The organism is Sneathiella sp., from assembly GCF_002694385.1.
In the GTDB taxonomy this organism is placed as follows: domain Bacteria; phylum Pseudomonadota; class Alphaproteobacteria; order Sneathiellales; family Sneathiellaceae; genus Sneathiella.
This window is the reverse complement of sequence record NZ_NZMB01000012.1, coordinates 631,505-684,534: the sequence shown is the minus strand read 5'-3', so window position 1 is coordinate 684,534 and position 53,030 is coordinate 631,505. Positions and strand designations below refer to the sequence as shown.

The window sequence follows — 53,030 nt, the reverse complement described above, 5'->3', positions numbered from 1 at the left end:
TTCGCGTGAAACTCACCCTACCATCAGACGGCCGGAGACGGGATGGCTATTGGCCGCCGAATGACCGACATCTAACTGCCCGGAGACTCGAGCGAGAGAGGGAATGGTCGCAAATAAGCGCCCTGTTACGGGCCCTTGCGTCGCCAGACAAGATTAGAGACAAATTGCCGGGGGTGGATGGCGGAGGGAGGGGGATTCGAACCCCCGATACGGTTTCGCCGTATACACACTTTCCAGGCGTGCGCCTTCAGCCACTCGGCCACCCCTCCGCAAAGCGCCCGTTTTTTGCAGGGCGCGCGGGGAATATACTTGAGAGCGGCGAGAATGCAAGGCTTCAAACCCCACTTCATGAAATAAAATAGCCGCCATGACAATCCGGTGACGCCTTACCGTAAACTTTGAATTCCGGCGTATTTCCGCGTAGGATGCAGCTCTTGATCAATCAGGAGCGAAGATATGATTATCGGCCGGATCCTGGGCTGGCTGTTCGTCGGCGGCGCGTTCGTCATTCTCGGCTATGACCTGCTCCAGTTTCTGGGCAGCCAGAGCTGGAATGTCCTTCTGCTGGGCGAGCTGTGGTTCAAGCTNGATGCNGGCAGCCTCAANCTCGTGCANGCCNTCATCCAGCGCTATATCTTNCCTGNCCTNTGGGACCCCGTCATCGTCACCGTNCTNCTNTGGCCGGCNTCGCTGNTTTTTNTGCTGATCGGNCTGTTNCTGCTGTTNTTCTNCCGCAAGAGAAAGCGCGCCGAAGGACNCGGNTTCATCAGATAACAGCCTTCNCCCTCAGTCATCCCCCATCTTGAGGGCCGCAAGGAAGGCTTCCTGCGGNATTTCCACATTNCCGACGGANCGCATGCGCTTNTTNCCCTTNTTCTGCTTTTCCAGCAGCTTCTTNTTGCGGGTGATNTCGCCGCCATAACATTTCGCCGTCACATCCTTGCGCANCGCCGAAATNGTCTCNCGCGCAANNACCTTGCCGCCGATGGCCGCCTGCAGGGCAATCTTGAAAAGCTGGCGCGGGATCAGGTCCTTGAGCCGCTCGCAAAGCTGNCGGCCGCGTGATTCCGCCTGGGCGCGATGCACGATCATGGCNAGCGCATCGACNGGATCGCTGTTGACCAGGATCGTCATCTTGACGAGATCGCTTTCCNGATANCTGTCGATTTCATAATCAAAACTNGCNTAACCNCGCGTCACNGATTTCAGGCGATCATAAAAATCNAACACCACCTCGTTNAGCGGNAGCNNNTAAACNACCATNGCNCGGTTGCCCGTGTAGGTCAGATCCGCCTGCACGCCGCGCTTNTCCTCNCANAGNTTCAGCACCTGCCCGAGATATTCGTCCGGCACCANGATGGTNGCCTTGATCCACGGCTCCTCGATATGATCAATCAGCGTCACATCGGGCATNTCCGCCGGGTTGTGCAGNTCCATCATNTCGCCATTGCGCATATAAAGGCGGTAGACGACCGAAGGCGCGGTGGTAATCAGATCGAGGTCAAACTCCCGCTCCAGCCGCTCCTGAATGATTTCAAGNTGCAGAAGGCCGAGGAACCCGCATCTGAAGCCAAAACCGAGCGCGGCGGAGGTTTCCGCTTCGAACGAGAAGCTCGCGTCATTAAGGCGCAGCTTGCCAAGGCTCGACTTCAGTTCCGTAAAATCGGCGGCATCCACTGGAAACAGGCCGCAGAAAACAACCGGCTGGTTCGGCTTGAAGCCAGGAAGCGGAGTGGCCGCGGGTTTGCGATCATCCGTGATGGTGTCACCCACCTTGGTATCGGCCACCTGCTTGATGGCCGCGGTCATAAAGCCGATCTCGCCCGGTCCCAGCTCATCGACGACAAGCCCCTTCGGCGTGAAAACGCCAACGCGATCGACAAGGTAACTGGCCCCGGTTTCCATCATGCGGATTTTCTGGCCCTTTTTGATCACTCCCGCACGTACACGGAACAGCACGACGACGCCAAGATAGGCATCGTACCAGCTGTCAATCAACAGCGCCTGCAAGGGGGCATTTCGGTCTCCGGTCGGCGCGGGAATATGGGCGACAATCGCCTCCAGCACCTCATCCACGCCCTTGCCGGTCTTGGCCGAAATCGGTATAGCGCCGCTCGCATCAATGCCGATCACATCTTCAATCTGCTCCACTACCCGGTCGATATCGGCAGCGGGCAGATCCACCTTGTTCAGCACCGGCAGGATTTCATGGTTGACCTCAATCGCCTGATAGACATTGGCGAGTGTCTGCGCCTCCACCCCCTGGCTGGCATCGACAACCAGAACCGACCCTTCACAGGCGGAAAGCGACCGGTTCACCTCATAGGCGAAATCCACATGGCCGGGCGTATCAATGAGATTGAGAGTATATGTCTCTCCGTCCTTCGCCGTATAAAGAAGCCGCACCGTCTGCGCCTTGATGGTAATACCGCGCTCGCGCTCGATATCCATGCTGTCGAGCACCTGCTGCTGCATCTCGCGATCATCAAGGCCGCCGCACATCTGGATCAGGCGATCGGCCAGTGTCGATTTCCCATGGTCGATATGGGCAATGATCGAGAAGTTCCGGATTTTACTGAGATCTGTCATCTGGGCGCTTTTAAACTCATTTTCTGCTCATCCAAGTAACAGCTTTATGGACAAATTCAATTGCTATTTTAGTGACGGCAAGGCGACCTTGGAAAAGGTGCCATTGCCGGACGGGATTTTCATGATCCCTGATGCGCTAAAAACGGTCTCGCCATCCGCCGTCAGGGTACAGGTTGCAAAGATCATTGATCTGGTTCGCCGCGTCACCTGCGTCCGCCCTTCCAGCCACGCGCCATTCGGCGTCGGGGCAACAAAATCGCAGGACATATGAACCGTCGGCAGGAAAACGCGCATGCCCGAGGCGGCCTGCGCCCCGACGCCGAGTTGCATGTCGGCAAAGGTCATCAGCAGTCCGCCATGGCAGATATTGGCCGGATTGCAGTGCTGGTCGCCGACCCGGAGTCCGAGATGGGCAGCCCCCTCTTCATACTTCACCAGCAAGGGGCCGCAAAGTTCGATAAAGCCCATGGCGCCCGGAAATTCCGTAAAGCCTTCCGGTATGGTTTTTGTCATTTTCATTCTCTCCAGAAAGGAACAAGGGGAGCCGAGACCGGCCCCCCTTCCCTTCACAAGGGCATTTCTTAATGACGCAGACTGCCGCCTGTCGTCTTTTGAACATTGCTGATTATTTTTGCCGCAACCGCCTCGATTTCCTCTTCGGTCAAGGTTCGGTCTGAGGGTTGCAAGCGCACTGAAAGTGCCACCGACTTGCGGCCTTCCGCCATCTTTTCCCCCTGATAGATATCGAAGATGGATACATCCGTGATCAGCTTCTTGTCGCTGCTGCGGATCGCCCGGATGAGGCTTTCGGCGGATGTTTCCACATCCACTTCAAAGGCGAAGTCCCGCTCCACCGACTGATAATCGGAAACCACGAGCGGCGGACGCGCCGTTTCTCGCGATTTCGGTAATGGAATATTATCCAGATACACCTCAAACCCGACGATTGGGCCCTTCACCTTCATGACATCGAGGATACGCGGATGAATCTCGCCAAAAGCGGCGAGGCGATTCTTCGGGCCCAGCTGCATGACACCGGAGCGACCGGGGTGATACCATTCCGGTGCGCCTTCAACGATCTGCACCGACCCCGCCGGGCCGCCCATCGCGTCCAGCAGGGCGAGCACATCGGCCTTGGCGTCATAGGCATCAACCTTCCGCCCGGCCCCGCTCCAATGGCGCGGGGCCGTGACACCGACGCGAAGACCGCCTGCCGCCGTAATCTGTCCATCCGGTTGGTCGGAGTGATATTCCGAACCAACTTCAAACAGAGAGATATCGGAAAACCCGCGCGCCTGGTTACGCCCGACCGCCGAAATCAGATTAGGCAGAAGTGACGGGCGCATTGCGTTAAGATCCGCACTGATCGGATTGACGAGAACAATATCATCTGCCACGCCGCCAAACAGATCCCCATGCGCACGCGACAGGAAGGAGAATGTCACCGCCTCCATCATTCCGCGCGCCGCAAGGGCACGTTTTGCGATCCGAACGCGACGTTGTTTTGCGTTCACCGCCGGTTTCGCCACCACATTTTCAAGCGGCAGGGGAACCGCGGGTATATTGTCATAGCCGAACATACGGAGGACTTCTTCCACCAGGTCGGCCTCCCCATCCACATCCATACGCCAGGACGGCACCGAGGTTTCGATAACCTCCCCCGCCTCCTTGGGCGCAAAGCCCAGACGGTCCAATATGGCGATCATGTCGCTTTCCGGCACCGTGACGCCCCCAAGTTCCTTAACCCGGCTTTTGCGCAGCGTGACAGATTTCTGCCAGTTAGGCCCTTCTCCTGCCACAACGACATGGCTCGGCTCTCCGCCGCAAAGGCCCAGCACAAGGCGGGTGGCAATCTCCATCGCGTTATCGACGAAGGCCGGATCGACGCCACGTTCAAACCGGTAGCGCGCATCGGAAAGGATTCCGAGCTTGCGCCCCGCCATTGCAATGCGGATCGGATCGAACAGGGCGGCCTCGATAAACACATTCGTCGTGACATCGGTACAGCCCGACTCCTCGCCCCCCATGACACCGCCAATGCCAAGCGCACGCGCATCATCGGCAATAACGCAGATGTCATCGGAAAGCTCATATTCCTCCCCGTCGAGGGCGAGCAGCGTTTCACCTTCCGTTGCCAGCCGCGCCTGAATACCGCCTGTCACCTTGTCGGCATCGAACACATGCAGCGGCCGCGCCAGGTCATAGGATATATAGTTGGTGATATCGACCAGCGCCGAGATCGGCCGCAAACCGATAGCCCGGAGTTTATCCTGGAGCCATTTCGGACTCGGGCCGTTTTTCACCCCGCGTACATATCTACCCACAAATTTGGAACAGGGCAGCGGATCAACATTTCCGAAGTTGAGGCGGACCCCGATGGGGCTTTCAAATTTGCCTGCCACCGCCGTTGTATCAAGCGGCTTCAGGGTGCCAAAGCCGCTTGCCGCAAGATCGCGGGCAATCCCGTAAACGCCGAGGGCATCCTGATGATTGGGCGTGATGGCAATTTCCACCACCGGATCATCCAGCCCGGCGATTGTCGCAAAAGACGCGCCGATCGGTGTTTCCTCCGGCAGGTCAATAATCCCGTCATGCTCATCGGAGAGGCCCATTTCCCGCTCCGATACCAGCATGCCGTTGCTTTCCACACCGCGGATTTTGCTCGGCTTCAGCCACAGGTCCGTTCCCGGAACATAGGAGCCGGAGGGGGCGAAGACGCCTTTCATGCCGGTGCGGGCATTGGGGGCGCCGCAGACGACCTGCACGACACCCTCCCCTGTATCAACCTTGCACACCCGCAGGCGATCCGCATCCGGATGCTGAACCGCCTCAACAACATGGGCAACCCTGAAGGCGGCCAGTTCCCGCGCCCGGTCGGTAATTTCTTCCACCTCAAGACCGATGGCGGTCAGCCGCTCCGACAGCTCGTCAAGCGTCGCGTCATACTCAAGATGTTCTTTCAGCCAGGAAACCGTGAATTTCATCGGGACAACCCTCCCCCCAGCGTCGGAATATCAAGGGGCACAAAACCGTAATGTTTAAGCCAGCGCAGGTCCGAATCGAAAAAGGCGCGCAAATCCGGAATGCCGTATTTCAGCATGGCGATGCGATCGATCCCCATGCCCCAGGCAAAGCCCTGATATTCCGCCGGGTCGAGGCCGCAATGCTCCAGCACCCGCGGATTGACCATGCCGCAGCCGAGAATTTCCAGCCAGTCCTCACCTTCCCCCACCTTGATGTGATCGCCCGCGAAGGTGCAGCGGATATCCATTTCCGCCGACGGCTCGGTGAACGGGAAGTAGGACGGGCGAAACCGCATCGTCACTTCCTCCAGCTCGAAAAACGCCTTGCAGAATTCCGCGAGCACGCCCTTCAGATGCCCCATATGGCTGGTCTTGTCGATGACCAGCCCTTCGATCTGATGGAACATCGGGGTATGGGTCTGATCGGAATCGCTGCGGAAGGTCCGACCCGGCACAATGATCCGGTGCGGCGGGGCCTTTGATTGCATGGTGCGGATCTGCACCGTTGAGGTATGCGTCCGCAGCAACAGACGAGAGCCATCCTCCTTCTCGGGCAGATAGAAGGTATCATGCATCTGTCGGGCGGGATGTTCCGGGGGAATATTGAGCGCCGTGAAATTGTGAAAATCATCGTCAATATCCGGGCCTTCGGCAATATCGAAGCCCATACCGGCGAAAATTTCCGTAATCTCGTCAATCACCTGGCTGATCGGATGTATCCGTCCCGCAGCTTCCGGCCGGACCGGAAGAGTGATGTCGATCCGTTCCTTGGCGAGTTTTGCATCCAGCGCCGCATTCTGCAGGGCGGCTTTCGCCTCCTCAATCGCCTCGGTCACCGTGTTCTTCAACCGATTGAGCTGCGGGGCCACCTGCTGACGCTCGGCCGGGTCCATCTGGCCGAGACCGCGCATCATCAGGCTGACGCTGCCCTTCTTGCCAAGCGCGGAAATCCTGAGCGATTCCAGCGCCTCAAGATCCGTTATCGCGCCAATCTGGCCGAGCAATTCCTGTTCAAGCTTTTCAATATCCTGCATCACGTCTCGCAAATAAAAAAGGGGCCGCAAACTGGGCCCCCTTTTAATAAAGTGGTCTACGAAAATGTCTAGGTTTTCGAGGGCCCGGAGTATCAGGCGTTGGCGGCAGCTTTCTGGGCTGCTTCGACCAATGCCTTGAAGGCCTCAGGCTCGCGTACGGCAATATCGGCCAGAACCTTCCGGTCCAGATCGATGCCGGCCAGCTTGAGGCCGTGCATAAAGTTGCCGTAGGTCATGCCCTGCTCGCGCGAGGCGGCATTGATGCGCTGGATCCACAGGGCGCGGAAATTGCGCTTCTTGGTCCGGCGGTCGCGATAGGCGTACTGACCGGCCTTTTCAACCGCCTGTACTGCCGTGCGGAAGGTGTTCTTGCGGCGGCCGTAGTAACCTTTGGCAGCCTTGATAACTTTTCTGTGGCGGGCGTGCGTGGTGACGCCGCGTTTGACACGTGCCATGGATCTCTCTCCTTAGCCGTAAGGCATAAATTTTTTGACGATACGCGCATCCTGATCGGCAAGGATCGTGGTGCCGCGCTGATTGCGGATCTGCTTGTTAGTCCGCTTGATCATACCATGCTGCTTGCCAGCCTGGTTCGCCCGGACTTTCCCGGAGGCGGTGAGAGAGAAACGTTTTTTCACGCTGCTCTTGGTTTTCAACTTGGGCATTTCTGGCTTCCTTTAATTCTCAGCATTGAAGCGAATGAGCAGACTCGGCAGCCCCAATTGGCCGGAATGCTCAGCGAAGCGAGGGTTATACAATCGCCTCGCGTTAAATTCAAGCCCCATCGACGGCTTTTTTACCGAGATGTCACAAACGCTTCTACCGGTCGTCCACAAGGCATCCCGGCGCGTCCCAATACGCCCGACGCACCCAGAACGAGGCAAAATGATGAGCATGCACACAGGCCGAAACTCAAGACATATTATTGTCGCCATAACACTTCTGAGCCTGCTTAGCCTGATAATCCCGACCGCGCCTGCCCGATCGTCGGAGCGCTTTTCCTTTCTCGCCATTTCGGATGTGCCCTATTCGGCCGAGGAAAGCCGCACCCTCACCCAGCGCGCCTATCCGGCCATCCGGGCGAGCCCCCTGCCTTTTGTCCTCTTCCTTGGGGATTTCAAGGATGCAAAAAGCACCTGCACGGATGACCTGCTGACGGAACGCCGTGATCAGATCATGGGGCTGCATCCGGGACGGGTCTTCTATACGCCCGGCGACAACGACTGGACGGATTGCGACCGGCGCGCCATTCCTGAACCGATGTCGGAGCTTGACCGTCTTGATGTCCTGCGACGGCTGTTCTACGCCGCCCCAATGCCGCTGCCGCCGGAATGGCGCTTCTCACAGCAACCGCTTTTCCCAGAAAATATGCGCTGGCTTTACAATAATGTCCTCTTTGCGACGCTGCACCTGGTTTCAACCAACAATGGGCGGGAAGAGATTCTTCTCGATAATGTGGCGTTTGCCCTCACCCTCACGGAGGCGAGGGACGAAGCCAATCTGCTCTGGCTCGACGCGGCGTTCACGGAAGCCGGGAGAATCGACGCTGCCGCAGTTGTCATTGCGACACAGGCCGACATAACCCAGCGCAAGTATCAGACGCCCTGCACCAGCAAAGAACGTCAGAAATGCGACGCCTTTGCCTCCATCAATCTGCGCTTGCGCTATCTCGCGGCGAGATATGCGAAGCCCGTTCTGCTGATCCATGGTGATACCAACCCCTATTGCCTCGATAAAGGGTTCGGCGATGCGGCGGCGCCGAGGCTCTGGCGTCTCAATTCCACCGGTGACTATTCCTTCGTCGATGCGGCAAAAATCACGGTCGACATCCCAGACAGCACCGCCCCCTTTACCGTCACGTCCCTGACTGAGAAAGTGGTGCCGCAATCCGAATGTAAATCTGGGGGTAAATAAAACCGGCCTGCAATCCCGTCTGGAGATTGCAGGCCCTGTGATTCTTTCAGGGAAATCGCCTGGCCGGTTATTTGACCGGCGCAATGACCATGGTCATCTGGCGGCCTTCCATTTTCGGATGCTGCTCGACCTTTGCCAGCTCTTCCGTTTCTTCACGAACCCTGTTCAGGAGCTTCATACCAAGCTCCTGATGGGCCATCTCACGCCCACGGAACCGCATGGTCAGCTTCACCTTGTCGCCAGAGTCCAGAAATTTATGCACCGCCCGCATCTTGACCTCATAATCATGCTGGTCGATGTTGGGACGCATCTTGATTTCCTTGATTTCGATGGTCTTTTGCTTTTTGCGGGCCACCGCCGCTTTTTTCTGGGCCTCGAACCGGGCGCGTCCGAAATCCATCAGCTTGCAAACCGGCGTGTCCCCGGGGGAGACTTCCACCAGATCGAGGCCAGCTTCATCGGCCAGCCCCATGGCGGCCTGTATGGAAACCAGTCCAATATTATCGCCGTCCTCATTGATCAGACGAACGCTGGCGACATTGATATCCTCATTTGTGCGCGGCCCCTCCTTAGTGGGAACCGTATTTCTCTGTGGGCGAGCTATGTACTTTCTCCTTCAACAATTGATCCGTATCCCCTCCCGCCGGGAGAGTTTAACCATCTTATTCTATATTTTTTAATGTTTTGTTGCCACAGCTTCTTTGCATTGCCAGACAATTCATTGTCCAGGCACCTGCGCCTCAAGGGCGAGCGCGGCAATTGCCTCGTCAAGCGGCAGCACTTTCTGGTGCTTATCACCAAGACGGCGGATCGAGATGGTTTTCTCCTCCGCCTCGCGTCTTCCGGCAACCAGCAAAACCGGCACCTTGGCCAGAGAATGCTCCCGAACCTTGTAGTTAATCTTCTCGTTGCGAAGATCAAGGCTCGCCCGGAGGCCGCGCTTCTTCAGGGCCGCCAGCACTTCACGCGCATAATCGTCCGCATCATCGGTAATGGTGGCGACAACCACCTGCTCCGGCGCCAGCCACAGCGGAAAGCGTCCGGCAAACTCCTCGATCAGGATACCGATAAACCGCTCCATCGACCCAAAGATCGCACGATGCAGCATGACGGGACGATGCTTCGCGCCATCTTCGCCGATATAGTTGGCACCAAGCCGTTCGGGCAGCACAAAGTCCACCTGCAACGTGCCGCACTGCCAGTCGCGGCCGATGGCATCAGTCAGCACGAATTCCAGCTTCGGCCCGTAAAAAGCGCCTTCGCCGGGGTTCATGGTATAGGAAATGCCGGTCGCTTCAATCGCCTCGCGAAGGGCGCCTTCCGCCTTGTCCCAAATGCTGTCATCCCCGGCCCGCACTTCAGGACGGTCGGAGAATTTTACCTTCACCTTTTCAAAACCGAAATCCTTGTAAACCGCCAGCAGCAGTTCGCAGAAGGTTTCGGTTTCCGACATGATCTGCTCTTCGGTGCAGAAGATATGCGCATCATCCTGCGTAAAGCCGCGCACCCGCATGATGCCATGCAGCGCGCCTGACGGCTCATAGCGATGGCAGGAGCCGAACTCCGCCATGCGCAGCGGCAGATCGCGATAGCTGGTGATGCCCTGATTGAAAATCTGCACATGGCAGGGGCAGTTCATCGGCTTGAGAGCGAGGGTGCGTTCCTCGGATTCGGCGGTATACATATGCTCGCCGAATTTTTCCCAGTGACCAGACGCCTCCCATAGCTTGCGATCGACAAGCTGTGGCGTTTTCACTTCCTTGTAGCCTGCCTCTTCCAGCTTGTGCCGGAGATAACGTTCCAGCGTGCGATACAGCGTCCAGCCCTTTTCATGCCAGAACACCATGCCGACGGCTTCTTCCTGCATATGGAACAGGTCCATCTCCCGGCCAAGCTTGCGATGATCCCGCCGCTCCGCCTCTTCCAGCCGGTGAAGATAGGCTTTCAGCTCCTTCTCGCTGCGCCAGGCGGTGCCATAGATTCGCTGCAACATTTCATTGCGGGAATCACCGCGCCAGTAGGCACCCGCCAGCTTCATCAGCTTGAAAGCATGGCCCAGCTTTTTGGTGGACGGCAGATGCGGCCCCCGGCAGAGATCCTGAAACGCGCCCTGACGGTAGATGCCAATGGGCTGGCCTTCCGGAATGGCGTGAATGATTTCCGCCTTGTAATGCTCCCCGGCATTTTTGAAAAACTCGACCGCCTCGCTGCGCGTCCATTCCTCACGAACGATATCTTCATCGCGATCAACGATTTCATGCATCCGCTTCTCGATCTTTTCCAGATCATCCGGGGTAAACGGATCCTTGCGGGAGAAATCGTAATAAAAGCCGTCTTCAATGGCCGGGCCAATGGTCACCTGCGTATCGGGGTAAAGCTCCTTCACCGCCTCCGCCATCACATGGGCTGCGTCATGACGCAGCAGTTCCAGCACCGCGTCATCCTCTTCACGGGCGGTGACAATCTCGACATTTGTGTCCTGATCCAGGATCGTTTTCAGATCCTTCATTTCACCATCAATACGAAGGGCGAGCGCTGCCTTGGCGAGCCCCGGTCCGATATCCTGCGCCAACTCTGCGCCTGAAACCGGACGGTCAAAAGCCCGTTTGCTTCCATCAGGAAGCGTAATTTCCACTTGTCCGTTTACCATTGGTTTTCCATCCATTCTCTGACCGGCCCCGAACAACACCCTGCCCTGGATCGACGATCATGCCGGGACTTTAGAAAACTGGCGGATCATGTCAAGCAATAGACGGCACCGCTCCCTATTTAGTGCCGTATTTCTAGCCAGAGACCTACTGCCGGAGGACATCCTGATACAACGCGAGAGTAGCGTTGCACATGCGGTCAACGGAATAGCGGGTCATGACATGTTCCCGCGCCCGGAGAGCAACGGCTTCCCGCGTCTCGGTTGGCAGCGCAATCGCTTCACCAAGGGCCGCCGCCATGGCCTCCACATCGCCGACGGGCACCAGCCAGCCGGTTTCCCCATCGATAACCGTTTCCATGGACCCGCCATGAGCCGTCGCAATCACCGGCCGCCCCATGGCCTGCGCCTCGACCGCCACCCGGCCAAACCCTTCCGGCACGGTCGTTGCGGATACCACGACATCGGACAGCATCAGGGCAACCGCCATATCCTCGCAATGTCCCTTGATCTGCACGCGCCCCTCCAGCCCTTCCGCCTTGACGAGGGTGTTCAGCTCCTCGCAATAGGCTTCGCGGCCTTCGGTGCTGCCGACAAGAAGAGCGACAAAATCCCGATCCCTGATCCGCCCCAGCGCCTTGATAAAGGTGGTATGCCCTTTCAGCCGCGTGAGACGGCCCGGCAACATGATTACCGGCACCCCGTCCGGAAGGTCCCAGGCGCGCGCCATGTCGATGATCCGTTCGGCATGAACGGCGGCGGGGTTGAATTTCCGGCAATCCACGCCACGCGGTATGGTGACAATTTTCTCGGGCGTCACCTCGTAATTTTGACGGATATGTGCGGCGATGAAGTCGGAGATAGCGATAACCCGTTCCCCCTTCACCATGATGGCGTTATAGGCATTCTTGAGACGGCCGCCGCGGGTGTAGGCCGCATGAAAGGTGGTGACGAAATGAGTTTTTGTCCGCCGTGCCGCGAAATAGGCGCTCCAGGCCGGGGCGCGGCTGCGCGCATGAACGATATCCACATTATGCTCGCGTATGATGGCGGCAATACGCCTGACGTTGCGCCACATCTCCNGCGGATTCTTGCTATCGACAGGCAGCAGGATGTGCCGAACCCCCATGCGTTTCAGCTCATGCGTCATGACGCCACCGGAGGAGACAACGATGGGCAGCCACCCATTTTCCTTCAGCGCCGACGCCATTTCAATGGTGCCGCGCTCCACTCCACCGCCATGCAAACTTGGCAGGATTTGCAAAACTGTCGGAAGACGCCTTTCGTCAATGGCCGAAGGAGTGCTATGTTCAGGATCAAATTCGCTCATCAACGATATCTTTAACAGTCACTGTTACAAAAATGGCAGCACCAGACACACCTAGTATGCTTCCCCGGCCTGACGGTCAATCCCTTGCCTACCATCACACGGCCGGTTTCTCTCCCGGTGTGCTTTTCTGCCCCGGATTCATGTCCGATATGGAAGGCACCAAGGCGCTCGCTCTCGAAAAAGCGATGACCGCCCTGCATAGAGGCTACACGCGATTTGACTATATGGGGCACGGGCTGTCGACCGGCAACTTTATAGACGGGACCATCAGCCGCTGGACCGATGATGCGCTCGCCATACTCGATGAGTGCACAGCAGGGCCGCAGATCATTGTCGGCTCGTCCATGGGGGGATGGATCGGCCTGCGCATGGCGCTGTTGCGCCCGGAAAGGATCGCCGGTTTTATCGGCATTGCCGCCGCGCCGGATTTCACCACCCGCATGTGGGAAGATATGCCGCCGGAAGGGAAAGCGGACATTCAGAACAAGGGATACTGGGAACAACCGTCGGAATATTCGGAAGAACCTTATATCATTACCCGCAAGCTGCTTGATGACGGCCCGCGTAATTTCATGCTGAATGGTCCGATAGATGTGAACTGCCCCGTCCATCTGATACAGGGGATGCAGGATGACAGCGTGCCATGGAAAACCGCGCTGGACATACAAGAGGCGCTCACCAGCGAGGACGTGACCGTCTCCTTGATCAAAAACGGGGATCACCGGCTGTCCACCTCTGATAATATCACCAGCCTGATTCTGGCAACGGAGCGCCTTTGCAGCCTCGCGCAGTAAAAAACACGTCCCTTGCCGTAAAAGAGTCATAATTATCACTCAACATAATAAGCAAAGGGTCGCGCAATTCTTGCGAAGACCGCCTGAAACAATCGGTTTTCAGGCCATCAAATGATTCCTGTGAACGGGGATTTGATGAGCTCAAGAAAGAGTGATCAAGATCACTGGAAATGAGCAAAAAAAACACCAGATAGAGGGTGTAGTTTGATACAGACGCTATCATTTCTTTTGCTGATCCGTGGGAAAGTCCCCCTCTCCCATTGAAAGGCAATACGAAGCCGGATCGATCCCCCCTCTCGATCCGGCTTTTTTTGTCTATGTACCGTCGGGCGGGGCCTGCATCCAGCGGACGATCCGGATGGCAGGGAAAACCCAGACAATTCCGGCAAGCGGATAGAAGATCAGCTCCGCAAGCTTGCTATCGGGCAAATACTGCACGGCGACAAAGACGCAACCGGCGCAATAAAGGGTCAGCATCACCAGCAGGGCGAGAAGTCCGAAAATTTTTCGAGTGGGCATTGTCATCCAGAAATATTACACTTGCGATAGGCAGATATGTTAACCTTAAAGGCCGCCGGTTTACAGGGAAACGGCGGCAAATGCCATACTTTTGACAAAAAACCAACGCATGCCGGACACTATCTTATGGCCAAATCCGGCATATTTAGAATGAGTAGGATTGTGAAAATATGTTTCAAAAGAAACCGAAATTGACGGACACACCCGAAAGCAACAAGGAAACTCAATCTAATCCTGAACAGAAACTTGAAAGCAGGGTAAAACCGATGACGACTACTGGCGGAACAAGAAGCTTTGGTATTGATAACAACTTGCGCTCAAAACCTGCGCCTTATGGGATGGCTGCGGATGAAAAGAAAGAAGGCAGCAAGCTCCATGTCGGCGCGGATATCCACCTGAAAGGCGAAATCACTTCCTGCGACCGCCTGATTGTTGAAGGCAAAGTGGAAGCCTCGATGACCAGCAAGGAAATCGAGATTAGCCAGAGCGGCGTGTTCAACGGCACGGTCGATATTGATACGGCGGATATTTCCGGCCAGTTCGACGGAACCATGAAAGCCCGCAAGCGTCTTGTCGTTCGCAAGACCGGCCGTGTCAGCGGTGACATCAGCTATGGCGAGATTGAAATCGAGCCGGGCGGAGAAATCGGCGGTTCCCTCAAGAAAATCGCCGGTGAGCAGGGCAGCCTGCTGAACGACATCGAAAAGGACAAACCCAAAGAAAAGGCCAGCGCCAGCGAAGACAAGGAAACGGCGTAATCCGGCTGATCCTGCCTTTCCGCGCAGCATAAATTTTCTGCGACGGAATCCATATCCCCGCCCGTATAATTATCAGTTATGGCGAGTGGCGGGTTGATCTTCCATGGAACCATCGGGTGATGATGCATAGTCTGGGCGATATCGAGAAAGATGCTGAGCTTATGCAGGCCGTCGCCGGAGGGAACGCCTCTGCAAGCCGGGTTGTTGTGGATCTTTATCTGAACGGCGCATACCGGCTCGCATTGCGCATTCTCGGAGATGCCAGCCTGGCCGAAGATATGGCGCAGGAAGCTTTCATCCGGCTCTGGAAACAGGCCCCGAAATGGCAGCCGAAGGCCCAGATCAGAACCTGGCTTCATCGCGTCACGCATAACCTGTGTGTTGATTATTTGCGAAAGCAGAAACGTTACAGCGATGATGAGGTTCCCGAAATGGCTGATCCTGCGCCGAATGCCCTGGAGTTGAAAGCACAGAGGCAGCTTGGCGACAAGGTCACCGAAGCCCTTCAGAAACTTCCGGCCCGTCAGCGCATCGCTATTTCATTGGTGCATTTCGAAGAATGTGGAAATATGGAAGCGGCGGCGATCATGGATATATCGGTAGAGGCTCTCGAATCCCTGCTCGCCAGAGGCCGAAGGAAACTCAAAGAGCTGCTGTTACCAGCGCGCCGGATGCTGGATGGAGTTGAAGGATGAAAGAAAAGCTGACTGCGGAGCTTGAGCGCTTCAAGGAGATTGTCGAGACTTATGGCGCCCGGGAAGAGGCATGGCCTGCGGATGACCTGCCGATGATGCAGCGTCTGCTCGACACGTCCGATGTTGCGCGCAGCCTGCTCCGGCAGGAAGCGAAGTTCGATTTACTGCTGCAACAGGAATCCCTCGTCCCCCCGGCTTCCGCCGCCCTGCTGGGTCGGGTGCTGACAAGCGCCGAAGAGATCAATCAGGGCTCCTTCCTCAAAAGCCTGTGGCCGTTCGGCGCCCTGTGGCAGCCTGCCGCCGGAATGGTTATGGCCGCCTGCATCGGCATTTTCCTCGGCTTCGCGAGCCCTGATATTATCACCAGCACGGATGAGGACACCCTGAACACCCTCGTCTTCAGCAGCACGAGCCTGATTGATCTGGAAAACGACTATGAGAATCTCTAGGAACAAAATACTCTCCCTGGCGCTGATCGTGTCGCTGGCCGTCAATCTTGTCATCGGCGGTTTCATCATTACCCAATGGGTCGGCCACGGCGGGGACCGGCGTCATGGGGACAGGATGCATTTTGACCGCCGCGCCGCCGTCACTGTTCTGAGTGATCAGGAAAAGGAACTTCTTGACGAATTCTGGAAGGAACGGCGACAAAATCTGCGTCCCTACTTCCGTGAGTTTCGCGAAAACCGTCAGAAACTGGCGGAATTATTCACGGCAGAGACACTGGATATCCCGGCAATCAACGAGGTTTACGCGGATATGATCGCCAAGCAGATGCAGATTGAAACCTTCCTGCAAACTTCCATGCTGGAAATGGCGAGGGCACTGCCAGAAAGCAAGCGGGCCGCTTTTTTCAAGGAGGGCTTCACTGCTGACCGGAAAAAATCAAAGCCGCCGAGAGACAGCAGCAATGACTGACCGGCGGCAATTCGCCCCTGCNGCAGAGCGAAACCGCGAGCCTATTCTGAGGGTGCTTAAAGACTGGCTCCCGCAGCAGGGAACCGTGCTGGAGGTAGCCAGCGGCAGCGGCGAACATGCCATATATTTCGCGCCGCGGCTGACGCCTCTTCTCTGGCAGTCCAGCAATTATGAACAGGAACAGATGGACAGCGTCAGCGACTGGATAGCCCATGCCCCTGCTGATAACCTTCTCCCGCCTCTCTGGCTTGACGTGACAGAAGCGCAGTGGCCCGTGGAGGAGGAGGCATATGAAGACAAGCCGGTCACAGCCATTTTCAATGCCAATATGATCCATATTTCCCCTTGGGCAACGACAGCGGGACTGATGGCCGGGGCCGGACGTATTTTACCCGCAGGCGGACGGCTGATCCTTTATGGCCCGTTTAAGATCAATGGGGAACATACGGCCAACAGCAACAGGGAGTTTGACGGCTGGCTGAAAGCACGGGATGCGGGCTATGGAGTGCGCGACATACGCGATGTCATCACAGAGGCCCGCAAAAATGGCTTGCAGCATCTTGTTGCCCGCCCAATGCCCGCCAATAATTTCATGCATCTGTTTGAAAAGGCCTGACTGGCGCGCAGATATGCAGACTTCTGTCTCGCCGCAATAATGACGCAGCAAAAAGGGCCGCTCCCTCAGGGAGCGGCCCTTTTCTTTTAAATCGGATCAGCGGTGGCTTAGAAGCCCATGCCGCCCATACCGCCCATGCCGCCCATATCAGGCATTGCCGGAGCGCCACCGTCCTTCGCCGGAAGATCAGCGATCATGGCTTCGGTGGTGATCAGCAGGCCAGCGATAGAAGCGGCATCTTCCAGAGCCGCGCGCACAACCTTGGCCGGGTCAATAACGCCCGCGGCCGGCATGTCACCATATTCGCCTGTCTGGGCATTGAAACCGAAAGTCGTGCTCTTCTGTTCCAGCAGCTTGCCCACAACGACAGCCCCGTCGGAACCGGCGTTTTCAGCAATCTGGCGGCACGGCGCCTGCAAAGCGCGACGCACGATCTTGATGCCGACATTCTGGTCCTCGTTCGCACCGCTCAGGCCATCAAGGGCGCGGGAAGCATACAGCAAGGCAACGCCACCACCGGCAACAATGCCTTCCTCAACAGCCGCGCGGGTTGCGTGAAGCGCATCATCAACGCGGTCCTTGCGTTCCTTCACTTCAACTTCCGTTGCGCCGCCAACCTTGATTACGGCAACACCGCCAGCGAGCTTGGCCAGACGTTCCTGCAGCTTTTCACGGTCATAATCGGAGCTGGTTTCTTCCACCTGCTTGCGGATCTGGTTGCAACGGCCTTCGATATCAGCCTTTTCGCCAGCGCCATCAATGATGGTGGTTTCTTCCTTGGAGATGGAAACAGACTTCGCCGTGCCGAGCATCTCAAGACCAACGCTTTCAAGCTTGATGCCGAGTTCTTCGGAAATAACCTGACCACCGGTCAGGATTGCGATGTCTTCCAGCATTGCCTTGCGGCGGTCACCGAAGCCCGGAGCCTTGACAGCCGCAACCTTGAGGCCGCCGCGCAGCTTGTTGACCACGAGTGTCGCCAGGGCTTCGCCTTCAATGTCTTCCGCAATGATGAGAAGCGGCTTGCCGGACTGAACAACGGCTTCGAGAAGCGGCAGCATCGGCTGCAGATTGGTCAGTTTCTTTTCGTGCAGCAGAATGAGGGGATTGTCGAGATCGGCAACCATCTTTTCTGCGTTGGTCACGAAGTAGGGAGAGAGGTAGCCGCGGTCGAACTGCATGCCTTCCACAACATCAAGTTCAGTCGCAAGGCCCTTGGCTTCTTCAACCGTGATGACGCCTTCATTGCCGACGCGCTGCATGGCTTCGGAAATGATGCTGCCGATTTCGGATTCGCCGTTGGCGGAAATGGTGCCAACCTGGGCAATTTCATCCTGGCTGGAGACCGGCTTGGACATGTCCTTGATGGAACCGACAGCCTTGGCGACCGCCAGATCAATACCGCGCTTCAGATCCATCGGGTTCATGGCGGCGGCAACGGCCTTCAGGCCTTCCTGGATGATGGACTGGGCGAGAACCGTCGCCGTTGTCGTGCCGTCACCGGCAACATCGTTGGTCTTGGAAGCAACTTCCTTGACCATCTGCGCGCCCATATTTTCAAACTTATCTTCAAGCTCGATTTCCTTGGCAACGCTCACGCCGTCCTTGGTGATGCGCGGGGCGCCGAAGGATTTGTCGATCACAACATTGCGGCCTTTCGGGCCAAGGGTCACTTTCACGGCGTCGGCCAGCGTATTTACGCCTTTCAGCATGCGGCGACGTGCGTCTGTGTTAAATTTGACTTCTTTTGCCATTTCTATCTTCCTCAATCACAATTGTGCGGATTAGGCCAGAATGCCCATGATGTCTGATTCTTTCATGATCAGGAGATCTTCCCCATCGACCTTGATTTCAGTGCCGGACCATTTGCCAAAGACAACTTTGTCGCCGACTTTCACATCAAGCGGGCGAACGCTGCCATCTTCTGCGATGGAACCCGTGCCAACGGCCAGAACATTGCCCTGTGAGGGTTTTTCCTGTGCACTGTCAACGAGGATAATCCCGCCAGCCGTCTTTTCTTCGGCTTCAACGCGCTTGACCAATACGCGATCATGCAATGGACGAAAATTCATAAATATCTCCCTCATCCTAAGGTTTATATCGTCATTTGAGATTCATTAGCACTCATCCACATAGAGTGCTAACAATTGCAGCAAGGATGTAGTCAAAAGCCGTCCCGCTGTCAAGGGAGGAGTAAAGAATCTGCAACCGTACCAGCAGATCACAGGGATTTCCGCATATCCCGGCAGAATATTGCCAATTTTCTTGGCCCGACCCGTATTTTCCATTAGATAGAGCCTCAACATCGCTGCACGTAAGATCAATGCATCGCCTGTACAAGTGACGAAATGAAAATGGCCCGGATAATTCAGTGACAAATTCCCTTCTCTCCCAGCTCAGCCATACGGTCGGCCAGGCCTTTGCCGCCATTGGCCTTGATCCGGCATTTGGCAAAACATTCACTTCGCAACGTCGTGACCTGGGACAGTTCCAGTGCAATGGCGCGCTCGCCGCCGCCAAGCAGGCCGGCCGCAACCCGCGAGAAATCGGCGCCGAGGCGATTGCAGAGCTGGAAAAAACAGGCCTGTTTGCTGATCTGACCCTCGCCGGACCCGGTTTCATCAATCTGAAGCTGTCCGATGATTTTCTGACCGGCCATATCAGCGATATCGCGGCGGATGCCTGGTTCGGCGCCCGCAGCGGCCATACCCCGCAGAAAGTCATTCTTGATTACGGGGGGCCGAATGTCGCCAAGGCCATGCATGTAGGACATTTGCGCGCCACCATCATCGGGGAGAGCCTTCGCCGCCTGCGCCTCTTTCTGGGCGATGAGGTCATCAGCGATGTACATTTCGGTGACTGGGGCCTGCCGATGGGCCTGTTGATCAAGGAGATCGAGCGCCGCCAGCCGGACCTGCCCTATTTCGACAAGGATTATACTGGCCCCTACCCTGCGGCATCCCCTGTGACCGTTGAAGAACTGCAGGAATTGTATCCCGCCGCCTCCAGCCGCAGCAAAGAAGATCCCGCTTTTCTGGAGGCGGCCCGCTCCGCCACCTTTGAATTGCAGCAGGGACGTGCAGGATATCGCGCGCTCTGGCAGCATATGCGCGATGTCTCCATTGAAGAAACCCGCACCGACTTTGATCTCCTCGGCGCCCATTTCACTGAATGGAAGGGTGAGGCCGATACGAATGAGCATATCCCGCTCATGCTCGCCCGGTTGAAAGAGGCAGGCTATTCCGAGATTTCCGATGGCGCCGTTGTTGTCCGTGTTTCCGAGGAAAGCGACAAGAAGGAAATGCCGCCGCTGATCCTTGAGAAATCCGATGGCGCGGTGATGTATGGCACCACCGATCTTGCCACCATAGAGATGCGCAGTATGGAGCATGAACCGGACAGCATTCTTTATGTTGTCGATGCCCGCCAGAGCCTGCATTTCGAGCAGGTATTCCGCGCCGCTCGCAAATGTCACAGCCTGAAGCCGGAATGTCACCTGGAACATATCGGCTTCGGCACTGTGAACGGCAAGGATGGCAAGCCCCTGAAAACCCGCGACGGCGGCGTCGTCCGTCTCCGAAGCCTGATCGAGGACGCCATAGGCGAGGCCCGCAAGGTTGTCAAGGAAACAGCCGGTATGTCAGAGCGGTTCGATGCGGATGAACTTGCGGATATTTCCACCAAGGTTGGGATCGCCGCGATCAAATATGCTGACCTCTCCAATCAGCGGATGTCCAACTATATCTTCGATCTGGAGCGCTTCACAAAGTTCGAGGGGCGCACCGGTCCTTATCAGATGTATGCCGCCGTCCGCATCAAGTCCATGCTGCGCAAGGCTGCGGAACAAGGGTTGACGGAAGGACGGCTTCTCGCCGGAATGGAGGCGGAGCGAAACCTCATGCTGGCTCTCGCCTCCCTGCCCGAGGCTATCGCAGTGGCGGCCGAAAAGAATGCGCCCAACATCCTGTGCGATCATGTTTACGCCCTCAGCCAGGAGTTCAACGCCTTCTATCATGAATGCCCTGTTCTCGGCGAGGCGGAGGCGGATATCCGCGCCTCCCGCCTGCGCTTATGCGCCATTACCCTGCGCCAGATGGAACAGGTTCTCGGCATTCTCGGGATTGATGTTCCCGAACGGATGTAAAGAATTTTAAAGAGTTTTCATCTATCTTTTCGACCAAATCGCAAAACTATTCAGAACAAAGGAATCAAGACGTGCCAGAGGAAGTCAAGAAACTGAAGCCGGGTGTCGTAACGGGAAGCGACTATCTGACCCTCGTGAAAAACTGCAAGGCGCGGGGCTTTGCCCTGCCCGCCATTAATGTAACCAGCACGAATACGCTGAACGCCGCCCTTGAAGGCGCCATGAACAGCAAATCCGACATCATCATTCAGCTATCCAATGGCGGCGCGCAGTTCTTTGCAGGCAAGGGCATCAAGGATGTGGAAAAGGCCCGCGTTCTCGGCGCCATTTCCGCGGCTCGTCACGCCCATACTGTGGCCAAGGCATATGGCATCTGCGTCGTGCTACATACCGATCATGCCGACAAAAAACTGATTCCCTGGGTTGAAAGCCTGATTGACGCGAGCGAAGCAGAATATGAAGTGACCGGAAAGCCCCTGTTCAGCTCTCATATGCTGGATCTTTCCGAAGAACCGATTGACGAAAATCTGGCGGAATGCGAGCGCGTGTTGAAACGTCTCGCCAAAATCGACATGAGCCTTGAAATCGAGCTTGGCGTAACCGGCGGTGAAGAAGATGGCGTCGGCAGCGATATTGACCAGATGGATAACAGCAAGCTCTACACACAGCCTTCGGAAGTCTTGCAGGCCTACGAAAAACTCTCCCCCATCGGGCATTTTTCCGTCGCCGCCGCCTTTGGCAACGTTCATGGTGTTTACAAACCCGGCAATGTCCAGCTTCGACCGGAAATTCTAAAGGCATCACAACAGCATATCCAGAGCGTCTATGACACGACAGAGCGGCCGCTTGATTTCGTCTTCCATGGCGGCTCCGGCTCCAGCCCAGAAGAAATCGCCGAAGCCGTCAGCTATGGCGTCTTCAAGATGAATGTGGACACCGACACCCAGTTTGCCTTTTCCAAACCCGTCGGCGCCTATGTGGAAGCACATCCAAAGGCCTTCAAATATCAGATTGATCCCGAGGATGGCACACCGTTCAAGAAACATTACGATCCCCGGGCCTGGCTACGCGACTGCGAAAAATCCATGGCGGAGCGCGTTCAACAAGCCTGTGCGGAACTCGGCGCAACCGGAAAATCTATCGCTGGGGCGTAAATCGTCACCGCTGATCCCGCCAAATGAGGCCGCGACTGTTTCGCGGCCTTTTTTGTCAGCTTGATTATAGTAGGCATAGCAACTATAATCTTCCCATGTTAAGCAAACAGGACAACACGCTGGGCACGCTGGTGCATGAAGTTGCGCATCTTTTGCGCACCGTCATAGACCGGAGAGTGGAGCCCTATAACCTGACGCGGGCGAAATGGCTGGCCCTCGGCGTTCTGGATCGGCGTGAGGGGATCACCCAGACGGAGCTGGCGGATTATCTGGAACTGGACAAATCCACCATCGGACGGCTGATCGACCGGTTGGTGCAGCGGGGTTTCGTTGAACGCCGGAGAGATCCGGCAGACCGCCGCGCCTATCGCCTCTATTTCACCGAAGCCGCCCAGCCGATCCTGACCGAGCTTGAAACAGTTGCCGATGGCGTACGGGAGGAGGCGCTGCGCGGGATTGCCACGGAAGATCGGGAACGGCTTATTGCCCTTCTCGGTCAGGTAAAGAAAAACCTGCTGCAAACGCGGCACGATAGTGATCCAAATAAATGATCGGCGACAGACAATTGCCGGGTAATGCCTCAACTGCTTCCCCCGCATGGCATCTCTTTGTCCCCAAGCTCTACACATTGTTGCGTCATGGCTATAGCTGGGGCGACTTCCGCCATGACGCCCTTGCCGGACTGACCGTCGCCATCGTTGCACTCCCCCTTGCCATGGCACTCGCCATCGCATCGGGCACGACACCGGACAAGGGGCTGATAACCGCTATTGTGGCCGGATTTCTTATCTCTGCCCTCGGCGGCAGCCGTTTTCAGATCGGCGGCCCCACCGGTGCCTTCGTCGTCGTCGTCTTCGATGTGATCCGAACGCATGGATATGACGGACTCGTCATTGCCACGATTATGGCCGGTCTCATGCTGGTGATTGCCGGGTATCTCCGCCTTGGCACCTTCATCAAATATATCCCCCAGCCAGTCATCACCGGCTTTACAGCCGGAATTGCGGTGATCATCTTTTCAAGCCAGATAAACGCCTTTTTCGGCTTCGGCATTGACAATCTGCCCGCCGAGGTTTTTGGCCAGTGGGAAACATATCTGGGCTCCCTCGGTCGCACGGATATCATGACCCTTTGCCTGGCGGCCGGAACACTCGCCCTGATTATCGCCTTGCGGCTTTACGCCCCGAAGGCGCCGGGGTTCCTGATTGCCCTGATTGCGGGGGCTGGGATCACGGCAGCGCTCAGCCTTCCCGTCGCAACAATCGGATCGCAATTCGGCACTCTGCCACGCTTCCTGCCCATGCCGACCCTGCCAGATTTTGACTGGCGAGAGCTTCCAACCCTGCTGCCAAGCGCCTTGACCATCGCTTTTCTTGCCGGTGTGGAATCGCTTCTTTCTGCCGTTGTCGCCGATGGCATGACAGGACGACGGCACCGATCCAACTGCGAACTGGTTGCGCAAGGTATTGCCAATATGGCGTCGGGTCTGTTTGGCGGGATGCCTGCAACAGGCGCCATAGCCCGCACGGCCACCAACATAAAATCCGGCGCCCGCACCCCCGTTTCCGGCATGCTGCACGCTGTTTTTCTGCTGCTGATCATGTTGCTGTTCGCTCCGCTTGCGGCCTATGTCCCGCTTGCCTGCCTTGCCGCCGTGCTGGTCATTGTCGCCTGGAATATGAGCGAGGTGGATAGATTCCGGAGCCTGATGCGCGCCTCCATCGGGGAAAGATTGATCCTGCTGACAACATTCCTGCTGACCATCCTCGTCGATCTTACCCTCGCGATCGAAGTTGGCGTTGTCATGGCCGCCCTGTTTTTCATGCACCGCATGGCGAACGCCGTTGAGATCGCAACGGACATCCCCCTTCTGCAGGAGGATCAGGACGACATGACCGGTGCGGAAAAGGAAAAATATGTGCCCGGACATGGCCTGCCGCGCGGGGTTGAAACTTATGAGATTTCCGGCCCGTTCTTTTTCGGCACCGTCTCACTGCTCGCCGATGTCCTGGAACGCATTGACGCACAGACCGATGTCATCATTATCCGCATGGGCAGAGTGCCCATGATGGATGCTACGGGCGCGACGGCGCTCAATGATTTTATTATCCGCAGCCACGCCAAGGGTCGGCTTATCATTCTGTCAGAGGCGGCGCCCGGTCTTCTCAGCCAGCTTGAACGAATGCAGGAAGGAGATGGGCGAGGCAGGTATCTGGTGACCCCTACCTTCGATGAAGCGCGCGACATGGCGATCCGCGATTATGGCGGACAAGACCGGCCGGGCCGTTAATAGGCGAGCGCGCAGCCGTCCTTACGGGATTCAGAACCGGCGGACAGGACGCCCGTTTCCGGATCCACCGCAATGATCTGCCCACCGCCAAGTGGCATGGCCGTGTCCGCCAGCTTGTAACCCATCGCGGCAAGTTCGGCCCGTACGGATGGGGAAATTCCCTGCTCCACCTCCAAAACACCTGCATTATAGAAGGCGCGCGGACAGTCAATCGCCTCCTGCACATCCATGCCATAATTCCAGATATTCGTCAGGACATGGGCATGGCCGACCGGCTGATATCCGCCCCCCATAACCCCATAGGACATGGCCGCCTTGCCGTCTTTCGTCACCATGCCCGGAATGATCGTATGCAGGGGGCGTTTGCCGGGTGCGACACAGTTTGGATGATCCGGATCGATGACAAATCCGAAACCGCGGTTCTGGAAAATCACGCCGGTGTTCGGGCAGGCAATGCCGGAGCCGAACCCCTGATATAGCGAATTGATGAAGGAAACTGCGTTGCGGTCCTTGTCAACCACGGTCAGATAAATCGTATCGCGGTGGCTTTCCAGCGCATTGGCCCCCGTCGGATCACCGGCCTTGCCCTTTTCGATAAATCCGCACAGATGATCGGCAAATTTATCGGAAAGCAGCATCTCGACCGGCACATCAGCCTGCTCCGGGTCGGCCACATATTTATTGCGCGCAAGATAGGCGAGGCGGGCCGCCTCCGCTTCCAGATGCAGCCGCATCGACCCGTTCGGGTCGAGCCCGTCAAGCCCGAGCCGGCTCAGGATATTGAGCATGATCAGCGCCGTGATGCCCTGACCGTTCGGCGGTATCTGGTGCACGCGGTGGCCTGCATAATCCGCATGGATCGGCGTGACATAATTCGCGTTAGTTGCGGCGAAATCTTTCGCTTCGTGTAATCCTCCGGCGGCGCGCAAGCTCTCCACCATCTGTTCGGCAAGAGGCCCTTCGTAGAATGCGGCGCGGCCAGTTTTCGCAATCGCCTTCAAGGTTGCCGCAAGCTCTGGCAGGCGCCAGACACTGCCCGCTTTCGGCGCCTTCCCGTCTTTAAGGAACAGCTTGCTGGCCGCCTCATTCTTCTGAAGTTTGGCAACGCCCATTTCCCAATCCACAGACGTGCGCTGCGTAACGGGGAAACCATTCTCGGCATAGTCGATAGCCGGCGCCAGAATATCTGCGAAATCCATCCGGCCATATGTTTCATGCAGCCTTGTCCAGGCATCAATAGCGCCGGGGATGGTCACGGAATGAACGCTTGTCGGGAGCATCTTGTCAAACCCCTGCGCCCTCAGATAGTCCGCCGTCAGCGCCATGGGCGCCCGGCCTGACCCGTTCAGCCCTTCGACCGCCCCTTCTCCATTGCGGGCGACAAGTGTGAAGCAATCGCCGCCAATCCCTGTCTGCATCGGATCGACAACACATTGCACCGCGCAGGCCGCAATGGCCGCATCCATGGCATTTCCCCCCGCCTTCAGAATGCCGAGACCGGCTTGTGAGGCATGCACATTGGATGTAGCGATGGCGCCATTCAGCCCATATGTAACTGATCGTCCGGCCTGATAGAAATTACGCAAGGGACACCTTCTTCCTTATCGTTATCGTTGTATGTGCGCCAGACTACGCTATCTTTGCAGGATGTGCAAAATTACTGTCGAGGAAAGGCCTCCGGCCGTGCAGATTTCCTACCAGAGGCGGACGATCACATATTTTGTAAAGGCGTCATCCACTTGCATCTGGCTTGCGGCACGCCACGCGGCGAGGGCGTCCTGGTAGGTATTGAAAAAGCCCCGTACATCCATCCCCTTGAGATTGGTAAAATCCTTGCCCCGTGTATCGGCGACCTTGCCCCCGAATACAACGAACAGTTCCTTATCTGTCTTTGAGATTGTTTCAGCCATTGAGTTCCTCACAATCAGGTCGCAATTGACGGCACGGCCTGCCGTCAAATTCAATGTTATTCCCACTCATCGCGCGCCGCCGACAATCCAAATGACACCACGGCAAGCGACAGAAGCACCAGATAGATATTGATGTCTTCCATGCCCGTATTGACCGACAGCCAGCGGACCGCATATTGCGACGCAACCAGACAGGCAACGGACAGCAGCAGATATACGGCAAGCAGAACGGAAGAGAACAGCCGGACAAGACCGACAAGNAATATAACTCCGATCAGGGCGAGCTGNACATTCTGCGGAAACCGCCCATAATCCAGCATCAGCAGGATTGACAGNGCCACCATGACCATCAGCAGGATAACCCAGTAAAACCGCATGAAAAAATTAGCGAAAAGCCCCGCCACAGCNCCCAGNGTAAAAGCGGCGAGACCNATCGACATCGCAAAATGCCGCGCCAGGGTGAAATGNGCCTCNANCGCGCTATAACCGGCATATTTGAANCCGCCCAGCAGCGCCATCGCGCCCATGGCNATAGCCCCAAACGCCCAGAACAGGCTGNCGGGAAAAAAGGCCTGACGCGCCAGATTGAGAGAGATCAGGCAGCANACAAATAGAATTGCTTCAAACGCGACGACCAGATTCATCGCNGNAGTATGGCCTGCTTGTCATCTTTTGTCTACTGATCCNGTCGCTTAGNCTTTGAATGAAATCCCNTCTCATGCTATCCGGTCNNCTATATNCGAGANGACAGGAGCNCGCCGATATCATCCCCNCCTGAAAAAACNGTGAGATCCCTGCCNATTGCGACCGTCCTTGCGGTCACTTTCGGAACGCTTGTCGTGATCACTGTNGTTATCGTCCTNGGAATCACNCTGGTTTCCGGAATAACAAACACGCGCGATCTGCTGATCGACAAAGCCGGNACGGCCATGGAAGCGGCAGAAAACGACCTGCGTGACCTGCTCAATCCCGCCGCCTTTCAGNCCCGCTACATGGCCGAGNTGATCCGCGACNGNAAACTCGATACCGANAATTCCNAACAGCTCNCCGANTTCCTGCTNGGCGCCGTNGCCGGNACGCCGCAAATNACCTCNCTNACCTATGTGACGTCGNNTTTNCAGGTAACGGCCGCNAGTCGGGAAACCCACAGCATCATCACCATGGATGAAAGCAACGANCCNGTCGCCGTTNCGGCNATCGGAGAGCTTGCNCAAAANGCNGAAGGAAGCTGGGGGCCGCTNGTCTATGTGCCGACGCTCGACAACACNGTGCTCAATTTTCGTCAGCCCGTCNTCCGGGACGGATCGTTTCTCGGTGCNATCATCGCCACCATTGCCNTCTCNTCGGTCAATNCCCGCATGGCGACNGCCCCCGTCCTNGCCGACGGGAAGCGNTTTATTCTTTATGGNCTTGACCGGGTATTNACNCANCAGGGNGAAANGGAAAAACCCACNANCCTCAGNACAGAAAATGTTGTGCCNAAACTGGAGGATATTGACGANCCGGTGCTNAANAATATCTGGTCCGGNGACATCCGCAAATTCGATATTNTGAGCAANCAGGACAAATTCAACAGCCTGCATCTNGATCAGGNCGGCAAGCAATATATCTTNATNTACCGGCATCTGGATGGATATGCAGACNGGCCNTTCACNGTCGGGTANTGGATTCTCAATGATGATATTTCGGCTGAGTTCAAACGNCTTTTCCTGGCCGGTATCGCCGGGCTCGCCATNATGCTGCTCAGCGCCTTTTTCGCCATTATGATGGGACGGCGGATATCGAAGCCNATCCTGGCCTTGTCGGAAGCTTCCCGGCAGATATCCAAGCTTGATTTCAGNCANGTAAAACCGCTGTCCCGCAGCCGGTTCAAGGAGGTNAATGAAGCCAACGCCGCCTATAACCGTATGTTGCGGGGGCTGACATGGTTTGAAACCTATGTGCCGAAATCACTGGTGCACAAGNTGATGGAAAGCGGCGAGGCGCGTTCNGAACAACGNGTNGTNACGGTCATGTTTACNGATATCGTCGGATTCACACCGCAGGCCGAGCATATGGNCTCAGANGACGTTGCGAATTTTCTCAATCACCATTTCCGGCTCGTCACCTCCTGCATCGAAAAGGAAGGCGGAACNGTNGACAAATTCATCGGCGATGCCGTCATGGCCTTTTGGGGGGCGCCGGAAATACAGGAAGATCATGCCGCCCGCGCCTGTCGNGCCGCTCTCGCCATCAAGCAGGCAATCCTTGCGGACAACCGGGAAAAGCAGGCTGCTGGGCTGCCANATCTCCACATGCGNATCGGCATCCATACNGGGCCGCTGGTCGTNGGCAATATCGGCTCGCCCGGACGGCTCAACTACACTGTCGTGGGCGATACCGTCAACATCGCCCAGCGGATGGANCANTATGGCAAGAATCTGGGGGANGANCCNTCAGACGANGTCGTGATTNTNATGACAGANGCNACCCATCACGCCAATCCNGNNGTNNCNGCCCAAAAAATCGGGGATTACCGTCTCAANGGCCGCGTTGACCCGGTNACCATATTCCGGCTCGGATAACCGGCAANCTATCNCGACGGCTGATAGTAAGGGTTCGTGCCATCCGCATGATCCGTGATNTCCAGCACTTCGGTGATNGANGGNACCAGATTCTGAATTTCAACGGCAACGCCCTGTTTCAGNGTNACATCGGCCATNCCGCANCCCTGGCACCCGCCNTCAAGCCGCACATAGGCNCGGTCATTCTGCANATCAACAAGAGTGATGCGTCCGCCATGGGCGGCAATCGACGGATTGATNCGCTCCTCCAGCAGTTTCTGAATGGCCACCCCTTCCGGCGTTTTCAGNCCCGGTTTCGGCAGGCTTTCNCGGTAATCGAGAACCGCCGTGATTTCGGGAATNTAATGGCGCAGCATATTCTGAATGCCGGTCAGCATGGTAAAGGCGGAGCCCTGGAATTTCAGATACAGCTTGCCATTCTTATAGCTGTGAAACGCGACATCGCCGCCCGACTGGGTGACCGCAGGGACAATCCGCGTTGCCAGCAGGTCTTTCACCTGATCAATGATTTCGCTATCAAATTCGCCCGCCACTCCGGCGTCTGCTGCCACGGCGTCTTCTCCACTTTGAAAATGCGCGACAATCGCTCCAAAAATTTCTGTGCGCAAGGATGACCAGTCCCGTGAGTCAGACTTGCTAATCAGGATACTCTGCTCCTGCAATGTGACAGACGCCACACCGTCAATATCATAAAGCCGCGCAGCAAGCGGAGAGACATCGGGCGCCTCCTCGGCTGAAACGTAAAGCGGGCCGTTTTCATACACGGCATTCGCCGGCAAGAACTCCAGCTCCGTTGAATTTTCACCTGGCTTTGTCTGAATAAACATCTTTTCGTCCCGCTGCTCATTTCAAGGGATGACGGTTGCAATTCTTCCTGCCATAAAGAGCCATCCCTTTAGTTGTAAAGTAATAATAATAGCGGAGAAAACAATGGCGAATTTTATTCTCACCGAAATCGAAGAAAGAGCGCATGGCAAGGTTGCACGCCTTGCCATCGATAACCAGCGCAAGCTGAATACATTGAACACGGCGGTGATAAAAGAGTTTGCTGAAACAATGGACCGCCTCGATGAAGACAAGGACATTGCCGTGCTTGTCATTACCGGTGCCGGCAACAAAAGCTTCATTGGTGGTGCAGACATCAACCTGATGGCCGGACTCGATCCGGAATCTGCCCGCGAGTTTATCACCAGCATCCATATGACCTGCCACAAGGCGCGGTTTTTCCATGCGCCGGTCATTGCGCGCGTCAATGGCTTCTGCCTCGGCGCCGGAATGGAACTCGCGGCCGCCTGCGATATCGTTGTCGCCGGTAAATCCGCCTCTTTCGCCATGCCGGAGGTGCGGGTTGGCATTCCGTCGGTCGTTGAAGCCGCATTGCTCCCGAAAATTCTCGGCCTCAATCTCGCCCGCGATCTCGTCATGACCGGACGCAGCATCAATGCAGAGGAAGCCTACACCGCCGGGCTGGTGCAGCGGCTTTGCGAAGATGAGGCGCTTGATGCCGCCACCGAAACGGCAATTGAGGAGATTCTGGAAGGCGGCCGCAATGCCATGGCCATTCAGAAACAGCTTTGCAATGACTGGGAGAACAATGCCCTGGAAGACGGTATCCAGATGGGTATTGATGCCTTCGCCCGCGCCTATGAAAGTGACGAACCGGGCCGCATGATGGGCGCCTTTATCAACCGGCCCCGATAAACCACCCAACGTGATGCCCGCCGCCGGAAAAGCGAAAAAAATACCTATCCCCGGGATAATTTGTTATGAAGAAGGCAACGGGTTTGCCGCATCGGGGGTGGGCATCCATGCTGGTCTATTTATATGACGTATTTTCAGGCGGGGGGCGACAGTCGCTGTCCATAGAGGGGCTGGAGCGGTTGTTCTCGACCCAAAGCCACTCCCCGCTTTTGAAACGCCGCCGGGCAAGGGTTATTCTGTCACGGGTGCGGTTTCTGAGTCTGCTCTGCGTTTTTGCCTTCCCCCTCGGATATCTGCTGGATATCCTGACATTCGACAGCGAAAGCTATCACACGCTCGGCATTACGCGTGGGCTGATTTCGGTCCTCTTCCTTGCCCTTTATTTCGGCATCGGTAACGGGGAAACATTGCGGGACGCCTATCGCGCCCTCGGCATCTTTTTTGCCATCCTGCTGGCCTTCCAGGCCATGTATCAGCCCCTGCTGGATGTCATGGATATCTTTGGCGTCACCAGCCTGGCCGCCGCCGGCTATGCCCTCTTCCCATTCCTTATCTTCGCCTGCATCGCCGCCTTCCCTCTTACCGTGAAGGAAGCCGTGCTCACCCTTGTCCTGCTTTTCGTGATTCAGATGCTGATCCTTATCCTGATGCCGGAAAGCGCCAATCCGCAGCAACGCCTCGGCATCCTGCTCACACTCGGTGCAACGGGGTTTCTGTGTACCTTCGGTGCGATCAGTCAGCATCTCTACATCTCCCTGCTTGTCGATCAGGCTTCCATCGACAGCCTGACGGGGACCTATAGCCGCAACAGCGGAGAAGAAATCATCGATGTGCAGTTCCGCATTTCAAAACGCCAGAACACGCCCTTTTCCATCGTTTTCATTGACCTCGACAATTTCAAGGCGATCAATGACCGATACGGGCATGAAGCGGGTGACAGGGTGCTGGCAACCGCCGCCTCCAATATTCGCCGCAATGCCCGCGGATCCGATGTCGTTATCCGCTGGGGCGGGGAGGAATTTGTGATCCTGCTTCCCAACACGGACGCCGCAGGAGCGGTAAAATCCATCCGGCGGCTGCGTAACATCGGGCTCGGCNCGCGGCCCGATGGCCAGATGGTGACCGCCAGCTTCGGTATTGTTGACCGNCAGAGCGTCAACGTNGCCGACTGGTCCGCCCTTGTCGATATTGCCGANAACCAGATGTATGACGCCAAATCGCGNGNCGGGAACGATATTNCGGNCTATATCCCGATGGNGGAAAGNAAATCTCAATCAGATNGNNAGATTTCTGCGGCGGCCGAATGATTCTGAAAATCCTCTCNCTNCTNTTTGCCGTCCTGTTTATCGCGCGNATCCTGTTTGCAAAAAAACTGAANGANATGGGNAAGGCGGCCGANCGCACGCTCAATCTCTTTCTGATCGCCATCGCCATATACTTGCTTCTGCAAGCCGTCCTGTTTTACGGAATGTCATGACCNAAATCTTTTCCGGCTGATGTTCAAAAGGAGATGATGAAATGNCCGAGACACGNATTGAAACNGANACNATGGGCGANNTNGCCGTCCCNGCCGATCGNTACTGGGGCGCGCAGACNGANCGATCNCTNGAAAANTTCANGATCGGNGGNGAAANNCTNCCCNNCNCCCTGATNCGCGCNNTNGGGCTNCAGAAAAAGGCGGCGGCTCTCAGNAACCAGATGCTNGGCAAGCTGGANCCTAAGCTNGNGGATGCCATTCTGNTGGCNGCCGANGANGTGATCAAAGGGGATCTGATTGANCACTTCCCCCTCGTCATCTGGCAGACCGGATCGGGAACGCAGAGCAACATGAATGCNAATGANGTGATTGCCAATCGCGCCAACGAAATACTGGGNNCNCCNCTCGGCAGNAAAAANCCCNTTCATCCNAANGATCANGTCAANATGGGGCAAAGCTCCAACGACAGNTTTCCNACCGCNATGTCCATCGCCGCGGCGGAACAGACAAGTCATCATCTNCTCCCCGCCCTCAACCATCTGCATCAGGCGCTGATGGTGAAGGTGGATGCCTTCGATGATATCGTGAAGATCGGCCGCACCCATACNCAGGACGCNGTGCCCGTCACNCTCGGTCAGGAATTCTCCGGCTATGCCCGGCAGGTTGATCTTGCCATGNCACGNCTCAAGGANTGCCTGCCACGGGTNATGGAGCTGGCNCAAGGNGGCACCGCCNTCGGCACCGGACTGAATGCCGCGCCCGGGTTTGCAGAAACATTCATCACCAACATCGTCAAGCTGACCGGCCTGCCCTTTACCAGCGCGNAAAACAAGTTTGAAGCNATNGCCGCCCATGATGCGCTGGTGGAACTGTCCGGNGCGCTCAANGTCATCGCGGCCAGCCTGATGAAAATCGNCAATGATATCCGCTTNCTGGCCAGCGGNCCNCGCAGCGGNCTNGGNGAGCTGATCCTGCCGGCAAACGAGCCCGGCTCCTCCATCATGCCGGGCAAGNTCAATCCNACCCAGNGCGANGCCCTGACCCAGGTTGCCGCGCAGGTAATGGGAAATCANGTCACCGTCACTGTNGCCGGNTCCAATGGTCATTTTGANCTGAACGCCTTCAAGCCGGTGATTATCTATAATGTCCTGCAATCCATTCGTCTGCTGGGCGATGCCGCTCTCAGTTTCACNGACAATTGTGTCGTCGGGATTGAGGNAAATCGCGCNCGGATCAATGAGTTGATGGCNCAATCCCTGATGCTGGTNACCGCNCTNAANCCNCATATCGGNTATGATAATGCCGCCAANATCGCCAAGAAGGCCTNTGCGGATAACAGCAGCCTGAAAGACGCCGCCATCGCCCTCAAGCTATTGACATCGGAACAGTTTGACGACTGGGTCCGGCCGGAAGANATGGTTGGAAAAGAATAGCGCCACCGGGCGGGAGCTGGAGCGGGCGAAGGGAATCGAACCCTCNTCGTAAGCTTGGGAAGCTTCTGCTCTGCCATTGAGCTACGCCCGCGCGCCTTCCGTTTAAGTACAGAAAGTCACTAGTCTCCGCAACAGAAAATCTTGACAGCCCGAAAGGGGAGGGATAATTATTTTGCCGTGGTGATTTGTGCCGACCGGCTTGCGGCCACGTAAAAGAAACGCTAAAAGGTCGGGGCTCGCAGGAACCCTGATCTATGGTCGGGGTTTTTTTATGCCTCGAAGGTGATGACATGACGGATAGAAAAGCAGCGCAGGGAAGCGCGAAAGAATACCGGACCGCAACAAAATTGGTCCGCGGCGGAACCAGACGATCCCAATTCAACGAGACAAGCGAAGCCATTTATATCAATTCCGGCTTTGTCTATGACAGCGCCGAGCAGGCCGCCGGTCGTTTCAAGGGAGAGAATGAGGGGTTCATCTACTCCCGCTACGCCAATCCAACCCTTTCGATGTTTGAAGAGCGGATGATCCTTCTTGAAGAAGGCGCCGAAGCCGCCCGCGCGACGGCCAGCGGCATGGCCGCCGTCAACGGCGCGCTGATGTCACAACTCAAGGCGGGGGATCATGTGGTCGCGCCGAAGGCGCTGTTTGGTTCCTGTCTTTATATTATCGAGACCATTCTGCCGCGCTTTGGCATCAATATCACCCTTATCGACGGCACCGATATTGATCAGTGGAAAAACGCGCTTACGGAGAAGACGGCCTGCGTCTTTTTTGAAACCCCCTCAAACCCGTCCCTCGAAATCATGGATATCGCCGCCATTTCCGATCTGGCGCACAAGGTTGGGGCAAAGGTGATTGTTGATAATGTCTTTGCAACGCCGGTGTTGCAACATCCGCTTTCCCTTGGCGCCGATATTGTCGTTTATTCCGCCACCAAACATATTGACGGGCAGGGCCGCTGTCTCGGCGGTATTATTCTGGGCTCGGAAGAATTTGTCGAGGATACCCTCGCCCCCTATCTCAAGCATACAGGCCCGGCGCTCAGCCCCTTCAACGCCTGGACTCTCCTCAAAGGTCTGGAAACGCTTGATCTGCGGGTCCAGAAGCATTGTGACAATGCGGAAAAGGTTGCGGCTTTTCTTGCGTCTCATCCCGCTGTGGCCAAGGTCATCTATCCCGGCCTCGAAAGTCATCCGCAGCACGCCCTGGCAAAAGCGCAAATGTCGCGGGGCGGTTCCCTCATCGCCTTCGAGATCGCCGGTAATCAGGAAGATACATTTGCCTTTATCAACGGCCTGTCGCTGATTGACATCAGCAACAATCTCGGTGATGCGAAATCTCTGCTGACCCACCCGACGACAACGACCCATTCCAGCGTCAGCGACGCGACAAAGCTGGAACTGGGGATCACCGAAAGCATGGTGCGGCTGTCGGTCGGCCTTGAAGATGCGGATGATCTCATTGACGACCTCGGATATGCGCTCAACCGGAAGGCCGGTTGAGCGTCATATAGAAACCAATCAACCATCCGGTGATTGGCGCAAAGACCTGTCCGATTTACTGGACAAAATCGTCCCTTGGCGCAATATTCAGGGAATACCCGGCCCGTCGGGCAGGTCGCGGAAGGAAATAAGATGATGGCATCCGGCATCTACAGCAAGACGACCCGGAATATTCGGGTATCGGTAACTCCCATTTATCTCCAGGATCGCTCTCGCCCGGAAGACGGCCTGTATGTCTGGGCCTATCAGGTCAAAATTGAAAATCAGGGGGCGCAAACGGTCACCCTCAGATACCGTCACTGGCGCATCACGGACGCCAAAGGCCACACGGAAACAGTTGATGGGGAAGGCGTTGTGGGCGAACAGCCCGTTCTCGCTCCCGGTGAATCATATGAATATACCAGTGGAACGCCTCTATCGACGCCTTCCGGCATTATGGTCGGCAGCTATGATATGGAGGAAGAAGCGGGCGCTTTTTTCTCCGTTGATATTCCCGCCTTTTCACTGGACAGCCCCGGCGCTATCTCATCTCTTCACTGATCCGCGGCGCATCACATGTTAGGAAGCAGGTCTCATGAACAAGCACACTCACCCCGGCACTCCGGCAAAGGACCGTCCGACCAAGGCAGAGGCGGAAGACGCTGTCCGTACCCTGATCCGCTGGGCGGGAGATGATCCGGCGCGGGAAGGTCTGCGCGGCACGCCTGACCGGGTTGTCCGCTCCTACCTTGAATTTTTTGCGGGTTACAATGAAGACCCTGACGCCTATCTCGCACGCACCTTCGAAGAGGTAAACGGCTATGACGAAATGGTTGTCCTTAAGGATATCCGCGTTGAAAGCTATTGCGAGCATCATATGGTTCCGATCATCGGCGTCGCCCATGTCGCCTATATGCCGAGCAATCGGGTCGTCGGCATTTCCAAGCTTGCGCGGGTGGTGGACGCCTATGCAAAGCGCCTGCAAATCCAGGAAAAGCTCACGCGGCAGATTGCGGAAACAATCGAACGGGCCCTGCAACCCAAGGGCGTTGCCGTCATTATCGAAAGCGCGCATCAGTGCATGACAACGCGGGGCGTGCATAAGGATGGCGTCACCATGGTGACCAGCACCATGCTCGGCGTATTCAGACGCTCGGATATCACCCGCAGAGAACTGCTCTCCTTTATCGACAAAGGCTGAAGATTACCCGCTCGTGATCAACTTTCGCCTGATCCTCACCATCCTTGGCATTCTGCTCGTATTCGTCGGCGGGGCAATGCTGATTCCTGCTGCTGTTGATCTGATAGCCGGCAACACGGACTGGCAGGTCTTTCTCATCTCGGCGGCAATACTTCTGTTCATTGGCGGCGGTCTGTATCTCTCCAATCGCGGTGGCGGCCTGCTGCTGGACCGCAGGCAGGCCTTCATTCTGACAACTGCCGCATGGATTGTCATGCCCGCCGCCGCTGCCCTGCCACTGATGTTCGGCAATCTCGACATTTCCTTCACCGATGCGTTTTTTGAAACCATGTCCGGGCTGACAACCACCGGTGCCACGATCCTGAGCGGACTTGACAACACCCCGCCCGGCATCCTGCTCTGGCGCTCGTTACTGCAATGGTTCGGCGGGATCGGCATTATCGTCATGGCGATTTCCATCCTGCCGCTGCTACGCGTCGGCGGCATGCAGCTTTTCCGGATGGAGTCATCCGACGCTTCATCGGAAAAAATGCTGCCGCGCGTCGGTGATATCGTCAAGGCCATCGGTTATATCTATCTCACCCTCAGCATGATTTGCGTGCTTGCTCTGTGGGCGGCGGGCATGAGCCTGTTTGAAGCCGTCAATCACGCCATGACCACCATCTCGACCGGCGGCTTTTCCACTTCCGACAAATCAGCCGGGTTGTTCGATAACCCGCTGGTGGAAAGCATCATGGTCGTTTTCATGATCATGGGCGCCATGCCTTTCCTGATGTACCTGCATTTCGTCAAGGGCAAGCCGGGCAGCTTCCTGATGGACAGCCAGATCCGCTGGTTTCTGTCGCTCATCCTGTTCAGTATTTTCATAATGGTCTGCTGGCAGATTTTCCGTAATGAAACACCGTTCTGGGACGCCTTACGCCAGGCGACCTTCAGTGTCACATCCGTCATAACGGGAACCGGATTCGCCACGGTGGATTACAGCACCTGGGGCGGATTCGCGATGGCGGGTTTCTTCTTCCTGATGTTTATCGGAGGCTGTGCCGGGTCCGCCTCCTGCAGCATCAAGGTTTTCCGTGTTCAGATTGTTGTCGAAACATTACGTTGCCGTCTGATGCAGATCATTCGCCCCAATGGCATATTCATACCACGCTATAATGGCCGCCCCCTGCCGGATGAAACCATTACCTCGGTCGCGAGTTTCATCTTCCTATTTCTGACAATCTTTGGCCTGATCACGATTGGTCTCAGCCTGACCGGCCTTGATTTCGTGACCGCCCTGTCAAGCGCCGGAACCGCCATCACCAATGTCGGGCCGGGGCTCGGGGAAATTGTCGGGCCTTCCGGGAATTTCCAGTCACTTTCCGATCCCGCCAAATGGATGATGTCCCTCGCCATGCTGCTGGGACGGCTGGAACTCTTTACGGTACTGGTGCTTTTCTCGCGCCGCTTCTGGCTGCGCTGATCCTCTATTTCGGGAAAGGTGCAGGCCTCGGAAGGCCGAGTGATCCAAGCACCAGCCGTATGGCGGCATCTTTCACCTTCTGTGCTTCCTCCGGCCCGATTTCCTGCCAACCCAGCCGCGCTTTTATCACCGCAAGCCCGGCGCCCTGTTGCAGGCAAAACATCAGGATGGCGGAGGCTTCGAGACGAATCGTTTCCTGTGTGCTCGCCTCTCCTCGATATCTGGCGAGCAGGATGACCAGCAGGTCGTGTACGACATTGATGTGCCCCTCCATAATCACCGGAAAACACTCACCCGGCTTGTCTATTTCCCGCAGGATAAGCCGTATTCGCCAGCGGCCTTCCGATGGTAACGTCTCGCCGATGAGGCGGGAGATAAACTCCCGGATGATATCTGCATAAGCCATATGATTACTGTCGGCCGACGCCAGCCGGTGCTCCAGCAATAGCGCAAGATCCCGGCGCAGCGGTTTCAGATCGCGGATAATTTTTTCGAATACCGCCCGGTAAAGCCCTTCCTTATTGTCGAAATGATAGGAGATTGCCGACAGGTTCACCGAGGCCGCCTTCGCAATTTCGCGGGTTGAGACAGCCCCAAAACCGCGCTCCGCAAAGAGGTGGCCTGCAACCTCAACCATCCTGTCAGATGTGGATATTCCGGATTCTGTCATTAAATTGGGTCAATCGTATGAATGGACATAGGCTAGGATAAATTAAGGGACGAACAAGATCGGAACTGCCCTTGCCGGATGGAAAGCCGGGCAGGCCCCGATACCGGCTATCGCAAATAAGCTCCCATAAAGGCCCGAATATTCTTTTCCAACTCCTGGTCAAAAGCCCGCATCAGAGCCTCCACCTGCGTATAATACATTTTCTCACGCTCATTCAGCGTGATCCCCTCCGGCACTGATTTGCTGCGGGTAGCCTCTGCCGTAACGACGGCGGAAGAGCCGGAAATCTCGTTTATCTTGATTTCAACAAGCGCGTGGAATTCGTACAGCTCCGACTGGCTTTTGGTAACCAGCCCTTTCAGACCTGTTTCCTTCGAAAGCTCTTTTTCAACGGCGCTGGCATCCTTGATGGTGACGATGGCGACCGCGCCGCTGTTCCCGGTGGTCTGCAAACGATCCTGAACCCAGTTGCGAATGGACTGGTTGATGGAAACCGGCAATTCATGTTCAACATGCGGCCGTTGCAGAGGCGGGCGAAATTCATCCACAATCCGGATTTCCCCCACATCAAGATATAACGGACGCAGATGCTTAAAAGTAATATCCGGATAAGACGGCGTGGGCGGCGCCTCCACGCAGCCGGTCAGAACGCCTGCCATTATCAGGGAAACCACTGTCAGAAAACGCCGTATGCCTGCCATGTTGCTAAACCTTTTCAGGGAATGGAACCGGCATACTCTATTACGGGCCAAGGCGGAAAGACAACCCTCTCCTTCACGCAAGCGGTTCAATTCCGTGTCAGGCCAGGTCTTTCAGATGTATTTCATATTTGCTGGAGCAGAACTGGCAATCGGCCGTGATCACGCCCTCCGTCGCCATTTCCTCCAGATCATCCCCGGCGAAGGTTTTCAGCGTCGTTTTAACCCTCTCCGCGCTGCAACTGCATTGATCCTCCAGCGCCTGCGGATCATAGAGCCACACTCCGTCTTCATGGAAAATCCTGTACAGCAGCTCCGCTGATTTCAGAACACCGCTTGTCAGCTCTTCCGCCGTGACGGTACGGGCGAGCGCCTGTGCGTTGCGCCAGTTTTCATCCTCGATATCCTGGCTGATCTCGGCCGCACTCTCATCGGGCAGGCGCTGGATCATCAGTCCCCCTGCGCGCCATTTCCCATCCACCTTGTCAACAGAGACCCGCAGCAGCGTTTCAATCTGCTCCGACCTGTCGAAATAATTTTCCATACATTCGGCAAGATTGTCGCCTTCCAGTTCGACAATCCCCTGGTAACGCTTACGATCCGTGCCCGCATCAATCGTGAAGGCGATATAGCCCGTGCCAAGATAGGTCACGACATCGCGCTTGCTGTTCCCGCCAGCAAGTCTTTCGATCAATCCTTCGTCAAAGGATGCGTATCCACGCATATTCCCGGGCGTCGTCATGTCGGCCGCGATCATATTGATTGGGCCGTCGCCTTTGGTCTGAACCGTGAATATCCCGTCGAATTTGAGCGCCCCGCCCAGCATCGCCGCCAGCACAAGCCCTTCCCCCAGAAATCGGGCGACCGCATCGGGGTAGCCGTGCCGGTTAAGAATGGTGTCAACCACACTCCCCATCCGCACGACGCGCCCGCGGACGCCTGATTTCGCCATCTGAAACGGCTGTATCAGATTGTCCGTCATGATTTTCTGACCAGTCTCGGCCATTTGGTTTCCTTTGCTTCTGTCAGAAAGCCTATGCGCCGAGGCACCAGCGCAGCACGGCTTTTTGCGCATGCAGACGGTTTTCCGCTTCATCGAAAATGACGGATTGCGGGCCATCCATGACTTCCGCCGTTGCCTCCTCTCCCCGATGGGCGGGGAGGCAATGCATGAAAATGGCATCACGGGAGGCGCGCGCCATCAACTTGCTATCAACCTGATAAGGCGTCAAAATATTATGGCGATTGGCTGCATCATCCCCCATGGAGACCCAGGTATCGGCCACCACGCAATTGGCGCCTTCAACCGCTTCGGCCGCGTCCCGCATCACATGAACACGCGCGCCCGTTTCCCGCGCCCAGGCCAGCGCCGCCGGATCGGGCGCCAGTTCCTCCGGACAGGCAACGCGAAATTCGAAGCCGAACTGCCCGGCCGCATGAATCCAGGATGTCACCATATTGTTGCCATCCCCGCACCAGGTCACCACCTTGCCCCGGATCGGACCGCGATGCTCCTCGAACGTCATGACATCGGCCATCAGCTGACAGGGATGGCTGTCATTGGTCAGGCCGTTGATGACCGGCACCGTCGCATTTTCCGCCAGCTCCAGCAGCTTCGCATGGTCATCAGTCCGGATCATGATGGCATCCACATAACGCGACAGGACGCGCGCCGTATCGGCAATCGTCTCGCCGCGGCCAAGCTGCATGTCATTGCCATTCAGAACAATGGTATGCCCGCCGAGCTGGCGCATGGCCATATCGAAGGATACCCGCGTGCGTGTGGACGGAAATTCGAAAATCGTCGCAAGGGTATAACCCGCAAGCGGTGTTTCGGGATCCACCGTGCCTTTGGGCAATCCCTTGCGGGATGCCTTGAGGGCGATTCCGTCATCTATAATATGCCGCAGATCAGAGTTCGACAGCTCGTTCAGATCGAGAAAATGCAAAGGTTTAGCCATTTTCCAGCTCCGTGCAGGCTTCATCGAGACGGCTGATAAACTCCGAAATCTCGGTATCTTCAATAATGAGCGGCGGGAGAAGACGGATCACATTGTCTCCGCCCTTCGCCGTCAGGACACCTTTTTCGAGCAGCTTGTTGAGCAGCAGCGTATTCTCAACCTTGCATTTAAGGCCAATGTGCAGCCCGATGCCGCGCACTTCCTCCAGAACTTCGGGGTGCCTGTCAACGGCGCCCGCCAGCCCCTGCTTGAGATGATTGCCCATCTCGGCAACATGATCGAGAAAACCTTCTTCCGTCATGACATCGACAACCGCGTTCGCAACGGCCATAGCCAGCGGATTACCGCCATAGGTGGAGCCATGACTGCCGACCGTCATCGCCTTCGCCACCTTCTCAACGGCAAGACAAGCGCCCACGGGAAAGCCACCGCCCAGCGCTTTAGCCGAGGACAGGATGTCCGGGGTGATGCCCGCATGTTCATAGGCGAACAATTTGCCGGTTCGCCCCATCCCGGTTTGAATTTCATCCAGCACAAGCAACAGATCATGCTCATCACATAGCTTGCGGAGTGCCCGCATAAACTCGGGCGCCACCACCTGAATGCCGCCTTCGCCAAGCACAGGCTCGATCATAATAGCCGCCGTCTCATCGGTTATGGCCGCTTTCACCTTTTCGATATCCCCGACGGGGACATGATCGAATCCTTCCATGACCGGACCAAACCCTTCCAGCAGCTTTTGCTGTCCCGCCGCCGCGATGGTGGCAAGGGAGCGCCCGTGAAAGGAATTTTCAAAAGTGATGATCCGGTATTTTTCCGGATGGCCGGTAAAGCTGAAATATTTTCGCACCATCTTGATGGCCGCCTCATTGGCTTCCAGCCCGGAATTACAAAAATAGGCCGCATCGGCAAATGTGGCGTCCACCAGCTTTTTCGCCAGCTCCTCCTGCCCCGGGATACGGAACAGGTTGGACACATGCCAGACCTTGTTCGCCTGCTCTACCAGTGCGGCCACAAGCCGCGGATGCGCATGACCAAGGGCGCTCACCGCAATACCGGCCGCAAAGTCGAGGTATCGTCGGCCGTCATTCCCGTAAAGATACATCCCCTCCCCTTTTTCAAAGGCAAGGTCAGCAGGAGCATAATTCGATAAGAGTGCGGGAATCATATGCTTTCTCCACGAAAAATAAAAAAGGCCAATAGCCGATTTCCGATACCAGAAAGCGCGGAAGTATTGACAGGAGACCGGTTCCTGTCAATCAATCTCTTATCATCTGACTGATATTTTCAGGCTTTCAGCCGATATCCGCTTTTTATCAGCACCCACACGAAAATATAGAGCAGGATGTCGATCCCGGCGATGAGCGTCGCCCCCACCCATACGGCGCTGTCCGATGTTCCGATAAAGCCGTATCGGAACCCGTCAATCATATAGAAAAATGGGTTCAGATGGCTGATCTGATACCAGATGCCGGTCAGCCGTTCGATGGAATAGAAGGTCCCTGACAAAAAAGAAAGCGGCATGATGATGAAGTTCGTGACCGCCGCCATATGATCAAACTTTTCGGAAATAATGCCGGCAATAATGCCCAGCAACGACAGCATAAGGCCGGATCCGACGATATAATAAATGATAACGGGCCATGAATGCACCGTGATATCGACAAATGGCCAGATCGCAATCCCGACGACCAGCGCGACACTGATCCCGCGCGCAACACCCGACAGAACAAAGGCGAGAGTTAGCTCCGTTGCCGACAGGGGCGGCATCAGGATATCGACAATATTGCCCTGTATCTTCGAGATCAGGATCGAGGAAGACGTATTGGCAAACGCATTCTGGATCACCGCCATCATGATCAGTCCCGGCGCCAGAAAATTTTCATAGCTCACACTGCCCACATAACGGCCGCTTCCGCCGAACGCGAGCGAGAAAATCGCCAGGAACAGGACCGTCGTCATCATTGGCGCCAGAATCGTCTGGAGTGGCACTTTCAAGAACCGGTGAATTTCCTTCCACAGCAGCGTAAGGAAACCACGCCAGTTACCGAAACCGATTTTATGAACGATCCGCAAGGCAAGGCCGGTTTTATCGGTATCGCTTTGAGTTATGATATGAGATGTCATGCCGGATAAATATTCAATTCGCGCCCGGCAGGCAAGCCATCAATTGCAAAGCTGATGACGCCCATCACATATAGGGCGGCTAGCCTCAGATAAAAGACTGGGCTATTAAAAGACAACCAGGAAACCAGTCCCGCTGATGGAGGTAAAAGAATGTCCGTTGAAATTTTCCACAATCCCCGTTGCAGCAAATCACGCCAGACACTCGCCCTGCTGCAGGAAAAGGGGATAGATCCCACCATCACCGAATATCTTGTGACACCGCCCAGCAAGGAACGCCTGCAGGAAATCCTCAATCTGCTCGATATGAAGCCCCGCGAACTGATGCGCAAAGGCGAGGCGGAATACAAGGAAAACAATCTCGCCGACGCATCGCTCAGCGATGCCGACCTCATCCAGGCAATGGCTGATCATCCGAAACTGATCGAACGGCCGATTGTTTTCGCCAATGGCAAGGCCCGGATTGGCCGCCCGCCGGAATCCGTTCTGGAAATCCTGTAAATCTGTAAGGCGCGGCCTTTCTTCATATTGAGAAAGACAGAGAATCCGTCTTTTCATCCGTCGAAGCTGGCTATAGAATTGCGGGAATTTTCCGGTCATAATGATCGGCACGGGAGCATAAATAAAAACATCGAGGAGAAAACTCATGGCAGACGCCGTAATCGTATCAACCGCAAGAACACCCATCGGCAAAGCCTATCGCGGCGCCTTCAACAACACGCATGGGGCGGACATGGGCGGACATGTCATCAAACATGCTGTCGCCCGTGCGGGCATTGATCCCGCCGAGGTGGAAGACGTGATCATCGGCGCCGCCAACCCGGAAGGCGCCATGGGCGGCAATATCGCCCGGCAAGCGCTGCTCACCGCCGGTCTGCCGGTCACCACCTCAGGTACGACAGTCAATCGCTTCTGCTCCTCAGGCCTACAGACAATTTCCATGGCAGCGCAGCGCGTCCTCGTCGACAAGGTGCCCGTCATGGTCGCGGGCGGCATGGAAAGCATCAGCCTTGTCCAGAATGAGCATGCCAACCGCTATCGCTCCAAAAGCGACTGGCTGATGGCCAACAAACCCGCGATTTATGATCCGATGCTGAAAACGGCGGAGACGGTCGCGACCCGCTATGGCATCACCCGCGAGGCGATGGATGAATACAGCTACCAGAGCCAGATGCGCACCGCCGCCGGGCAGGAGGCCGGGCGTTTCGACCAGGAAATCGTCCCCATGACGACAAGCAAAGCGATCGAAAACAAGGAAACCGGCAAGGTGATGTATGAGGACGTCACCCTCACCCAGGACGAAGGCAACCGGCCGAGCACGACCCTTGAAGGGCTTTCCTCGCTGAAACCGGTGATGGGCGAGGACTGCTTTATTACGGCCGGCAACGCCAGCCAGCTTTCCGATGGCGCGTCTGCATGTGTGATCATGGACAGCAAACTCGCCGAACAGCGGAATATTGAGCCTCTCGGCATCTATCGCGGCCTTGTCGTGGCCGGGTGCGAACCTGATGAAATGGGCATCGGCCCGGTTTTTGCCGTGCCGAAGCTGCTGCAACGTCATGGCCTCAAGATGGATGACATCGGCCTTTGGGAACTGAATGAGGCTTTCGCCGTGCAGGTTCTCTACTGCCGTGACAAGCTCGGCATTCCAAACGAACTGCTGAATGTCAATGGCGGTGCCATTTCCATCGGGCATCCCTACGGTATGTCCGGTGCCCGGATGACGGGCCACGCCCTCATCGAAGGCAAGCGCCGCGGTGCCAAATATGTGGTTGTCACCATGTGTATTGGTGGCGGCATGGGCGCCGCCGGTCTTTTCGAAGTGGCGTAAGACTGCCCTCCATATCGCCGATGATGTCCCGGAGGTTCAACCGAATCTCCGGGATTTTTATTTTATGGGCAATAAAAAAGGCCCGGATAACCGGGCCCTTTCCTGAACGTAACGCCTTAGCGCGTCGGGATCGGTTCGTCCCCGGTGTAATCGTAAAAACCACGCCCGGATTTCCGCCCGAGCCACCCGGCCTCGACATATTTGACGAGTAGCGGACAGGGGCGGTATTTCGTATCAGCCAGCCCTTCATACAAAACCTGCATGACGGCAAGGCAGACATCAAGGCCGATAAAATCGGCAAGTTGCAGCGGACCCATCGGATGATTGGCGCCAAGCCGCATCGCCGTATCGATCGCGCGCACCGATCCAACCCCTTCATACAGAGTATAAATCGCTTCATTGACCATAGGAAGCAGAATGCGGTTGACGATAAAGGCCGGGAAGTCTTCCGCCGGGGTCGGCGTTTTATGGAGACGAACCGTCAGTTCACGGATCGTCTCGAACGTCTCTTCATTGGTGGCAATCCCGCGGATCAGCTCAACGAGCTGCATGACCGGCACGGGGTTCATGAAATGCATACCGATGAACTTCTCCGGTCGGTCCGTCACCGCCGCAAGGCGGGTTACCGAAATGGAGGAAGTATTGGTTGCAATAATGGCTTCCGGTTTTAACTTCTGGCCGAGAGCGGTGAGAATCTTTTTCTTGATCTCCTCATTCTCGGTTGCGGCTTCAATGACCAGATCCACTTCCGAAAGATGCTTGTCATCCAGTACCGGGATAATATGGGTCAGGGCTTTGGTGATGTCCCCTTCGGAGAGAGCCCCCCGGCCAACCTGGCGCTTCAGGTTATACTCGATGGTTTCCATGGCGGCTTTCAGCCGTTCATCGGAAATATCTTTTAGATACACATCTATATCTGCGAGCGCCATGACATGGGCAATGCCATTCCCCATCTGGCCGGCGCCAATCACACTTACTTTGTTTATCATCGCTTAATTCCAAACATAAAGGTGAGCGCGATCATGCCGCCAAAAACCTGACCCGTAGCTGTCATTACAGGGCTGCTTCCAGCTCCGGCAGAGCCTTGAACAGATCTGCAACAAGGCCGTAATCGGCAACCTGGAAAATCGGCGCCTCCTCGTCCTTGTTGATAGCCACAATCACCTTGCTGTCTTTCATACCTGCAAGATGCTGGATGGCGCCGGAAATACCGACAGCGATATAAAGCTGTGGTGCAACCACCTTGCCGGTCTGGCCAACCTGAAATTCATTCGGCACAAAGCCCGCATCAACAGCGGCACGGCTTGCGCCAACCGCAGCGCCAAGCTTGTCGGCAACTTTTTCAAGAAGGACGAAATTGTCGCCGGACTGCATCCCGCGGCCGCCGGAGATAACAATTTTTGCCGCCGTCAGTTCCGGACGTTCGGATTTGGACAGCTCTTCCCCGACGAAGCTGGAAAGACCCGCATCAGCCGCCGCGCTGGCCGCCTCAACCGTGGCGGAACCACCCGTTGCATCAGCGGCCGGGAAGTTGGTCGGCCGGATCGTGATAACCTTCTTCGCATCGCTCGACTGCACGGTCGCCATGGCGTTACCGGCATAGATCGGACGCACAAAAGTATCAGCAGAGACAACTTCCGTAATTTCGGAAATCTGGGCCACATCCAGGAGCGCCGCAACGCGCGGCAGGATGTTTTTACCCGCCGTCGTTGCTGCCGATATGATGGCGTCATAGCTATCTGCAAGAGAAACAATCAGCGCTGCAGTATTTTCAGCAAGCGTGTTGGCATAGAGCGCATCATCAACCAGCAGAACCTTGGCGACACCGGCCACTTTCGCGGCCTCATCGGCAACAGCGGAACAGCCGCTGCCCGCGACGAGAATATGAACATCGCCGCCAAGCTTCGTAGCTGCCGTCACCGCGTTCAGTGTGGAAGCGCCGAGGGCCTTATTGTCATGATCAGAAAGAACAAGAACAGTCATCAGATAACCCCCGCTTCATTTTTCAGCTTGTCGACCAGTTCGGCGACAGATTCAACTTTCACACCGGCTTCGCGTTTGGCCGGTTCTTCCACCTTGAGCGTCTTCAGACGCGGCGCGATGTCAACGCCGAGATCTGCCGGTGCTTTTTCATCAATCGGCTTTTTCTTTGCTTTCATGATGTTCGGCAGCGATGCATAGCGCGGCTCATTGAGGCGCAGATCGGTCGTGACAACTGCCGGCATTTTCAGATCAATCGTCTGCAGGCCGCCATCAATCTCGCGAGTGACTTTCGCCGTCCCGTCTTCAAGGCTGACCTTGGAAGCGAAGGTGCCCTGCGACCAGCCCAGCAACGCGGACAGCATCTGGCCCGTCTGGTTTGAGTCATCGTCAATGGCCTGCTTGCCAACAATGATAAGGTCCGGCTTTTCTTCTTCCGCAACCGCCTTCAGCAGCTTTGCAACGCCGAGCGGCTCCACCGTTTCGTCTGTTTTCACCAGAATGCCGCGGTCAGCCCCCATGGCAAGCGCGGTCCGCAAGGTTTCCTGCGCGGCCTGCGGGCCGACAGAAACTGCAACCACTTCGGTTGCCACGCCTGCCTCGCGGAGACGAAGCCCCTCTTCGACGGCAATTTCATCGAAAGGGTTCATGGACATTTTAACATTGGCGAGGTCTACACCTGTTTTGTCCGCTTTCACGCGGATCTTAACGTTGTAGTCCACGACACGTTTAACAGCGACGAGAACTTTCATGGGTCGGTCTACTCCCGGAGTCATAGTTTTTTCAACATCCGACGGAAATCCGTTTTCCGGCGGCGTGAATTTGTGAACATAAAGATACTTAAATTCGGCAGTGCACAATAAATAGCTAATGACTATCTGTCAATTCGCCGAATTGGGACATTTTCACGCAGGCAAATCGGCGGTTTTCCGGGCGCTAAAGGCCCTGAAACAGCTTATCTGTTGGCGCCGGGCACCCACAAAACATCCTCCGCCCCCTTATTATTGAGAAAACGTCCCAAGACAAACAGATAATCCGACAATCTGTTTACATAGGCGACGGCAGCAGAGTTTACATGTTCCGAATCGGCCAGCGCGATTATTCTCCGTTCGGCGCGCCGACAGACGGTCCGCGCCAGATGCAGGTAGGATGACGCAGCGGAGCCGCCCGGCAGGATAAAGGAATTGAGCGGCGAAAGTTCCGAATTGAGCTGATCGATTTCCTGCTCCAGACGATCGACCTGTTGCTGGATGATACGTAGCGGTGGATATTTCGGATTCTCCTTTTCCGGCGTGCAGAGATCGGCGCCAAGATCAAAAAGATCATTCTGGATACGCGACAGCATTTTATCTGTCTCACCCGTCACATGCAGCCGCACCAGACCGATGATGGCATTTGTCTCATCCACATCGCCATACGCATCCACACGCAAATCGGCCTTGCTGACCCGCTCTCCATCTCCGAGAGATGTCTGCCCCTTATCTCCGCCGCGGGTATATATTTTCGTCAGTTTTACCATCTAATTTCCATGTCCGGAGTTGTTTTTCTATTAGTTTCCGGAGCTCGCCAACCAGATGCCGATCATGATCAGCACAACGGCGATGGCCTGCATCAGGATGCGCAGACGCATCAATTTATTGCTGTGACGGCGATTAAAGTCGCCACCACGCGCCATGGTCAGCACTCCGAAAAGGAGGACAGCCGCCGTACCGATGACAGCGGCAACAATGAAAAAATTGATCATATCTTGATCCGATCTGTCTTATAAGGATAAAGCATCCAACGCTATACCCATACACCCTATATGGACAGGAAATTTCATGGAAGCAACCCGGGATATTGTCATAATCGGTGGCGGCGTTATCGGATCCTCCATCGCCTATTTCCTGAAGGCAACGCCCGGCTTTAGTGGCAGCGTCACGGTCCTTGAGAAAGACCCTACCTATGAATTCGGCTCAACCGCCCGTTCATGGGGCGGTGTCCGTCAGCAGTTTTCAACGCCGGAAAATATTTTGATCTCGCGCTTTACCGAGGAATTCCTGCGGGAAATCACCCATTATCTTGGCATCGATGGAAGCCCGGTAAATGTCGATTTTCAGGAACGAGGCTATCTGTTCCTCGCAGAAGAGCCGCATATCCCGACACTTTACGCCAACAATGCCATCCAGCGAAGCCTGGGCGTCAATGTCGGCCTGCTGGATCAGGAGGACCTCAAGCGCGGGTTTCCCTGGCTCAATGTCGCCGATCTGGCGGGCGGGTCCTTTGGCCTCAGCGGGGAAGGCTGGCTCGACGCCTACAGCCTCAATCAGGCGTTTCGCAAGAAAGCAATCTCGCTGGGGGTTGAGTATCGCGCCATTGCGGCAGCCGGACTTGATGTGACCGAAGGCAAGGTTACCGCAGTCCGGCTTGCGGACGCATCACGGATTGCCCCAGGAGCGGTCGTCAATGCTGCCGGCCCCGCCGCCGCGGCCGTTGCGGGATGGATCGGCATTGAGCTGCCCGTACGTTCCCGCAAGCGCTATGCCTATTCCTTCAGCTGCCGGGAGGAAATAACCGGCTGTCCCCTGATTGTGGATCCAAGCGGGGTTCATTTTCGCCCCGAAGGAAGACAGTTTATTGCCGGATGCTCGCCCCATCCCGCCAATGATCCCGACTGCACCGACTTTGACGTAGATTATAGCTGGTTCGAAGAGCATATCTGGCCCATTCTCGCGCATCGTGTTCCCGCATTCGAATCAATCCGGATGGAACGGGCCTGGGCCGGGCATTATGCCTATAACCTGCTGGATCAGAATGCGATCCTCGGTCCGCATCCGGAGATTACAAATTTCTATTTCGCCAACGGATTTTCGGGACACGGATTGCAACAGTCCCCGGCGGTTGGGCGGGCGATTGCCGAGCTTATTACCGACGGCGAATACCGGAGCCTCGATCTTTCCCGCTTTTCCTATGAACGGATCGTGACAGGCCACGCCATCTCAGAACATAATATTGTCTAACGAACATTGGAGTGGAAATGCCGATAATCAGAATTGATATGTTTGAAGGACGTGATACCGCGACCAAGCAGAAGCTGGTACGGGCCATGACCGACGCGATGGTGCAGATCACCGGTTGCAGCGAAGCCAGCGTCAATGTGCTGATCAACAATATCGCCAAGGAGGACTGGGGCCTTGGCGGTGAACTTGCCAGCCGTAAATTTCCGGACAAGGGAAAATAGCAGGAATCACAAGTGCAGGATATTTTTCTCATCAATTTTCTTGTGCGCATTTGGCAGCATTTCAAGGAACAGAACTGCCTCCGTATGGCGACGGCGCTGAGTTATCAGACCCTTCTCGCCATTGTTCCCATTGCGGCGGTGGCCTTTGCCCTGTTTACGGCCGTACCGGCCTTCAATCACCTGAAAGAGAAGCTTACCAATCTCCTTTTCGATAATCTGCTGCCGTCCAAATTCACGGCCATTGATGCCGCCATGCATGATTTCACCCTCAATGCCGGGCAGCTTACCTATTTCGGCCTGGCCGGTATCGCCATTACCGCGCTGATGCTGATGGCCAGCATTGAAGAGATTTTTGCGCAAATCTGGAAGGTCGCGGCAACACGCAATCCTTTCAAGCGGTTGATGACCTATATTGTCATCACGCTGATCGGCCCCATTGCTCTCGGCAGTAGCCTTACTCTCGTCAACTGGATCATCGATATCAGCGAGGAGGCAACCGGCGTCCAGCTTTCCGATCTTCTCACGCTGGTCAGCGCAACCATGCCCATGTTGCTGCCGTTCCTGATCCTGTTCATTCTGTATCGCATCGTTCCCGCCTGCGAGGTCAAATGGCGCCATGCCTTTATCGGCGCGGCAGTGGCAACGGCGCTGTTCCTGCTCGGGAAATATCTGTTCATGCTCTACTTGCAGTTTTTCCCGTCTTATGAGGTGGTCTATGGCGCCATGGCGGCTTTCCCGCTCTTCCTCATATGGCTTTATGTAAGCTGGGCGATCGTGCTGTTCGGCGCGTCCATCGCCGCGGTGCTCGGCTTTGAATATACGGGGGAGATGGAAAAACGCTAACGCCTAGTCCGGCAGAATCACGGCTCCGTCGCCGGTAATCTCGAACCCCGGATTCCAGGCAACTTCCCACAGATGACCATCGAGATCGCGGAAATATCCGCTATATCCGCCCCAGAACACCTCTTCCGCCGGTTTGACGATTTCTGCGCCCAAGGATTGAACCTGATCGAGTATCTGATCGACCTCTTCCTTGCTGCGCGTATTATAGGCGATGGAGAACCCTTCAAATCCGGCGCCGTCATCGCTTATCCCGGCATCCTTTGCAAGATCAGTGCGCGGAAAGAGTCCAAAGGCAATGGACCCGCATTGAAAAAAGGAAACGCCGGAAGCGTCCCGCACGGAACGCTTCCAGCCAAGAGATTCAAAAAAGGCCGTACTTTTCGCCAGATCCCGGACGCCGAGTGTGATCAGTGACAGCCTTTGTTGCATATGAAACTCCGTATCAGTTTGCCCCTTCGAGCAGGCGGCGGGCAATGACCTGTGCCTGAATTTCTCCGGCACCCTCAAAAATATTGAGAATACGCGCATCGCACAACACGCGGCTGATCGGATATTCAAGCGCGAAACCGTTGCCGCCATGGATCTGCAGGGCGTTATCCGCCGTGCTCCAGGCAACGCGGGCGCCGAGAAGCTTGGCCATACCCGCTTCCAGATCGCAGCGACGCCCCTCATCCTTCGCCCGGGCGGACGCATAGGTAAGCTGCCGCGCCATCATGATTTCCACCGCCATCCAGGCCAGTTTGCCCGCGACACGGGGGAATTCGATAATCGGGCGTGAAAACTGGACACGATCCAGCGCATAGCGCAGGCCAAGCTCCATGGCATTCTGGGCAACGCCCAGCGCCCGGGCCGCCGTCTGGATGCGGGCGCTTTCAAAGGTCTGCATCAACTGCTTGAAACCGTTGCCCTCTTCTTCGCCCAGCAGGTTTTCCGCCTTGATTTCGAAATTGTCGAAGCCAAGCTCATATTCCTTCATCCCGCGATAGCCGAGCACCTCAATCTCGCCGCCGGTCATGCCTTCCGCCGGGAAATCCTCGGTCTCGGTCATATGCGGTTTTTCGGCAAGGAACATGGAAAGCCCCTTGTATCCCGGCTCGTTCGGGTTGGTGCGTACCAGCATGGTCATGACATCGGCGCGGGCGGCATGGGTGATCCATGTCTTGTTGCCGGTTACCTTGTAGACATCGCCGTCCTTCATAGCCCGGGTCCGCAGGGACGCCAGATCTGATCCTGTGTTCGGCTCGGTAAAGACAGCCGTCGGGAGGATTTCACCGGTCGCAATCGGGCGCAGCCATTTTTCCTTCTGCGCGTCCGTGCCGCCGGTCAGGATCAGCTCCGCCGCGATTTCGGAGCGCGTGCCGAGAGAGCCAACGCCGATGTATCCGCGCGACAATTCTTCCGACACAACGCACATGGACATCTTGCCAAGGCCGAGACCATCATATTCTTCCGGCACAGTCAGACCGAAAACACCCAGCTCCGACATTTTCCGGACCACCGGCATGGGGATCAACTCATCCTTCAGATGCCAGTCATGGGCATAGGGCATGACTTCTTCGTTGGCGAAACGGCGGAACTGATCGCGAATCATGGCGAAGGTCTCATCAAGGCCCGGATTACCATAGTGATCCGTATCAATCCCTTCGGCGATGAGAACCGCGATCCGGTCCTTGATGCCTGCGGTGTAACCCGCGTCGATCAGGTTCTGTACCTCCGGCGTTTTGAACTTGGCAATGGCCGCGTCATCAACACCAAGATCAGCCGGACGAATGATCTCCCCAAGGGACATGGGAATACCGCCCGCGATCTGGGCCAGATACTCGCTGAACCCGGCCTGCAGGATCAGCTGCTCCAGCTCGCCGTAATGACCCTCACTCGCCAGATGCCGGGACCAGTTGAGAGTTTCCCGCATGGCTTCCACATAAGTGGCCAGCCAGGCAAGGCCATGTGTGGCATACTGGTTCGCCTCCACCAGCTTGGCGCTGATCCGGCCCTTGTCATCACGGGTTATGTCAGCAACCGCCATGATCGCCTGCTGTTTGA

At 56.2% G+C, this 53,030-nt stretch carries 52 protein-coding genes, 2 tRNA genes and 1 riboswitch (1 of these 55 cut by a window edge); of the genes, 24 read left to right on the top strand and 30 right to left on the bottom strand.

Annotated elements, in window-relative coordinates; genetic code table 11:
• Positions 1–178 precede the first annotated feature (178 nt).
• From CMN55_RS09940 to rpmI, 7 genes are all read right to left on the bottom strand, one after another.
• Positions 179–269: transfer RNA gene (locus tag CMN55_RS09940), tRNA-Ser, on the bottom strand.
• A gap of 517 nt (positions 270–786) precedes the next feature.
• Positions 787–2,589, bottom strand: a complete 1,803-nt coding sequence (gene lepA, locus CMN55_RS09935) for a translation elongation factor 4 (RefSeq protein ID WP_293949637.1) — start codon at positions 2,587–2,589, stop codon at positions 787–789.
• A gap of 63 nt (positions 2,590–2,652) precedes the next feature.
• The gene (locus tag CMN55_RS09930; protein WP_293949636.1) at positions 2,653–3,102 is read right to left on the bottom strand and encodes a PaaI family thioesterase; all 450 of its coding nucleotides are present in this window, start codon (positions 3,100–3,102) and stop codon (positions 2,653–2,655) included.
• 68 nt (positions 3,103–3,170) lie between these two features.
• Positions 3,171–5,573 (bottom strand): phenylalanine--tRNA ligase subunit beta, encoded by a 2,403-nt coding sequence (gene pheT, locus CMN55_RS09925; RefSeq protein ID WP_293949635.1) that lies wholly within the window; start codon positions 5,571–5,573, stop codon positions 3,171–3,173.
• On the bottom strand, positions 5,570–6,646 hold the full coding sequence (gene pheS, locus CMN55_RS09920) for a phenylalanine--tRNA ligase subunit alpha (protein WP_293949634.1): 1,077 nt from the start codon (positions 6,644–6,646) through the stop codon (positions 5,570–5,572). The genes pheT and pheS overlap by 4 nt, the downstream gene beginning before the upstream one ends.
• A 92-nt stretch (positions 6,647–6,738) precedes the next feature.
• On the bottom strand, positions 6,739–7,101 hold the full coding sequence (gene rplT / locus CMN55_RS09915) for a 50S ribosomal protein L20 (RefSeq protein ID WP_293949633.1): 363 nt from the start codon (positions 7,099–7,101) through the stop codon (positions 6,739–6,741).
• A gap of 12 nt (positions 7,102–7,113) precedes the next feature.
• A complete protein-coding gene (rpmI, locus tag CMN55_RS09910) occupies positions 7,114–7,311 on the bottom strand; it encodes a 50S ribosomal protein L35 (RefSeq protein WP_293949632.1) in 198 nt (65 codons plus the stop codon).
• Between the two features lie 229 nt (positions 7,312–7,540).
• Between rpmI and CMN55_RS09905 the strand changes: the two genes are divergently transcribed.
• On the top strand, positions 7,541–8,560 hold the full coding sequence (locus tag CMN55_RS09905; RefSeq protein WP_293949631.1) for a hypothetical protein: 1,020 nt from the start codon (positions 7,541–7,543) through the stop codon (positions 8,558–8,560).
• A 67-nt stretch (positions 8,561–8,627) separates the two neighbouring features.
• Here the strand turns inward: CMN55_RS09905 and infC are convergent, their stop codons facing one another.
• The 3 genes from infC to CMN55_RS09890 all read right to left on the bottom strand — a co-directional run bounded on the left by infC (position 8,628) and on the right by CMN55_RS09890 (position 12,537).
• Positions 8,628–9,164 carry a translation initiation factor IF-3 gene (infC, locus tag CMN55_RS09900; RefSeq protein ID WP_293949644.1) on the bottom strand — a complete coding sequence of 179 codons (537 nt, stop codon included), beginning with the start codon at positions 9,162–9,164 and terminating at the stop codon, positions 8,628–8,630.
• Positions 9,165–9,278: 114 nt separating this feature from the next.
• Positions 9,279–11,210 (bottom strand): threonine--tRNA ligase, encoded by a 1,932-nt coding sequence (gene thrS, locus CMN55_RS09895; protein WP_293949630.1) that lies wholly within the window; start codon positions 11,208–11,210, stop codon positions 9,279–9,281.
• Positions 11,211–11,355: 145 nt separating this feature from the next.
• A complete protein-coding gene (locus tag CMN55_RS09890; RefSeq protein WP_293949629.1) occupies positions 11,356–12,537 on the bottom strand; it encodes a glycosyltransferase family 4 protein in 1,182 nt (393 codons plus the stop codon).
• 32 nt (positions 12,538–12,569) lie between these two features.
• Between CMN55_RS09890 and CMN55_RS09885 the strand changes: the two genes are divergently transcribed.
• Positions 12,570–13,331 (top strand): alpha/beta hydrolase, encoded by a 762-nt coding sequence (locus tag CMN55_RS09885; RefSeq protein ID WP_366932001.1) that lies wholly within the window; start codon positions 12,570–12,572, stop codon positions 13,329–13,331.
• A 315-nt stretch (positions 13,332–13,646) separates the two neighbouring features.
• Here the strand turns inward: CMN55_RS09885 and CMN55_RS09880 are convergent, their stop codons facing one another.
• Positions 13,647–13,850, bottom strand: coding sequence for a DUF2842 domain-containing protein (locus CMN55_RS09880; protein ID WP_293949627.1), 204 nt, complete (start codon positions 13,848–13,850; stop codon positions 13,647–13,649).
• A gap of 266 nt (positions 13,851–14,116) precedes the next feature.
• On the opposite strand from CMN55_RS09880, the gene CMN55_RS09875 reads away from it, so the two are divergent.
• From CMN55_RS09875 to CMN55_RS09855, 5 genes are all read left to right on the top strand, one after another.
• The gene (locus CMN55_RS09875) at positions 14,117–14,608 is read left to right on the top strand and encodes a bactofilin family protein (protein WP_293949626.1); all 492 of its coding nucleotides are present in this window, start codon (positions 14,117–14,119) and stop codon (positions 14,606–14,608) included.
• Between the two features lie 119 nt (positions 14,609–14,727).
• Complete coding sequence (locus tag CMN55_RS09870) at positions 14,728–15,303, top strand: RNA polymerase sigma factor (protein WP_293949625.1); 576 nt, start codon at positions 14,728–14,730, stop codon at positions 15,301–15,303.
• On the top strand, positions 15,300–15,752 hold the full coding sequence (locus CMN55_RS09865; RefSeq protein ID WP_293949624.1) for a hypothetical protein: 453 nt from the start codon (positions 15,300–15,302) through the stop codon (positions 15,750–15,752). The genes CMN55_RS09870 and CMN55_RS09865 overlap by 4 nt, the downstream gene beginning before the upstream one ends.
• Positions 15,739–16,221: a periplasmic heavy metal sensor gene (locus tag CMN55_RS09860; protein ID WP_293949623.1), complete on the top strand. Its 483-nt coding sequence runs from the start codon at positions 15,739–15,741 to the stop codon at positions 16,219–16,221. The genes CMN55_RS09865 and CMN55_RS09860 overlap by 14 nt, the downstream gene beginning before the upstream one ends.
• The gene (locus CMN55_RS09855) at positions 16,214–16,837 is read left to right on the top strand and encodes a DUF938 domain-containing protein (protein WP_293949622.1); all 624 of its coding nucleotides are present in this window, start codon (positions 16,214–16,216) and stop codon (positions 16,835–16,837) included. The genes CMN55_RS09860 and CMN55_RS09855 overlap by 8 nt, the downstream gene beginning before the upstream one ends.
• A gap of 107 nt (positions 16,838–16,944) precedes the next feature.
• On the opposite strand, the gene groL is transcribed toward CMN55_RS09855, so the two are convergent.
• Positions 16,945–18,591 carry a chaperonin GroEL gene (gene groL, locus CMN55_RS09850; protein ID WP_293949621.1) on the bottom strand — a complete coding sequence of 549 codons (1,647 nt, stop codon included), beginning with the start codon at positions 18,589–18,591 and terminating at the stop codon, positions 16,945–16,947.
• 30 nt (positions 18,592–18,621) lie between these two features.
• Positions 18,622–18,909 (bottom strand): co-chaperone GroES, encoded by a 288-nt coding sequence (gene groES / locus CMN55_RS09845; RefSeq protein WP_293949620.1) that lies wholly within the window; start codon positions 18,907–18,909, stop codon positions 18,622–18,624.
• Positions 18,910–19,208: 299 nt separating this feature from the next.
• On the opposite strand from groES, the gene argS reads away from it, so the two are divergent.
• The 4 genes from argS to CMN55_RS09825 all read left to right on the top strand — a co-directional run bounded on the left by argS (position 19,209) and on the right by CMN55_RS09825 (position 24,425).
• Positions 19,209–20,981 (top strand): arginine--tRNA ligase, encoded by a 1,773-nt coding sequence (gene argS, locus CMN55_RS09840; protein ID WP_293949619.1) that lies wholly within the window; start codon positions 19,209–19,211, stop codon positions 20,979–20,981.
• Positions 20,982–21,052: 71 nt separating this feature from the next.
• Positions 21,053–22,135, top strand: coding sequence for a class II fructose-bisphosphate aldolase (gene fbaA, locus CMN55_RS09835; protein ID WP_293949618.1), 1,083 nt, complete (start codon positions 21,053–21,055; stop codon positions 22,133–22,135).
• Positions 22,136–22,230: 95 nt separating this feature from the next.
• Positions 22,231–22,686 (top strand): MarR family winged helix-turn-helix transcriptional regulator, encoded by a 456-nt coding sequence (locus CMN55_RS09830; protein WP_293949617.1) that lies wholly within the window; start codon positions 22,231–22,233, stop codon positions 22,684–22,686.
• The gene (locus tag CMN55_RS09825; RefSeq protein WP_293949616.1) at positions 22,683–24,425 is read left to right on the top strand and encodes a SulP family inorganic anion transporter; all 1,743 of its coding nucleotides are present in this window, start codon (positions 22,683–22,685) and stop codon (positions 24,423–24,425) included. The genes CMN55_RS09830 and CMN55_RS09825 overlap by 4 nt, the downstream gene beginning before the upstream one ends.
• On the opposite strand, the gene ggt is transcribed toward CMN55_RS09825, so the two are convergent.
• Both ggt and CMN55_RS09815 read right to left on the bottom strand, forming a co-directional pair.
• Positions 24,422–26,011: a gamma-glutamyltransferase gene (gene ggt / locus CMN55_RS09820; RefSeq protein ID WP_293949615.1), complete on the bottom strand. Its 1,590-nt coding sequence runs from the start codon at positions 26,009–26,011 to the stop codon at positions 24,422–24,424. The genes CMN55_RS09825 and ggt overlap by 4 nt on opposite strands.
• 108 nt (positions 26,012–26,119) lie before the next feature.
• Positions 26,120–26,335 (bottom strand): DUF4170 domain-containing protein, encoded by a 216-nt coding sequence (locus CMN55_RS09815; protein WP_293949614.1) that lies wholly within the window; start codon positions 26,333–26,335, stop codon positions 26,120–26,122.
• A 929-nt stretch (positions 26,336–27,264) separates the two neighbouring features.
• Here CMN55_RS09815 and CMN55_RS17205 point away from each other — a divergent pair.
• Complete coding sequence (locus CMN55_RS17205) at positions 27,265–28,899, top strand: adenylate/guanylate cyclase domain-containing protein (RefSeq protein WP_366932000.1); 1,635 nt, start codon at positions 27,265–27,267, stop codon at positions 28,897–28,899.
• A gap of 8 nt (positions 28,900–28,907) precedes the next feature.
• On the opposite strand, the gene CMN55_RS09810 is transcribed toward CMN55_RS17205, so the two are convergent.
• Complete coding sequence (locus CMN55_RS09810; protein WP_293949613.1) at positions 28,908–29,726, bottom strand: NifU family protein; 819 nt, start codon at positions 29,724–29,726, stop codon at positions 28,908–28,910.
• Between the two features lie 103 nt (positions 29,727–29,829).
• Here CMN55_RS09810 and CMN55_RS09805 point away from each other — a divergent pair, with 103 nt between their 5' ends.
• From CMN55_RS09805 to fumC, 3 genes are all read left to right on the top strand, one after another.
• Positions 29,830–30,600, top strand: a complete 771-nt coding sequence (locus CMN55_RS09805) for an enoyl-CoA hydratase (RefSeq protein ID WP_293949612.1) — start codon at positions 29,830–29,832, stop codon at positions 30,598–30,600.
• Between the two features lie 65 nt (positions 30,601–30,665).
• Positions 30,666–31,907 (top strand): GGDEF domain-containing protein, encoded by a 1,242-nt coding sequence (locus CMN55_RS09800; protein WP_293949611.1) that lies wholly within the window; start codon positions 30,666–30,668, stop codon positions 31,905–31,907.
• 211 nt (positions 31,908–32,118) lie between these two features.
• The gene (fumC, locus tag CMN55_RS09795; protein WP_293949610.1) at positions 32,119–33,510 is read left to right on the top strand and encodes a class II fumarate hydratase; all 1,392 of its coding nucleotides are present in this window, start codon (positions 32,119–32,121) and stop codon (positions 33,508–33,510) included.
• Between the two features lie 17 nt (positions 33,511–33,527).
• Here the strand turns inward: fumC and CMN55_RS09790 are convergent.
• Positions 33,528–33,601: transfer RNA gene (locus CMN55_RS09790), tRNA-Gly, on the bottom strand.
• Between the two features lie 76 nt (positions 33,602–33,677).
• A riboswitch (SAM riboswitch) is annotated at positions 33,678–33,755 on the top strand.
• Positions 33,756–33,800: 45 nt separating this feature from the next.
• On the opposite strand from CMN55_RS09790, the gene metZ reads away from it, so the two are divergent.
• The 4 genes from metZ (at position 33,801) to CMN55_RS09770 (ending at position 37,660) form a co-directional block, all read left to right on the top strand.
• Positions 33,801–35,015 carry an O-succinylhomoserine sulfhydrylase gene (gene metZ, locus CMN55_RS09785; protein ID WP_293949609.1) on the top strand — a complete coding sequence of 405 codons (1,215 nt, stop codon included), beginning with the start codon at positions 33,801–33,803 and terminating at the stop codon, positions 35,013–35,015.
• A 147-nt stretch (positions 35,016–35,162) separates the two neighbouring features.
• Positions 35,163–35,555 (top strand): Co2+/Mg2+ efflux protein ApaG, encoded by a 393-nt coding sequence (gene apaG, locus CMN55_RS09780; protein ID WP_366932021.1) that lies wholly within the window; start codon positions 35,163–35,165, stop codon positions 35,553–35,555.
• A gap of 34 nt (positions 35,556–35,589) precedes the next feature.
• Positions 35,590–36,195 (top strand): GTP cyclohydrolase I FolE, encoded by a 606-nt coding sequence (gene folE, locus CMN55_RS09775; RefSeq protein ID WP_293949607.1) that lies wholly within the window; start codon positions 35,590–35,592, stop codon positions 36,193–36,195.
• A gap of 13 nt (positions 36,196–36,208) precedes the next feature.
• Complete coding sequence (locus tag CMN55_RS09770; protein ID WP_293949606.1) at positions 36,209–37,660, top strand: TrkH family potassium uptake protein; 1,452 nt, start codon at positions 36,209–36,211, stop codon at positions 37,658–37,660.
• Positions 37,661–37,664: 4 nt separating this feature from the next.
• Here CMN55_RS09770 and CMN55_RS09765 read toward each other — a convergent pair whose 3' ends face one another.
• The 6 genes from CMN55_RS09765 to CMN55_RS09740 all read right to left on the bottom strand — a co-directional run bounded on the left by CMN55_RS09765 (position 37,665) and on the right by CMN55_RS09740 (position 43,116).
• Entirely contained in the window at positions 37,665–38,330 is a 666-nt protein-coding gene (locus tag CMN55_RS09765; RefSeq protein WP_293949605.1) for a CerR family C-terminal domain-containing protein, read from the bottom strand.
• 107 nt (positions 38,331–38,437) lie between these two features.
• Complete coding sequence (locus tag CMN55_RS09760) at positions 38,438–39,031, bottom strand: hypothetical protein (RefSeq protein ID WP_293949604.1); 594 nt, start codon at positions 39,029–39,031, stop codon at positions 38,438–38,440.
• Between the two features lie 97 nt (positions 39,032–39,128).
• Entirely contained in the window at positions 39,129–40,034 is a 906-nt protein-coding gene (gene hslO, locus CMN55_RS09755) for an Hsp33 family molecular chaperone HslO (protein ID WP_293949603.1), read from the bottom strand.
• Between the two features lie 28 nt (positions 40,035–40,062).
• Complete coding sequence (gene argF, locus CMN55_RS09750; RefSeq protein ID WP_293949602.1) at positions 40,063–40,989, bottom strand: ornithine carbamoyltransferase; 927 nt, start codon at positions 40,987–40,989, stop codon at positions 40,063–40,065.
• The gene (locus tag CMN55_RS09745) at positions 40,982–42,157 is read right to left on the bottom strand and encodes an aspartate aminotransferase family protein (protein ID WP_293949601.1); all 1,176 of its coding nucleotides are present in this window, start codon (positions 42,155–42,157) and stop codon (positions 40,982–40,984) included. Before CMN55_RS09745 ends, argF begins: the two co-directional genes overlap by 8 nt.
• Before the next feature lie 119 nt (positions 42,158–42,276).
• Positions 42,277–43,116, bottom strand: coding sequence for an ABC transporter permease (locus CMN55_RS09740; protein WP_293949600.1), 840 nt, complete (start codon positions 43,114–43,116; stop codon positions 42,277–42,279).
• Between the two features lie 150 nt (positions 43,117–43,266).
• Between CMN55_RS09740 and arsC the strand changes: the two genes are divergently transcribed.
• Positions 43,267–43,614, top strand: coding sequence for an arsenate reductase (glutaredoxin) (gene arsC, locus CMN55_RS09735; RefSeq protein WP_293949599.1), 348 nt, complete (start codon positions 43,267–43,269; stop codon positions 43,612–43,614).
• A gap of 145 nt (positions 43,615–43,759) precedes the next feature.
• Positions 43,760–44,944 carry an acetyl-CoA C-acyltransferase gene (locus tag CMN55_RS09730; protein WP_293949598.1) on the top strand — a complete coding sequence of 395 codons (1,185 nt, stop codon included), beginning with the start codon at positions 43,760–43,762 and terminating at the stop codon, positions 44,942–44,944.
• 116 nt (positions 44,945–45,060) lie between these two features.
• On the opposite strand, the gene CMN55_RS09725 is transcribed toward CMN55_RS09730, so the two are convergent.
• The 5 genes from CMN55_RS09725 to CMN55_RS09705 all read right to left on the bottom strand — a co-directional run bounded on the left by CMN55_RS09725 (position 45,061) and on the right by CMN55_RS09705 (position 48,668).
• Positions 45,061–45,933, bottom strand: a complete 873-nt coding sequence (locus CMN55_RS09725) for a 3-hydroxybutyryl-CoA dehydrogenase (protein WP_293949597.1) — start codon at positions 45,931–45,933, stop codon at positions 45,061–45,063.
• A 64-nt stretch (positions 45,934–45,997) separates the two neighbouring features.
• On the bottom strand, positions 45,998–46,927 hold the full coding sequence (locus CMN55_RS09720) for an electron transfer flavoprotein subunit alpha/FixB family protein (protein ID WP_293949596.1): 930 nt from the start codon (positions 46,925–46,927) through the stop codon (positions 45,998–46,000).
• The gene (locus CMN55_RS09715; RefSeq protein ID WP_293949595.1) at positions 46,927–47,676 is read right to left on the bottom strand and encodes an electron transfer flavoprotein subunit beta/FixA family protein; all 750 of its coding nucleotides are present in this window, start codon (positions 47,674–47,676) and stop codon (positions 46,927–46,929) included. Before CMN55_RS09715 ends, CMN55_RS09720 begins: the two co-directional genes overlap by 1 nt.
• A 203-nt stretch (positions 47,677–47,879) precedes the next feature.
• The gene (locus CMN55_RS09710) at positions 47,880–48,443 is read right to left on the bottom strand and encodes a cob(I)yrinic acid a,c-diamide adenosyltransferase (RefSeq protein WP_293949594.1); all 564 of its coding nucleotides are present in this window, start codon (positions 48,441–48,443) and stop codon (positions 47,880–47,882) included.
• A 30-nt stretch (positions 48,444–48,473) separates the two neighbouring features.
• Positions 48,474–48,668 (bottom strand): twin transmembrane helix small protein, encoded by a 195-nt coding sequence (locus CMN55_RS09705; RefSeq protein ID WP_293949593.1) that lies wholly within the window; start codon positions 48,666–48,668, stop codon positions 48,474–48,476.
• A gap of 76 nt (positions 48,669–48,744) precedes the next feature.
• Between CMN55_RS09705 and CMN55_RS09700 the strand changes: the two genes are divergently transcribed.
• From CMN55_RS09700 to CMN55_RS09690, 3 genes are read left to right on the top strand one after another with little or no spacing between them, the layout of a single operon-like run.
• The gene (locus CMN55_RS09700) at positions 48,745–49,923 is read left to right on the top strand and encodes an NAD(P)/FAD-dependent oxidoreductase (protein WP_293949592.1); all 1,179 of its coding nucleotides are present in this window, start codon (positions 48,745–48,747) and stop codon (positions 49,921–49,923) included.
• Positions 49,924–49,940: 17 nt separating this feature from the next.
• Complete coding sequence (locus CMN55_RS09695) at positions 49,941–50,144, top strand: tautomerase family protein (RefSeq protein ID WP_293949591.1); 204 nt, start codon at positions 49,941–49,943, stop codon at positions 50,142–50,144.
• Between the two features lie 12 nt (positions 50,145–50,156).
• Positions 50,157–50,987: a YihY family inner membrane protein gene (locus tag CMN55_RS09690; RefSeq protein WP_293949590.1), complete on the top strand. Its 831-nt coding sequence runs from the start codon at positions 50,157–50,159 to the stop codon at positions 50,985–50,987.
• Between the two features lie 3 nt (positions 50,988–50,990).
• Here the strand turns inward: CMN55_RS09690 and CMN55_RS09685 are convergent, their stop codons facing one another.
• Both CMN55_RS09685 and CMN55_RS09680 read right to left on the bottom strand, forming a co-directional pair.
• Positions 50,991–51,416 carry a VOC family protein gene (locus CMN55_RS09685; RefSeq protein ID WP_293949589.1) on the bottom strand — a complete coding sequence of 142 codons (426 nt, stop codon included), beginning with the start codon at positions 51,414–51,416 and terminating at the stop codon, positions 50,991–50,993.
• A gap of 13 nt (positions 51,417–51,429) precedes the next feature.
• Positions 51,430–53,030, bottom strand: the 3' portion of a protein-coding gene (locus tag CMN55_RS09680; protein WP_293949588.1) for an acyl-CoA dehydrogenase family protein. Its footprint extends 94 nt past the window's final position; 1,601 of the gene's 1,695 nt are visible here — the last part of the coding sequence; the start codon falls outside the window, past its right edge; its stop codon occupies positions 51,430–51,432.

Excerpts from the sequence above, each read along its gene's own strand:
- CMN55_RS09930 (WP_293949636.1), bottom strand. The coding sequence starts at position 3,102 with ATGACAAAAACCATACCGGAAGGCTTTACGGAATTTCCGGGCGCCATG.
- pheT (WP_293949635.1), bottom strand. The coding sequence starts at position 5,573 with ATGAAATTCACGGTTTCCTGGCTGAAAGAACATCTTGAGTATGACGCG.
- pheS (WP_293949634.1), bottom strand. The coding sequence starts at position 6,646 with ATGCAGGATATTGAAAAGCTTGAACAGGAATTGCTCGGCCAGATTGGC.
- rplT (WP_293949633.1), bottom strand. The coding sequence starts at position 7,101 with ATGGCACGTGTCAAACGCGGCGTCACCACGCACGCCCGCCACAGAAAA.
- rpmI (WP_293949632.1), bottom strand. The coding sequence starts at position 7,311 with ATGCCCAAGTTGAAAACCAAGAGCAGCGTGAAAAAACGTTTCTCTCTC.
- CMN55_RS09905 (WP_293949631.1), top strand. The coding sequence starts at position 7,541 with ATGCACACAGGCCGAAACTCAAGACATATTATTGTCGCCATAACACTT.
- thrS (WP_293949630.1), bottom strand. The coding sequence starts at position 11,210 with ATGGTAAACGGACAAGTGGAAATTACGCTTCCTGATGGAAGCAAACGG.
- CMN55_RS09885 (WP_366932001.1), top strand. The coding sequence starts at position 12,570 with ATGGCAGCACCAGACACACCTAGTATGCTTCCCCGGCCTGACGGTCAA.
- CMN55_RS09880 (WP_293949627.1), bottom strand. The coding sequence starts at position 13,850 with ATGCCCACTCGAAAAATTTTCGGACTTCTCGCCCTGCTGGTGATGCTG.
- CMN55_RS09875 (WP_293949626.1), top strand. The coding sequence starts at position 14,117 with ATGACGACTACTGGCGGAACAAGAAGCTTTGGTATTGATAACAACTTG.
- CMN55_RS09870 (WP_293949625.1), top strand. The coding sequence starts at position 14,728 with ATGATGCATAGTCTGGGCGATATCGAGAAAGATGCTGAGCTTATGCAG.
- CMN55_RS09865 (WP_293949624.1), top strand. The coding sequence starts at position 15,300 with ATGAAAGAAAAGCTGACTGCGGAGCTTGAGCGCTTCAAGGAGATTGTC.
- CMN55_RS09860 (WP_293949623.1), top strand. The coding sequence starts at position 15,739 with ATGAGAATCTCTAGGAACAAAATACTCTCCCTGGCGCTGATCGTGTCG.
- groL (WP_293949621.1), bottom strand. The coding sequence starts at position 18,591 with ATGGCAAAAGAAGTCAAATTTAACACAGACGCACGTCGCCGCATGCTG.
- groES (WP_293949620.1), bottom strand. The coding sequence starts at position 18,909 with ATGAATTTTCGTCCATTGCATGATCGCGTATTGGTCAAGCGCGTTGAA.
- CMN55_RS09830 (WP_293949617.1), top strand. The coding sequence starts at position 22,231 with ATGTTAAGCAAACAGGACAACACGCTGGGCACGCTGGTGCATGAAGTT.
- CMN55_RS09825 (WP_293949616.1), top strand. The coding sequence starts at position 22,683 with ATGATCGGCGACAGACAATTGCCGGGTAATGCCTCAACTGCTTCCCCC.
- CMN55_RS09815 (WP_293949614.1), bottom strand. The coding sequence starts at position 26,335 with ATGGCTGAAACAATCTCAAAGACAGATAAGGAACTGTTCGTTGTATTC.
- CMN55_RS09805 (WP_293949612.1), top strand. The coding sequence starts at position 29,830 with ATGGCGAATTTTATTCTCACCGAAATCGAAGAAAGAGCGCATGGCAAG.
- metZ (WP_293949609.1), top strand. The coding sequence starts at position 33,801 with ATGACGGATAGAAAAGCAGCGCAGGGAAGCGCGAAAGAATACCGGACC.
- folE (WP_293949607.1), top strand. The coding sequence starts at position 35,590 with ATGAACAAGCACACTCACCCCGGCACTCCGGCAAAGGACCGTCCGACC.
- CMN55_RS09765 (WP_293949605.1), bottom strand. The coding sequence starts at position 38,330 with ATGACAGAATCCGGAATATCCACATCTGACAGGATGGTTGAGGTTGCA.
- CMN55_RS09760 (WP_293949604.1), bottom strand. The coding sequence starts at position 39,031 with ATGGCAGGCATACGGCGTTTTCTGACAGTGGTTTCCCTGATAATGGCA.
- hslO (WP_293949603.1), bottom strand. The coding sequence starts at position 40,034 with ATGGCCGAGACTGGTCAGAAAATCATGACGGACAATCTGATACAGCCG.
- argF (WP_293949602.1), bottom strand. The coding sequence starts at position 40,989 with ATGGCTAAACCTTTGCATTTTCTCGATCTGAACGAGCTGTCGAACTCT.
- CMN55_RS09745 (WP_293949601.1), bottom strand. The coding sequence starts at position 42,157 with ATGATTCCCGCACTCTTATCGAATTATGCTCCTGCTGACCTTGCCTTT.
- CMN55_RS09740 (WP_293949600.1), bottom strand. The coding sequence starts at position 43,116 with ATGACATCTCATATCATAACTCAAAGCGATACCGATAAAACCGGCCTT.
- arsC (WP_293949599.1), top strand. The coding sequence starts at position 43,267 with ATGTCCGTTGAAATTTTCCACAATCCCCGTTGCAGCAAATCACGCCAG.
- CMN55_RS09730 (WP_293949598.1), top strand. The coding sequence starts at position 43,760 with ATGGCAGACGCCGTAATCGTATCAACCGCAAGAACACCCATCGGCAAA.
- CMN55_RS09725 (WP_293949597.1), bottom strand. The coding sequence starts at position 45,933 with ATGATAAACAAAGTAAGTGTGATTGGCGCCGGCCAGATGGGGAATGGC.
- CMN55_RS09720 (WP_293949596.1), bottom strand. The coding sequence starts at position 46,927 with ATGACTGTTCTTGTTCTTTCTGATCATGACAATAAGGCCCTCGGCGCT.
- CMN55_RS09715 (WP_293949595.1), bottom strand. The coding sequence starts at position 47,676 with ATGAAAGTTCTCGTCGCTGTTAAACGTGTCGTGGACTACAACGTTAAG.
- CMN55_RS09710 (WP_293949594.1), bottom strand. The coding sequence starts at position 48,443 with ATGGTAAAACTGACGAAAATATATACCCGCGGCGGAGATAAGGGGCAG.
- CMN55_RS09705 (WP_293949593.1), bottom strand. The coding sequence starts at position 48,668 with ATGATCAATTTTTTCATTGTTGCCGCTGTCATCGGTACGGCGGCTGTC.
- CMN55_RS09700 (WP_293949592.1), top strand. The coding sequence starts at position 48,745 with ATGGAAGCAACCCGGGATATTGTCATAATCGGTGGCGGCGTTATCGGA.
- CMN55_RS09695 (WP_293949591.1), top strand. The coding sequence starts at position 49,941 with ATGCCGATAATCAGAATTGATATGTTTGAAGGACGTGATACCGCGACC.
- CMN55_RS09685 (WP_293949589.1), bottom strand. The coding sequence starts at position 51,416 with ATGCAACAAAGGCTGTCACTGATCACACTCGGCGTCCGGGATCTGGCG.